Source organism: Methanosarcina sp. KYL-1, from assembly GCF_024372725.1.
Lineage (GTDB): Archaea > Halobacteriota > Methanosarcinia > Methanosarcinales > Methanosarcinaceae > Methanosarcina.
Genome location: NZ_VOUA01000008.1, coordinates 57,672 through 115,342 on the forward strand (window position 1 = coordinate 57,672; position 57,671 = coordinate 115,342).

At 47.6% G+C, this 57,671-nt stretch carries 47 protein-coding genes and 1 pseudogene (2 of these 48 cut by a window edge); 21 read left to right on the forward strand and 27 right to left on the reverse strand.

Going from position 1 to position 57,671, the window contains the following annotated elements:
• The 3 genes and pseudogenes from FTO70_RS08045 to FTO70_RS08055 all read left to right on the forward strand — a co-directional run.
• Positions 1-297 carry the 3' portion of a toll/interleukin-1 receptor domain-containing protein gene (locus FTO70_RS08045; protein WP_255335276.1) on the forward strand. The gene continues 264 nt to the left of window position 1, outside the view, so only the last 297 of its 561 coding nucleotides appear in the window; its start codon lies off the left edge, out of view; its stop codon occupies positions 295-297.
• Positions 298-532: 235 nt separating this feature from the next.
• Positions 533-862: a hypothetical protein gene (locus tag FTO70_RS08050; RefSeq protein ID WP_255335228.1), complete on the forward strand. Its 330-nt coding sequence runs from the start codon at positions 533-535 to the stop codon at positions 860-862.
• 5 nt (positions 863-867) lie between these two features.
• Positions 868-1,475, forward strand: a pseudogene (locus FTO70_RS08055) (IS1 family transposase); the annotation flags it as partial.
• A 42-nt stretch (positions 1,476-1,517) separates the two neighbouring features.
• Here FTO70_RS08055 and FTO70_RS08060 read toward each other — a convergent pair.
• The 4 genes from FTO70_RS08060 to FTO70_RS08075 all read right to left on the reverse strand — a co-directional run bounded on the left by FTO70_RS08060 (position 1,518) and on the right by FTO70_RS08075 (position 5,494).
• Positions 1,518-2,171: an HAD family hydrolase gene (locus tag FTO70_RS08060; protein ID WP_255335229.1), complete on the reverse strand. Its 654-nt coding sequence runs from the start codon at positions 2,169-2,171 to the stop codon at positions 1,518-1,520.
• A 542-nt stretch (positions 2,172-2,713) separates the two neighbouring features.
• Entirely contained in the window at positions 2,714-3,487 is a 774-nt protein-coding gene (locus FTO70_RS08065; protein ID WP_255335230.1) for an HAD family hydrolase, read from the reverse strand.
• Positions 3,488-3,496: 9 nt separating this feature from the next.
• Positions 3,497-4,438 carry a phosphotransferase gene (locus FTO70_RS08070; protein WP_255335231.1) on the reverse strand — a complete coding sequence of 314 codons (942 nt, stop codon included), beginning with the start codon at positions 4,436-4,438 and terminating at the stop codon, positions 3,497-3,499.
• A gap of 384 nt (positions 4,439-4,822) precedes the next feature.
• Positions 4,823-5,494 (reverse strand): molybdopterin-dependent oxidoreductase, encoded by a 672-nt coding sequence (locus FTO70_RS08075; protein ID WP_255335232.1) that lies wholly within the window; start codon positions 5,492-5,494, stop codon positions 4,823-4,825.
• Between the two features lie 167 nt (positions 5,495-5,661).
• Between FTO70_RS08075 and FTO70_RS08080 the strand changes: the two genes are divergently transcribed.
• Positions 5,662-6,576 (forward strand): phosphotransferase family protein, encoded by a 915-nt coding sequence (locus FTO70_RS08080; protein ID WP_255335233.1) that lies wholly within the window; start codon positions 5,662-5,664, stop codon positions 6,574-6,576.
• A gap of 894 nt (positions 6,577-7,470) precedes the next feature.
• On the forward strand, positions 7,471-8,469 hold the full coding sequence (locus tag FTO70_RS08085) for a PEF-CTERM sorting domain-containing protein (protein WP_255335234.1): 999 nt from the start codon (positions 7,471-7,473) through the stop codon (positions 8,467-8,469).
• 36 nt (positions 8,470-8,505) lie between these two features.
• Here FTO70_RS08085 and ahbC read toward each other — a convergent pair whose 3' ends face one another.
• The 3 genes from ahbC to cobA form a co-directional block, all read right to left on the reverse strand.
• On the reverse strand, positions 8,506-9,705 hold the full coding sequence (gene ahbC, locus FTO70_RS08090) for a 12,18-didecarboxysiroheme deacetylase (RefSeq protein ID WP_255335235.1): 1,200 nt from the start codon (positions 9,703-9,705) through the stop codon (positions 8,506-8,508).
• Between the two features lie 182 nt (positions 9,706-9,887).
• Entirely contained in the window at positions 9,888-10,688 is an 801-nt protein-coding gene (locus tag FTO70_RS08095; protein WP_255335236.1) for a uroporphyrinogen-III synthase, read from the reverse strand.
• 25 nt (positions 10,689-10,713) lie between these two features.
• Positions 10,714-11,481 (reverse strand): uroporphyrinogen-III C-methyltransferase, encoded by a 768-nt coding sequence (cobA, locus tag FTO70_RS08100; RefSeq protein WP_255335237.1) that lies wholly within the window; start codon positions 11,479-11,481, stop codon positions 10,714-10,716.
• A gap of 261 nt (positions 11,482-11,742) precedes the next feature.
• Here cobA and rnz point away from each other — a divergent pair, with 261 nt between their 5' ends.
• On the forward strand, positions 11,743-12,660 hold the full coding sequence (gene rnz, locus FTO70_RS08105) for a ribonuclease Z (protein WP_255335238.1): 918 nt from the start codon (positions 11,743-11,745) through the stop codon (positions 12,658-12,660).
• Positions 12,661-12,985: 325 nt separating this feature from the next.
• Here the strand turns inward: rnz and FTO70_RS08110 are convergent, their stop codons facing one another.
• Complete coding sequence (locus FTO70_RS08110) at positions 12,986-13,246, reverse strand: hypothetical protein (protein ID WP_255335239.1); 261 nt, start codon at positions 13,244-13,246, stop codon at positions 12,986-12,988.
• A gap of 395 nt (positions 13,247-13,641) precedes the next feature.
• On the reverse strand, positions 13,642-14,760 hold the full coding sequence (locus tag FTO70_RS08115) for an AAA family ATPase (RefSeq protein ID WP_255335240.1): 1,119 nt from the start codon (positions 14,758-14,760) through the stop codon (positions 13,642-13,644).
• Positions 14,761-15,240: 480 nt separating this feature from the next.
• Here FTO70_RS08115 and FTO70_RS08120 point away from each other — a divergent pair, with 480 nt between their 5' ends.
• The 3 genes from FTO70_RS08120 (at position 15,241) to FTO70_RS08130 (ending at position 16,849) form a co-directional block, all read left to right on the forward strand.
• A complete protein-coding gene (locus FTO70_RS08120; protein WP_255335241.1) occupies positions 15,241-15,429 on the forward strand; it encodes a hypothetical protein in 189 nt (62 codons plus the stop codon).
• A gap of 235 nt (positions 15,430-15,664) precedes the next feature.
• Positions 15,665-16,117, forward strand: a complete 453-nt coding sequence (locus FTO70_RS08125) for a hypothetical protein (protein ID WP_255335242.1) — start codon at positions 15,665-15,667, stop codon at positions 16,115-16,117.
• A 198-nt stretch (positions 16,118-16,315) separates the two neighbouring features.
• The gene (locus tag FTO70_RS08130; RefSeq protein ID WP_255335243.1) at positions 16,316-16,849 is read left to right on the forward strand and encodes a hypothetical protein; all 534 of its coding nucleotides are present in this window, start codon (positions 16,316-16,318) and stop codon (positions 16,847-16,849) included.
• 294 nt (positions 16,850-17,143) lie between these two features.
• Here the strand turns inward: FTO70_RS08130 and glmU (FTO70_RS08135) are convergent, their stop codons facing one another.
• The 6 genes from glmU (FTO70_RS08135) to FTO70_RS08160 all read right to left on the reverse strand — a co-directional run bounded on the left by glmU (FTO70_RS08135) (position 17,144) and on the right by FTO70_RS08160 (position 24,467).
• A complete protein-coding gene (gene glmU, locus FTO70_RS08135; protein WP_255335244.1) occupies positions 17,144-18,337 on the reverse strand; it encodes a bifunctional sugar-1-phosphate nucleotidylyltransferase/acetyltransferase in 1,194 nt (397 codons plus the stop codon).
• Positions 18,334-19,638: a phosphoglucosamine mutase gene (gene glmM / locus FTO70_RS08140; protein WP_255335277.1), complete on the reverse strand. Its 1,305-nt coding sequence runs from the start codon at positions 19,636-19,638 to the stop codon at positions 18,334-18,336. The genes glmU (FTO70_RS08135) and glmM overlap by 4 nt, the downstream gene beginning before the upstream one ends.
• 227 nt (positions 19,639-19,865) lie before the next feature.
• A complete protein-coding gene (gene glmS / locus FTO70_RS08145) occupies positions 19,866-21,719 on the reverse strand; it encodes a glutamine--fructose-6-phosphate transaminase (isomerizing) (protein ID WP_255335245.1) in 1,854 nt (617 codons plus the stop codon).
• 19 nt (positions 21,720-21,738) lie between these two features.
• Positions 21,739-22,956 carry a bifunctional sugar-1-phosphate nucleotidylyltransferase/acetyltransferase gene (gene glmU / locus FTO70_RS08150; RefSeq protein ID WP_255335246.1) on the reverse strand — a complete coding sequence of 406 codons (1,218 nt, stop codon included), beginning with the start codon at positions 22,954-22,956 and terminating at the stop codon, positions 21,739-21,741.
• Between the two features lie 149 nt (positions 22,957-23,105).
• Complete coding sequence (locus tag FTO70_RS08155) at positions 23,106-24,053, reverse strand: calcium/sodium antiporter (RefSeq protein WP_255335247.1); 948 nt, start codon at positions 24,051-24,053, stop codon at positions 23,106-23,108.
• 129 nt (positions 24,054-24,182) lie between these two features.
• Positions 24,183-24,467, reverse strand: a complete 285-nt coding sequence (locus FTO70_RS08160) for a DUF427 domain-containing protein (protein WP_255335248.1) — start codon at positions 24,465-24,467, stop codon at positions 24,183-24,185.
• A gap of 403 nt (positions 24,468-24,870) precedes the next feature.
• Here FTO70_RS08160 and FTO70_RS08165 point away from each other — a divergent pair, with 403 nt between their 5' ends.
• The 4 genes from FTO70_RS08165 (at position 24,871) to FTO70_RS08180 (ending at position 29,812) form a co-directional block, all read left to right on the forward strand.
• Positions 24,871-26,709 carry a cation:proton antiporter gene (locus FTO70_RS08165; protein ID WP_255335249.1) on the forward strand — a complete coding sequence of 613 codons (1,839 nt, stop codon included), beginning with the start codon at positions 24,871-24,873 and terminating at the stop codon, positions 26,707-26,709.
• 384 nt (positions 26,710-27,093) lie between these two features.
• Positions 27,094-28,350: a replication protein A gene (locus FTO70_RS08170; RefSeq protein WP_255335250.1), complete on the forward strand. Its 1,257-nt coding sequence runs from the start codon at positions 27,094-27,096 to the stop codon at positions 28,348-28,350.
• Position 28,351: 1 nt separating this feature from the next.
• Positions 28,352-28,921, forward strand: a complete 570-nt coding sequence (locus FTO70_RS08175; RefSeq protein ID WP_255335251.1) for an RPA family protein — start codon at positions 28,352-28,354, stop codon at positions 28,919-28,921.
• 669 nt (positions 28,922-29,590) lie between these two features.
• Positions 29,591-29,812 carry a hypothetical protein gene (locus FTO70_RS08180; RefSeq protein WP_255335278.1) on the forward strand — a complete coding sequence of 74 codons (222 nt, stop codon included), beginning with the start codon at positions 29,591-29,593 and terminating at the stop codon, positions 29,810-29,812.
• A gap of 183 nt (positions 29,813-29,995) precedes the next feature.
• Here FTO70_RS08180 and FTO70_RS08185 read toward each other — a convergent pair whose 3' ends face one another.
• The 5 genes from FTO70_RS08185 to FTO70_RS08205 all read right to left on the reverse strand — a co-directional run bounded on the left by FTO70_RS08185 (position 29,996) and on the right by FTO70_RS08205 (position 34,421).
• Positions 29,996-30,565, reverse strand: a complete 570-nt coding sequence (locus FTO70_RS08185) for a metallophosphoesterase (RefSeq protein WP_255335252.1) — start codon at positions 30,563-30,565, stop codon at positions 29,996-29,998.
• Positions 30,566-30,765: 200 nt separating this feature from the next.
• On the reverse strand, positions 30,766-31,554 hold the full coding sequence (locus FTO70_RS08190; RefSeq protein WP_255335279.1) for a MarR family transcriptional regulator: 789 nt from the start codon (positions 31,552-31,554) through the stop codon (positions 30,766-30,768).
• The gene (locus FTO70_RS08195) at positions 31,554-32,075 is read right to left on the reverse strand and encodes an ArsR family transcriptional regulator (RefSeq protein WP_255335253.1); all 522 of its coding nucleotides are present in this window, start codon (positions 32,073-32,075) and stop codon (positions 31,554-31,556) included. Before FTO70_RS08195 ends, FTO70_RS08190 begins: the two co-directional genes overlap by 1 nt.
• 65 nt (positions 32,076-32,140) lie before the next feature.
• The gene (locus tag FTO70_RS08200; protein ID WP_255335254.1) at positions 32,141-33,178 is read right to left on the reverse strand and encodes a deoxyhypusine synthase; all 1,038 of its coding nucleotides are present in this window, start codon (positions 33,176-33,178) and stop codon (positions 32,141-32,143) included.
• A gap of 745 nt (positions 33,179-33,923) precedes the next feature.
• The gene (locus FTO70_RS08205) at positions 33,924-34,421 is read right to left on the reverse strand and encodes a pyruvoyl-dependent arginine decarboxylase (protein ID WP_255335255.1); all 498 of its coding nucleotides are present in this window, start codon (positions 34,419-34,421) and stop codon (positions 33,924-33,926) included.
• A 614-nt stretch (positions 34,422-35,035) separates the two neighbouring features.
• Here FTO70_RS08205 and FTO70_RS08210 point away from each other — a divergent pair.
• The 8 genes from FTO70_RS08210 to FTO70_RS08245 all read left to right on the forward strand — a co-directional run bounded on the left by FTO70_RS08210 (position 35,036) and on the right by FTO70_RS08245 (position 46,346).
• Complete coding sequence (locus FTO70_RS08210) at positions 35,036-35,662, forward strand: hypothetical protein (RefSeq protein WP_255335256.1); 627 nt, start codon at positions 35,036-35,038, stop codon at positions 35,660-35,662.
• Positions 35,663-35,808: 146 nt separating this feature from the next.
• Positions 35,809-36,768: a nitrilase-related carbon-nitrogen hydrolase gene (locus FTO70_RS08215; RefSeq protein ID WP_255335257.1), complete on the forward strand. Its 960-nt coding sequence runs from the start codon at positions 35,809-35,811 to the stop codon at positions 36,766-36,768.
• Positions 36,769-36,983: 215 nt separating this feature from the next.
• Positions 36,984-40,277, forward strand: a complete 3,294-nt coding sequence (locus FTO70_RS08220) for a PAS domain S-box protein (protein ID WP_369694348.1) — start codon at positions 36,984-36,986, stop codon at positions 40,275-40,277.
• 176 nt (positions 40,278-40,453) lie between these two features.
• Positions 40,454-40,657 (forward strand): nitrilase-related carbon-nitrogen hydrolase, encoded by a 204-nt coding sequence (locus FTO70_RS08225; protein WP_255335280.1) that lies wholly within the window; start codon positions 40,454-40,456, stop codon positions 40,655-40,657.
• A gap of 64 nt (positions 40,658-40,721) precedes the next feature.
• Complete coding sequence (locus FTO70_RS08230) at positions 40,722-40,868, forward strand: hypothetical protein (RefSeq protein WP_255335259.1); 147 nt, start codon at positions 40,722-40,724, stop codon at positions 40,866-40,868.
• A gap of 209 nt (positions 40,869-41,077) precedes the next feature.
• Positions 41,078-43,384 carry an S-layer protein domain-containing protein gene (locus tag FTO70_RS08235; protein WP_255335260.1) on the forward strand — a complete coding sequence of 769 codons (2,307 nt, stop codon included), beginning with the start codon at positions 41,078-41,080 and terminating at the stop codon, positions 43,382-43,384.
• Between the two features lie 4 nt (positions 43,385-43,388).
• Positions 43,389-44,645 carry a PGF-pre-PGF domain-containing protein gene (locus tag FTO70_RS08240; protein ID WP_255335261.1) on the forward strand — a complete coding sequence of 419 codons (1,257 nt, stop codon included), beginning with the start codon at positions 43,389-43,391 and terminating at the stop codon, positions 44,643-44,645.
• A gap of 270 nt (positions 44,646-44,915) precedes the next feature.
• On the forward strand, positions 44,916-46,346 hold the full coding sequence (locus tag FTO70_RS08245; RefSeq protein ID WP_255335262.1) for a flippase: 1,431 nt from the start codon (positions 44,916-44,918) through the stop codon (positions 46,344-46,346).
• 366 nt (positions 46,347-46,712) lie between these two features.
• On the opposite strand, the gene FTO70_RS08250 is transcribed toward FTO70_RS08245, so the two are convergent.
• The 7 genes from FTO70_RS08250 to FTO70_RS08280 all read right to left on the reverse strand — a co-directional run.
• Complete coding sequence (locus FTO70_RS08250; protein ID WP_255335263.1) at positions 46,713-46,937, reverse strand: hypothetical protein; 225 nt, start codon at positions 46,935-46,937, stop codon at positions 46,713-46,715.
• A 183-nt stretch (positions 46,938-47,120) separates the two neighbouring features.
• The gene (gene leuS / locus FTO70_RS08255) at positions 47,121-50,021 is read right to left on the reverse strand and encodes a leucine--tRNA ligase (protein WP_255335264.1); all 2,901 of its coding nucleotides are present in this window, start codon (positions 50,019-50,021) and stop codon (positions 47,121-47,123) included.
• Positions 50,022-50,438: 417 nt separating this feature from the next.
• Positions 50,439-51,656, reverse strand: coding sequence for a threonine synthase (gene thrC, locus FTO70_RS08260; protein WP_255335265.1), 1,218 nt, complete (start codon positions 51,654-51,656; stop codon positions 50,439-50,441).
• Positions 51,657-52,222: 566 nt separating this feature from the next.
• Entirely contained in the window at positions 52,223-52,915 is a 693-nt protein-coding gene (locus FTO70_RS08265) for a TIGR00153 family protein (RefSeq protein WP_255335266.1), read from the reverse strand.
• Positions 52,915-53,949: an inorganic phosphate transporter gene (locus tag FTO70_RS08270; protein WP_255335267.1), complete on the reverse strand. Its 1,035-nt coding sequence runs from the start codon at positions 53,947-53,949 to the stop codon at positions 52,915-52,917. Before FTO70_RS08270 ends, FTO70_RS08265 begins: the two co-directional genes overlap by 1 nt.
• Positions 53,950-54,779: 830 nt before the next feature.
• Positions 54,780-55,175, reverse strand: coding sequence for a DUF1622 domain-containing protein (locus FTO70_RS08275; RefSeq protein WP_369694349.1), 396 nt, complete (start codon positions 55,173-55,175; stop codon positions 54,780-54,782).
• A 600-nt stretch (positions 55,176-55,775) separates the two neighbouring features.
• On the reverse strand, positions 55,776-57,671 hold the 3' portion of the coding sequence (locus FTO70_RS08280; RefSeq protein WP_255335268.1) for a M1 family metallopeptidase. Its footprint extends 1,152 nt past the window's final position; 1,896 of the gene's 3,048 nt are visible here — the last part of the coding sequence; its start codon lies off the right edge, out of view; its stop codon occupies positions 55,776-55,778.

Genomic DNA, 57,671 nt, shown 5'->3' on the forward strand with positions numbered 1-57,671 from the left:
CTGGTAGAGAGCGGGGTTGAGCTGCCAGTCCTGATCCGGCACCTGCAGCCAATCAGTTTTTCCCCGCATACTTATGAAGACGCCCTGGGAAAGCTGATCCAGAACATAAGGGAAATCACCCGGCTGGACTGGCTGAAGATAAAATGCCCCTACTGCGGGGAAGAAATGACCCAGTACATCTCGCCCCAGGAAGAAGTGGAAAAAGCCCTTCTCAAGGGGATGCATCTGGAGACCATGTGCAGCTACTGCCAGAGAGCCATTTTCCTGGACCCCAGGACTTTCAGGCCCTTGCTCTGAACCCGCTCTGAACCCGCTCTGAACCCGCTCTGAACCCGCTTTGAACTCACTATGAGCTGCTCTGAACTCACTATGAGCTGCTCTGAACTTGTTACAACCTTACTCTGACCTTACTTTGACAATCTGTTAACAGAAGGAGGCCAAAAAGATGGAAGCTAAATTGAATCAACCTAAGGCGAATCAACATAAAGTGAGTCAACATAAGGTAAACCAGCCTGAAGCGGATCAACATAAAGTGAGTCAACACAAAGTAAACCAGCCTGAAACGAGTCAACCAGAAATTCGCGAGTACGAAGTCAAAGGGATGAAGGAACTCTCCCAAATGGAAAAGAAGCATCTGGTTAAGCAGCTCGTTCGCGACAGGATTGAGAACCCTGAGTCCGGACCATGGGAAATCACCGATGTCCGGAGGGGAGACTGGGAAGCTATAGGGGATGCTCTAATTCAGCCCGTGGAAATTGACCTGAACGATAAGGGCAAGGACGCTCCCGTAAGGGTGTGGTTTGACATCACGCAAGTAGAAAGGCAGATCGAAGCAGGGACGATAGAATCTTCGCAAAGATGAGATCCAGGTTAATAATTGATTTTATCATAGGTCCAAGAAAACAGTACGTTGCGGATGAATTAGTGAAGTTAACAGCTGATCGTCTTTCCGAAAATATACCTGTTTACGTCACAGATGGACTGGATTTTTACAGAGCAGCTCTTTTGAATCAATATGGGGAACGGATCGAGTATCCAAAAACAGGGAAAAGAGGTAGACCAAAGAACCCAAAGATTGTTCCCCCTGATGATTTGAAATACGCACAGGTAGTCAAAAAGAGAAAGGGGGGAAGCTCCAGAAGGTTACGAAAAAGGTCATATTTGGAGAAAACATCGAACAAAGTGAGATCTCAACAAACTTAATTGAAAGACAAAACCTGACCTTCAGGCAGGACAACAATAGAGTTTCAAGAAAAACAATAGGATTTTCTAAAGTGACAAAATGGTTAGTAAATCAAATGAAGCTCTACTGTGCCCACTTTAACTTCTGTAGAGAGCATGGTGGATTGAAGTACAAAGATGAAAGAGGCGTTAAATGTAGAAATACACCTGCAAGAGAATCAGGGATAACCGATTCAAAGTGGACACTACGAGACCTTCTAACATTTAAGGGTTTCAAAACACCAATCATATAACAATGGACGAACTACGCTGTGCCTTAAGTTTATTTTCTTCTTTCAGGCATATCTCCAGGCTTCGTGGATGTGCATCGCGTCCATCCCCAGGCTCCGGGGCGGGAATATGTCGTTTTCCGGGGTGTCTCCGATGGAAAGCACTTCCCAGGGCTCAAGCCCCATGCGGTCAAGTGCCATCCTGAAGAGCCGTGTATCCGGTTTCTTGATCCCGTGGTCCGAAGACATTATCACGAAGTTGAAGCGGTCATATAAGCCTAAGAAACGCAGTTCCTGTTCGGTAAAGACCCTCTGGGCGTTTGAGACGATGCACTTGGGTATGTCCCTGTATTTTTCAAGCAGGCGCAGGCTCTGTGGGTAGGCTTCCAGCCTCCTTAAGGAGGCAATCCGGAACATTTTTGCGGCTTCGATGCCCAGTCCTGAGGGGTCGATTTCTCGAAAGGCATTTTCGGCACAGATCTCGGCAAAGATCTCTTCTATACGGATGTCGGGGTGCTGCTGGCCGGAGCTTTCCAGCCTGCCTACGACCTTCCACTTGTATTCTTCCCTGAGCCTGGCAGGGTCGATCCTAACACCCTGGTAGAGCAGCCACTGGCTGACCCGCTCATTCGTTTCCCGGCTTTTTTCGTCGGTCTTAATATCAATAAGGGTTTTGTAACAGTCAAAGACTAAGCCTTTTATCTTTCCGTTTTGGAGCATATGCAACCCTCCATGATTTTCCCATAAGGGTATTTAGGATTGAATTCCTCTATACTATTCTCTTCTAATATAGGATTAGATCGTTATTATATATATTTTATGTACATATCTATATAGTATATCCATAGTAATATATAGTTCATTTCTATATGGCATTATTTTCACTCATAACTTCAGGGGACTATTTTTCCCCTGAGAGGGCTGCAGGGTTCTGAAATGGGAGGTCTCGGGAGACGCCGGGGCTGAGCCGTAAGGGCGGCAGATGGAGTTAAACATAAAACGTTATCTTCATGCCGGGTTCGGGGGGAGACATACCGTTATAGTATATGGGGTTCAGAACCTGAAAATATCAAACCATTTTAAAAAGATTTCGGAATTATAATAAAAAAATTTAAAATGAATTTCTATGAAATATCAGAAACAAAAAGCAGAGTAAGCATCAAAGCAGTACAGGCGTTTTATCCAAAGCTACACATAATGAAAAATAAGTTGAGAAACAAGAAAAAGAAGATAAGAGGACTTAAATTCAAACAGGACTTAACTCAGTCCCTCAGTCCGTAAAAGTCCCAGGCTTCCTCTATGTGCATGGAACGCATCCCCAGTTTTTTTGCCGGGAGGATCTCATTTTCGTAGGAGTCCCCTATAGACATCACGCATTTAGGTTCCAGCTCAAGCCCCATTCTTTTCAGGGCGGTCATGAAAAGCCTGAGGTCCGGTTTTTTGTACCCGACGTCCGAGGAGAAAATTACGAAATCGAAATAGTTGTAGAGCCCGAGGAAGCGCAGCTCCAGTTCGGAAAAGACCCGCTGCCCGTTGGAGATAACGCATTTGGGGATATTTATGCAGTGTTCTATTAGCTTTATGCTCTGGGGAAAGGGCCTGAGTTTCCGGATTGAAGCTGCCCGAAAAACCCTTGCCGTGTCCATTCCCAGGAGCTTTTCATTAATCTTCCAGACTGAGTTTTCCCTGCAGATATCGGCAAAGATCTCTTCTACCCTGACTTCCGGGTATATCTCCTGGGACTCGTCCATTCTTTCCCTTACTTTGAGCATATAGCTGTCTTTGAGTTTTTCGGGTTCGATTCTTACCCCCTGGTACGCAAGCCACCTGCCCACGGCCTCATAAGTTTCGATGCTGTGTTCGTCGGTCTCAATGTCTATAAGGGTCTGGTAGCAGTCAAAGATGACCCCTTTGACCTGGCAGCTTTCAAACACTTCTTCTCCTTCTCCCGCCTCTTCGGCAGGATGGCTCAGGAATGTTACCTCTCCTTTCCATGTGTTCGGTTCATAGTTTTCTGGAATGTTTTCTTCCCCCATTTCCGCTTTTTACCTGATGGCCCTCAAACATGCCATCGCTTCTTTGATCAGGTAATTCCGGTACTCCCCGTGGTGAAGTCTTGCCGAACGAAGCAATCCGATGCTCATGTAGAAGGGCAAAACTTTAGTAATCCGGGCAAAATCTTCCCCTCCCAGGCTGTATTCCCAGAGAAAATGCCCTATATAGGGTTCGGCTTTCCAGCCTCCTCCTTTATGCAGCTCAAAATAGTTTTTAAGTTCCGCAGTGAGGACCCCCAGGTCCCTCACCGGATGTGCCTGGTACCAGGAGCTTTCAAAATCCAGGGCATAGGGTTTGCCCTTGCAAAAGATGTAATTGGATGGAGTTACGTCTCTGTGGACCATGCAGCCGTGTTCCCGGTCGAGCCAGGAACTGTACCACCATTCCCCAAGCAGTTTATTGAAGTTTTCTCGTGTGTCACGGTCAAGGTCCAGATGCCCGAGGACGTCATGGTAATTTCTAAATTCATTTTCTTTGTTATAGGAGGAAAGGGTATTGTCATGCAGTTTTCGGAGCATGTGGGCCACGGCCGAAAGCCTTTCATAAAGGTCTTTTTCGTGCTTGAAATACCAGCGAAGTGATTTTCCGGGGATGTGCTCGGTTATCAGTGCGCAGTTGAATTCCTCATTATATGCGAGAGGTCTTGCAACGTCTATTACATCCGCAGCTTTTTTCAGGTTATGGTACTCGTTTAGCATGCCTCTGCAAGGGTTGTAATCTTTCAGCCTGCCTGTGGGTTCGGCAAAAAATTTTGCCATCACACTGAAATGTTCTCCCTTGAACTGATACCTACAGACTGTGTGGGATGAATCGTATTTGAATACTTCGACGCAACAGTGCCTGTTTCCTATCCGGTGCCCTACCACCTCTTCAATAAGCCAGTCTCTAAAAGGGTCTCCCGGGTTTAGTGTACTGACGTAATACTGAGCCAACTTTTATTTCCCCCGTTCCTTCCGGAACATTCCCCGCAAAGATATTTGTTGCTAAATTAAGCAGGTCCAGCGGCGCTGCAATATACTTCATCTCACATTATACATTTGCAGCAAACTCATAAAAAATATTAACCATTTTATAAGTAACTTTTTGACAATACATTATAGTTTGGATACTTTATATTGTTGTTGGTTTTTCGTCCGTCGGAATTTCCACTCCTGGCAGCAATGCTTATCAGTGGAGCCTAACCGGGTATTCCAGTAGTGTATTCCAGTTGTGTATTCCAGTTGTGTATTCCAGTAGTGTATTCTATCAATGGAACCTGGCAGTGAGGTTACAAAGGACTTTCTCAGGCTACTGAATCCGGGGATACCTCCCTGACCTCATCCCCTTCTCTCGAAGGCTGGCCCCCCTACGTCAGCGTTGTTGTTATATCCTCTCTCTTCCCAGTATCCCCTGTAAGGAGAATCGGTTAGTTCGATCCTTACTATCCACTTTGCCCATTTGTACCCGTATTTGCCCTCGGCTACCAGTTGCAGGGGAAAACCCCTCTCAGGGGGAAGGGTCACGTCATTTATCCCGTAGGCCAGGATGATGTCGTTTTCAAGCAGGTAGTCCAGGTCCAGGCCGGTAGAATAGCCGTCGGCGCTGTAAAATATGGCCGTTGTGGCATTTTCCTTTATCCCCACTTCTTCAAAGAGATCGGCTGTACGTACCCCGGTCCATTTTGCGGTAAAACCCCAGCCTTCCACGCAGTCCAGGTCCACGACTTTCGAAGTCCTGGGGAGGGCCTTTATTTCTTCATAGCTGAACTCCCCGGGTTTTTCCACAAGACCGTCGACCTGCAGACGGTAACTCTCCCGGTCGATATACTGGGTCCCCTTAATGGCGTTGTTGCGCTGTTCCGATATCGGGGTGAGCGGTTCCCCCCGGTAAAGCAGGCTCTCAGTTTCATTGTTGTAGACTCCGGGGCCTTCATCTTCGGAAATACAGCCTGAGAATGCGATGAAACTGAAAATGAGTATTAAGGTTGTAATTAGTAGGATTCTTTTCATGATCTCCCTGCTCTCCCCTGCTTTTATCTTGCTAAAAAGATATTCCGACTCCGATAAAGCCTTATTCAGATAAGAAATTTTTCAGAGATTTAACTCAGGAAGTGAAGGACATCCGAAAAAGGAGAAAATATAAACAAGAGATGTTCGATTTTCATAGAGGAGTTAGCGTGCTTGAAATCTGTAATGAAATACCTGATTCCTGTAAATGGAAAAGAATTGAGGCGATTAATAAGGGTTGGTCGGATGATAAGAAATATTATATCCGGACAACAGACGATAGAGAATTGTTACTCAGAATATCGGACATAAAGCAATATGAGAATAAGAAACGGGATTTTGAAGCAATAAAACAACTTGATAAAATTGACATTTTAATCCCGCACCCGATTGATTTTGGAATTTGTAATAACGGTCAATCCGTGTATTTTTTACTGACCTGGATTAAAGGAGAGGATGCAAGAACCGTTTTTCCAAAGCTAAGCAACAAAGAGCAATACCAGCTCGGTGTTAAAGCGGGAGAAGCATTGAGAATCATGCATCAAATTCCCGCGGTAAAAAATCAGATGCCATGGTCGGAGCGTTTCAATCGCAAAATAAACAGAAATATTACTTATTATAAAGCCTGTGGAATTCATCTCAGGGGAGCAGATAAAATAATCGAATACATCGAACAAAATCGATACCTGCTGGAAAATCGCCCCCAGTGTTTTCAACATGGTGACTACCATGTCGGAAATATGATTGTTACAAAGCCCGGGGAACTGGGGATAATTGATTTTGACAGGCTTGATTATGGCGATCCGTGGGAGGAATTCAACCGCATTACCTGGTGTGCGGATATAAGTGCCCCATTTGCCTCAGGACGCATAAACGGATATTTTGGTCATGATGTACCTGCTTTATTTTTCAGATTAATGGCTTTATATATTGCAAGTACCCAGCTTTCATCAGTTCCCTGGTCAATTCAATTCGGGCAGGAAGAAGTGTGCACCGCGCTCAGACAAGCCGAAAATGTTCTGAAATGGTATGATGGCTTTGAAACATACATGCCAGAATGGTATGTTTCCAGCCCACCTGAGTGAGCATAATTGATACCGGAGTTCCCCTTCACAAACCCTTTTATGGCGAAATATCGCAGACTTGCCGGGCTTCTCAGGAAGGAATTATTTATCGAGTCCTGAATCATCTTTCAAATGTGGGCTCCCCAACATCAGAATTGTAGTTATATCCCCTCTCCTCCCGGTACCCCCTGTAAGGCGAATCACTGAAAACCGTTTTTCAATCAAATTGATGTCGGAGTCCTCCACCAGCTTGCCTGGCGGCGCCTGCCTGAAAAGAAGTAATAAGAGAATCTGGGAAAGAAGATTCTCAGGTTATGTTGTTGATCTTTAGATTTCCTTTTTTTTGGTGTGTCTGTTTACAGTTTCAATAAAATTTGAACCTTCTTTTATGGAGAACATGGCTGCAGTTTTTCCACGCTGAAGGGATTTTAGTTGGATTGGGCGATTTTGCGGCCTGTTTTTTTAATTCCATGATTTTTTTTCATCGGTTTCGGGGTGTATCTGCCTGATACGCTCGAAATCTTTCCATCAACCGGCTTTCTCCTTGAGATATACAAACAAGTTTTACTATCTACTTCCTTCAGCTTTGATATAAGTTATTCCGACTGAAGAGACTAACTATATACATACTTTTCGATATTTTTCGATCTCAAACTACGTAAAAATTGAGTTTAAATTTAGGGTGTCAAGGATTCAAAAAATTGAAGGAGGCATTTGATGGCGAAAAATTATGACAAAATTGTGGCTTTTAGATATCTTTGGAAGTCAAGTGTGAGTATGAGATACATTATAATTATAATTTTCCACCATATAAGTGTAGGAATTTATATAGTAATTACATTAAAAATTCCATTGAAGTATACAGTTATCACCTGAAGTCTGATAAGGACTTAAGGTTCTCGAAGGTGGTGCGCAGTGAAATATTTGAAAGTTATAACTATAGTATTTATTGTCTTTTTAGTGCTTACGCTGTTATCGTTGCCGGCAATGGCATATGAAATTGATGGTAAGCTTGATGACTGGGGGGTGGACCTCCGGTCTGGCCTGGACGGAAACCCCGGCGCATGGATACCAGCAAAAAACACCGTTGACTGGATAATCGAAGACAACATAGATCCTACTTACACCTCAGATAAAGCATATCCAGACTGGACAGGATACTCTGACACCGGCATTCACATCAAAAAAAGTGGAAACACATATGTTGCTTATAAAGAGCCAACTCTTTCCAGCAGTGACTGGTGGGCACAACTTCGCGACTACCACTACCTGCAACCTGTGGGTGGGGAATACTACGATATCGAAGCCCTGTACTTTGATGACGATGCCCAATATGTGTACATCGCCATTGTAACCTCTATGCCTCCAACTGGCTACACCGACAGATACGACCGGTTCGTTGATACAGGAGACATCGCCATAGACCTTGACGCCGACGAAAACACCGGTGAATACGGATATGAATACGGCATCAAAACTCACGATAGTGACAGGGGCATGGTACGATACGAACCAGACTGGTCATTACCACAAGCAACAGACGGTTTCATTGTTAATGCACCTTCTGAGTTTGACACAAATACCGGTACATTTGCAGGTACGGCCGAACTTGTATACGTAAATTCAAATACTGATGAAACAGTGGACTACGGTTCAGACGCGTACAATCCAAATGGTGTACTTACTGTGCCCAACTACGTTATCGAAGCAAAAATTCCAAAAAGTGCACTTGGTAATCCATCAGCTGGACAGGCCAGCAACATCCACGTAAGCATCGGTTGCGGAAACGATGTGATTGAACTCATACCCGTATCCTTTGAAACGGAAATCCCTGAATTCCCGACCGTTGCAATGCCAGTATGCGCGATTCTGGGACTATTCTACATCTTTGGTGGGAGACATAGGAAAGAATAATTTCTTTCTTCTGTCCCTTTTTTAATGAAGCCCTTTTCAGGCCTCGTCGTATCCTATTTCTTCTTTTGTAAGGTAGCAGGCAGGGTCGTCTGCCCAGACATTCCCATAAACGGCTTCGGCTCTTACCCGGAAGTTCCCGTTGCAGACGTCGAACCATTTGCACTTTGCACAGCGGTCAGCGTTAGCCTGGATAAAGGGCTTCCGGTTTTTGAGCCCGGCCATAATCTCGTCGGAAAGGTCGGTCCAGATCTCACTGAAGGGCCTCTCACGCACGTTCCCGAAAGAATAATGTCTCCAGAACTGGTCGGCGTGCACGGAGCCGTCCCAGGATACGCAGCCGATCCCGATCCCCGAGGAGTTACCCTGGTTCATGGAAAGGAGTTCGAAAACTTCGGCTGCCCTTTCCGGGTTTTCTTTAAGGAGCTTCAGATAGATGTACGGGCCGTCACAGTGGTTGTCCACGGTCAGGACTTCCGCGGGGAAGCCTTTCTCGTGCAGGGCCTTTGTCCGGTCCATTATGAGGTCAACGGCTTTCCTGGACTCTTCAGGGGAGAGGTCCTCGTCTACCATCGTCGAACCCCTGCCTGCATAGACCAGGTGGTAGAAGCAGACCCTGGGGATATTTTCTGCTTCCATAAGGTCGAAGATCGCGGGGATGTCCATTACGTTCTGCTTATTAATGGTGAAGCGGAGCCCGACTTTTATGCCTTCCTCCTGGCAGTTGCGCAGGCCCCGGAGGGCGGCATCGAAGGCTCCCTGCATGCCCCTGAATTTGTCGTTAGTTTCCCTTATCCCGTCCAGGGAAACGCCCACATAGGAGAGGCCCACGTCCTTTAACTTTTTTGCCAGCTCCTTATCGATGAGGGTCCCGTTTGTTGAGATTACGGCCCTCATGCCTTTTTCCCTGGCGTAGGCTGCAAGTTCGGGAAGGTCTTTTCGCATCGTGGGTTCGCCCCCGGAAAAGAGCATCACGGGAGAGCCAAAGGCTGCAAGGTCGTCGATCAGGGCTTTTCCTTCCTCGGTCGAAAGTTCATCCTTGAACTCCATGTCCTTTGCCTGGGCATAACAGTGGACGCATTTCAGGTTGCAACGGCGGGTCATGTTCCAGACCACGACCGGTTTCTTGTCTTTTGAAAACTGCAGCAGGTGAGAGGGAAGCCTCTTCGAATCCCTGCCGTAGCGGAGGGCGTCGGAAGGTTCCACGGTTCCGCAGTAGAGTTTTGAAATGCCTATCATGTTGATCAGTCAGAATAACGTTGTTTTCTGAAATTTAAAATGTTCTTTTTTTAACCGGTTTTTATGATGTGGACTTTTTAACCCCAACCCGGATTTTTATCAGGGCCAGCTTTTCATAGCTTGCTTTTCATAGCTTGCTTTTCTAGCTCGCTTTTCATAGCTTGCTTTTCATAGCTTGCTTTTCATAGCTTGCTTTTCAGGACTGCAAGCAGGGCTTCGAAAGTGAACTCTTCGGGGACCGCGTCTGCACTGACTCCATAGTTTTCCAGGGTTTTTGCCGTAGGGGTCCCTATGGCGCCTACAAGGGCCTTTCTCAGGACCTCTTTTATCTCTTCTTCTGCCCCGGCCAGTTCCGCATGCTTCATGAAGCCCCTTATCATCATCGAGCTCGTAAAGGCAAAAGCTGCGATTTCCCCTGCGAGGGAGCGTTCTATAAGCTCTTTCTGGGTTTTTCCTTCGGGGATGGTGAGGGTGTAGACATGAGTTTCGTAAACCGTAGCTCCGCACTCTTTCAGGCCCTCGATGAGCAGTTTTGCCCCGAATTCGCTCCTTGCAAGGTCCACGGTTTTCCCCTTAACTTCCGGGCAGAGGTCTCTTACAATTCCTTCGGAACTGTAGTCCCCGGGCAGGAAGGGTTTTTCAATCCCTATTTTTACAAGCTCTTTTTCCGTGTTAGGGCCGATAGCAATTACCCTTGTCTTTTTCAGGGCCTCGACAAAGCTTTCCTTTTCGCTTTCTGAAAGCTTGTTCAGGGTGAAAGTGATCCCGTTTGCGCTGGTGAATATCACATAGTCCGAAACGCCTTCTATGACCCTCTGCACAAATGGCTCGAAGCCTTCGTCCTTCAGGCCCTCAAGCCTTATCATGGGGGCATAGAAGGGCTCAAAGCCGTAAGCCCTGGCAAGGGCTTCGGACTTTTCCCTGTAACTTTCCGGCCTCATGATTGCAAGGACCGGCATTTTTGCCTCGTTTGTTTTTGTCATACCCTTATTCCCCTTTAATTCCGGTTTAAAAATCCGCTCCGGTAAGCTGTTCTCCGAGGACCTCGTGCAGGTGGACCACTTCCCCTATAACCGTGATAGCAGGAGCTTTTACTTTTCTCTCTTCTGCAAGGTCAGCGATGCTTTCAAGGGTGCCCACTGTAACCCGCTGGTCAGGCCGGGTCCCTCTCTCTATGACCGCAACAGGGGTTTTCGGGTCCTTGCCGTATTTCATGAGCTCCCGGGTATTCCGCCTGAGCATCTTCACACCCATAAAAATAACAAGGGTCCCCTCAAACTTTGCCAGGGTCGCCCAGTCAAGCCCGCTTTCCTGCTTTGTGGGGTCTTCGTGCCCGGTTATGAAGGTGACCATGGAAGTGCTTTCCCTGTGGGTTACGGGAATTCCCGCGTAAGCAGGCACTGCGATTGCAGAAGTAATTCCAGGTACGATTTCAAATTCGATGCCTTCTGCTACAAGCACCTCGGCTTCTTCGCCTCCCCGCCCGAATACGTAGGGGTCTCCTCCTTTCAGCCGGACAACCATTTTGCCTTCCTTTGCTTTTTGCACAAGAACCTCATTGATTTCGGGCTGGGTCATTGTGTGGTTGCCTGCATATTTTCCGACATCGATTTTTTCCGCACTTTCAGGCATGGAGTTAAGGATCGCTTTTCCAGGGAGCTGGTCATAGACGATGACTTCCGCGCTGTCAATCAGCCTGCGGGCTTTCAGGGTGAGGAGTTCGGGGTCTCCGGGTCCGGAACCCACAAGGTATACTTTTCCGTAATTTCCTGACATGTGATGCTGATTCCTTTATCTTTCTTTTTGGTTCTTTAAAGTCTGTAGGGTTTAAAGAGCTTTTATAATAAATAGTATGCCGTCTTTGTGTCGTATTATCAAACAATTTATATATATCGACACTTATATAAATTTCCCGGCAGATTGAACCTTGAAAACACGTTCTTGAAAACTGTGGAAATCCGGATAAACTCTGAAAAAAATGTTCATAAAGCCAGTGGTAATTAATAAATACACCTGAAAGTAATTAGTGAGTTCACCATGCTTCGCATAACTTTTCTCGGTACGGGAGGCTCTCTCCCGACTCGCAACAGGAACCCTTCCGCAGTGATGGTCAACCGAAAAGGGGAACTCCTCCTGTTCGACTGTGGGGAAGGCACCCAGCAGCAGATGATGCGGGCAAAGACAGGGATGATGAGCTTGTCCTCGATTTTTATCAGCCATTTCCACGCGGACCACTTCCTTGGAATTCCGGGGCTTATCCAGACAATGTCTTTTATGGGCAGAAAAGAGCCGCTTATGATCTACGGCCCGGTGGGGACCCGGGAATTCACGGAGCTTTTCAAGGCACTTGGCTACTTTAACCTGAAGTATGAAATCCGGGGCGTGGACCTGAAACCCGGAGATATTCTAAAAGAAGAGGAATATGTGGTCCGTGCCTTCAAAACCGAACACAGCGTTCCGAGCCTGGGCTATGCCCTTGTGGAAAATCCCCGGCCCGGGCGTTTCAACCGGGAGCGAGCAGTCGAACTTGGGGTGCCCCCCGGCCCTCTCTTTGCAAAGCTGCAAAAAGGAAACTCTGTCGAAGTAGAAGGCCGAGCAGTTAAGCCTGAAGACGTTATGGGCGCCCCGAGGCCAGGCCGGACCATTGTCTACACGGGAGATACCAGGCCCTGCAAAGCCGTGCTCGAAGCCAGCAAGGATGCCGACCTGCTTGTCCATGATGGCAGCTTTGCCGACGAGATGGCGGACTGGGCGGATGAGTCCAGGCACTCCACAGCCGGGGAAGCTGCAGCCCTCGCAAAAGAGGCCGGGGTGCGGCAGCTGGTCCTGACCCACATAAGTTCTCGCTACTCCGAAGATGCGGCCCCTATAATGAACGATTCAAAAAAGATATTTGAAAATGTTATTGTTGCAGAAGACCTTATGGAGCTTGAAATCCCCCACAGGCCGGAGTGAATTTCTAGGAAAGAATGTTTGGGAATGAATTTCCGGAAATGAACGTCCGAAAAGCAGGCTTTTTAAGGCAAATATTTTAATGTAAGTCTTTTAAAATATCCTCTTAGTGAACGGGTTGAAAGCGGGGCTTAAAAAAGACTGAATAAAATAACTCAAAAAAGACTGGAAAAAATAACTCAAAAAGACCGAGAACAAAACGGACTGAAAAAAAGGATCCGATAAGGGGCCTCGACCCAAAATCGATCTGCAAGAAAAGGTTAGTATAAATAATAAATTAAGCCGGATAATAAATTAAGTTTTTTTATGAGATTCAGGCTTTTAAGGTTCAGACCAGGGTCCAGTCCAGTTTGTTGTCTGCGGCATCGTAGAGGGTTACTTTCATCGTCTTGTCTTCAATATCATAGGTCGGCCTGACTCCAAGGTAGAGGGCATCTCCTTCCTTGATTTCGAGTTCGCCGTTAACCCTTCCGAAATACACCCGGCCTCCTGTATCTTTCTCTTCGACTGTGATACCTTTCCAGATCAGGTTCTTGATAACATTTACAACCACACATTCAAACCGGTCGATTTCACGTATTTCATTCATGCAGATCCCTTCAAAAGCTCTTTTTACATTTCGGTTGAGACCTTATTCAAATCTCACTCCTGATAGAGAATAATGATTTTTATAGATAAAACTATTCCCAGAACCTCAGGAAAATTCTGTTCCCGGGTTGCGGCACTTTAAGTTACTAAAATATTTAAATGTAAACTGTGCGGAAAGAACCGGGTTGAGGGATGGAAGAAGATAAGTGAGAAGAGTAGGTTAAAAGACCGGCTGGAAGAAAAGCAAAAAGGCAGAGAAAAGAAAAAAAGGTAGAAAAGTACAAAAGGGCAGAAAAAAGAGCAAATAATCAGGAAAAGACAGGAAAATATCAAAAAATCAGGAAAAATGCAAAGAAAAGGCTCGCGCATAAAAGTTGCGCGTCTCCTCTTTGCAGTTCACACATACATCCTTGAAGGATCAAGGACCGGATCTTTCTTGCCGAGTCTTGCGAGGGCTTTTTCGAAATCCTCTCCCGTGACAACTTCCCGGTCTTCGATAATCACCTGGTGCAGGGCGGTTTTCAGGATTTTTTCCACGAGGTCCCTGCCAGAAAGCCCTTTTACTTTCTTTGCCAGGGCTTTGAAATCACAGTCCTTTACAGGCAGCGGGAAGGTTTTTATGTTGGATTCGAAGATCCTGAGGGCTTCTTCTTCTCCCGGAAGGACAAATTCGATCTCTTCTTCAAACCTGCTCCGAACAGCAGAGTCCAGGGTGTGGATCCTGTTTGTGGAGCCTATTGTGCAGACCCCTTCGCGTTCCACGATCCCGTCCATCTCGGTCAGGAGGGCGTTTACGATTTCGCTTACGTCTCCCCTCAGTTCCTGGAACCTTCTGTCCAGGGCTATGGCGTCCAGTTCATCAATGAAAATTATGCAGGGAGCCACTTCTTCTGCCCGGTCGTAGAGCTGGTGGATCTGGCGGGCCCCGTCTCCTACGTATTCCCCTATCAGCTGGGTAGCCTTAACAGGGATAATCGGTACGTCGGTCTTGTTTGCAAGGGCTTTTGCAAGCATGGTCTTGCCGGTTCCCGAGGGCCCGAAGAAGAGGACATTTCTCGGTGCCCATTTCCCGAAACGTTCGGGCTCTTCTAAGAAGCGTTCTATAAGCCTGCACTTTTGCTTGGCAAGTTCCTGTCCGACCACGTCTTCGAAGTTTATGTTTCTCTTGATCTCACCCGAAGAGAGGAGGTTGCTTTCTTCCTCGGTTACAATTATCGAGGTCGATGTCCCTATTACTGATTCGGCAGGTTCCACATCGATGATGCGGTAGGCAAAGTCCGGAAACATCCTCCTGTCAAAGAGGTAATCTCCCTTGCGGGCAATGTACCCGTTCCACTGTTCCCGGGCGTAGAATTCAAAAACGTCCCTGTTTTCAATTACAGGGTACTCCTCCATCATGCCGCTCAGTGGATACCCTTCCGGCTTCAGGATAAGAAGTTCGGCGGTGGATTTCCCACCCTCAACGTTATTTTCATGAGTCTTTTTTGTATTCACTCTCTGGGAGACTGGTCGCACTTTGTTATCAACTCGAATGCTTTTCTATAACTATTAGTGACTTGAAGAGCTAATAAAATTAACCCTATAAAGCAATTTGGATGTTTTTCCGAAGAAGCCTCATTTTTCCGGGGACCTTAAGGGCATTCTGATCTTAAAATACCCTATTGTCCCGGTTCCTTCAAGGCACCACTATCAGACATAACTTTCAGGCATAACTGTCCGCGTATTTCAGGTAACAGTTATATATCCAGATATTCTAATAGAAAGGTATATGTCCTGCTGGATATAAGACTAATGTAAAATATTATATATGATTAAGAAAATAAGAGGGTCATATATTTGAATTGCTGTTTCACAGGCAGGATAATAATCCTCCTGTAAGGGTTTTATCAATAAAACTTAATCATATGACTGATCCAAAGCAAAGAATAATATATTTGGTACAATAATATAAAATTCTAACGTATTAATATAATGTAATTCTAGAGTATGATTTTTATGTTTACTATGGAGAACACGGAAGGTTTTGACCAGAAAACTCTTGATAAGATGAACGCTGAAGTCAAAAAAATTATAAGTAAGCACGATCCGAAGAACAAAAACTACAAAAAAATCTGTGAACAGATCGAAGACCAGGTCTTTGACAAATACTGCTCAGAAGTGTTCAGACCTTCTCTCAAACTCTGACACTCCTGACGGGCCTAAATTGTTCCATTGAATGCCTTTTTATTTTTAGGTTTCGATTTTTTTAATTTTTTTCACTTTTTTTCTTGCATCAGTTAAGTACTGAAATTCATAGATCCTTCGTTTTACTACCTCATAATTTTTATAGCATCCTGTGCATTTTATATTTATGTCTTCTCAGATCAGGAATTGTTTTGTTGTCTTGCTTGTTGTTTTCTCATTGCTTATGGTACCGCTTATGGCAGCAGCTGAAGAATTGCCGGCTGGAGACGGATCTCCTGCCGAAGGGGGAGACCCGGCTTCGGACCTGTTCGACCTGATAGATTCCAATATCGAGGTCTACAACCAGAACCTCAACCTTGCCCCCGGTTTTCTTAAGAGCCTTGTAGGGGATGAGGAGATCCTTTTCGTCATAACTCTTGAAGACGGCGGGGAACTGTACGCCTGGGGAGTAACTGAATCTGCAGAGTTTATCGAATTTGAAAAGCTTGAGAGCCCCGACGGAAATGAGCCGACCATAACAGTCAGGAGTGACGAAGCAACGGTTCGCTCCATAATTGATTCCTCTTCCCCTGTCCAGAAGTTCAGCGATGCCCTGAAATCCGGGAAAGTGGTAGTTGAAGATGCAGGCTTTCTCCAGAGCCTGATGCTCTGGGCAATGAAAGTAGGGCTTGGGAACCTTTTTATGTGAATCTGGCAGGTGCTTTTTCCTGCCGATTTCACTCTCTCATTTACTTTTATTTTCCTCTTCTCTTTTCTTCCGTTTTTTACTTCCCTTCTCCTACTTGCTTCTACATTGCTTCATTTCTTCCACTTTTTCCCCTTTCCTTCCCTTCCGAGATCGGTGTGTCTGAGAATGTTTTTATACCCCCATACCTTATTTTCAAGCATGGTTCTTCATAGTAAAAGTATGGTTCTTGGTTTCTTGCTAATTGTCCTTTTGCTTCTCCCGATTGCAGGAGCCTCATCTGAGGCAGGAGACATAAAGGAAGCTGAACTCTTTAAGGCAGACGATAATCCTGCAGGCGGGGAAAATGACCTTTTCACGGAATTGAGTGAAAAAGCCGAACTTTACAACGAGAACTTCGATGAAGTCCCCATGCTTTTTAAGAGGCTGGTGGCCAGTGAGGAAATTGCTCTCAGGATTAAACTGGAAAACGGCACGATGCTCTATGCGACTGCAATCATGAGAGGGGGAAAAGTAGGGGAGTTTTACAGCTACGAAACTGAAAATGATCCCAATTCGAAGTTCGGGCCTACAATAATCGTAGAAACCGATGAGCAGACGGTAAGGAAGGTCCTTGACTCGGATGACCCTCTCAGGGAAGCCGTAAAGAGCATGAACGAAGGCGACCTGGATGTCGAATGTAAAGGCTTCTTTAGACGTACCGTTCTCTGGGCAATAAAACAGCTTTACTCCTGAAAACCCGGAACTTTCCAGGTTTTTTATGCTCTTTAATTGGAAATTCTTTATTTCAGCCGAATACCCCGCAGCTTGCTGCGGGGATGGACACTTCCCCGAAAACCGTTGATGATATGCGCTTTCTCAAATCCATTTTTTGTTTGTTAACTTCTGCTCGAACTAAACCGTGTTAGGTCTATTGTCTTCTTTTACGGAATTTTCAGCGGTGGCGCGAACATACCCCGTTGCTTGCAGCGGGGTGCGCCAGCGCAACTTTGATTGAAAAATAAGAACCGGGATTTGCGTCCGGGCATTTTAATGCCTGACGAATTCCCCCGGATAGGTATACCTTCCTTTTTCCATTACCACACCGGTGTTTATGCTGGTGTTGATTCCGGTGTGTACGTCGTCTCCCATGATCACTCCGACCTTTCTCCGGCCCGTGTCCACCACCCTGCCTTTGACCATGATTTTGATGTTTTTCCCATCATGGCGGAGGTTTGCTACTTTCGTGCCGGCCCCGAAGTTGCAGTGATGCCCTATGACACTGTCTCCGACGTAACTCAGGTGCCCCACGTGGGTGTCGTCCATGACAATCGTGTTCTTGATTTCCACGGCATTTCCGACCCTTACATGGGTCCCGATTGACGTTGAAGGGCGGATAAAGCAGTTCGGCCCGATATCGCAGTTTTCCCCGATAACCACCGGCCCTTCGATATAGGACCCGCTCCGGATAAGGGAACCTTTTCCTATCACAACTTCCCCTTTTATTATAGAATGCGGCTCCACAGTGCCTTCGCACCGGCCCTTCAGGTCTTTGAGGAGATATTCATTTGCCTTCAGAAGGTCCCAGGGGTAACCTATGTCAATCCATTCTGATTCCAGGGGCCTGTACCCCACAGCTGCCCCGCTGTCTATCATCATCTGGATGGAATCCGTGATCTCAAGTTCTCCCCGCTCAGAAACCCGGGTCTTTTCTATGAAGCCGAAGATTGATTCCCGGAAGAGGTAGATCCCGGCATTTGCAAGGTTTGTGGGGGGAACTCTCGGTTTTTCTATAATCTTTACGACTTTTTCTCCTTCGGTTTCAAGTACCCCGAAGTCCGAGGGGTTATCCACTTCTTTTACGCAGATTACAGCTTCTTCTTCCCTTGCAAGCAGGTTTTTAAGGTCATCTGCCCCGATCAGCATGTCTCCGTTGAGTACGAGGAATGCTCCCTTGACATGCCCCCGGGCATGGCCTATGGCATCGGCTGTCCCCCGCTGTTTTTCCTGGCGCACATAGTCGATACTGACGCCCCATTTGCTCCCGTTCCCGAAGTATTCCCGGATCTTCCTTTCCAGATAGCCCGTAATGAAGACAAAGCCGTCAACTCCTGCCTCCACAGCTGCGTTAAGGATATGCTCCAGGATGGGTTTGTTTGCAACCGGGAGCATGACTTTCGGGTAGTCGGAAGTCAGGGGTTCCATCCGTGTTCCTTTGCCTGCTACAAGGACAACCGCTTTCATGTAAGTGCCTCCTTTACCACTTTTTCAGCCATTTTAAAGATCTCGTCCACGTTTTCCCGGGCCTCTGCGGTGACCCTCACCTTTGCTTCGGTGCCCGAGGGACGGACAAGCACCCAGCCGCCTTCCAGGTCAACGCGGATGCCGTCAATATCAAGGACTTTTCCCATGGGTTCAAGCTTTGCCTTCACCTTCTCCATGAGTTCGGCTTTCTTTTCGTTTGCACAGGGCAGGGCTCCTCTTTTCGTGGCGTAGCAGGGCAGCTCTTCCCTGAGTTTGCTCAGCGGCTTTTCCTGCACGATCTCAACCAGCTTTGCTGCAGCGTAGATCCCGTCCGGGCAGTAAGAGATGCGGGGGAAAATCCAGCTCCCTGAAGGTTCGCCCCCATACACGGCCCCGCTTTTCTTGATGCCTTCTGCCACGTAGACGTCCCCCACCCTGGTCCTCAGGATTTCTGAGCCCTGCAGGGAATCATCTACCATCATGGAGGTGTCCACGGGCACTACAACGGTTCCTCCCCGCCCTCCGCATTCGAAGCGCCCGAAGATTGCAAGCATTTCGTCCCCGGAAACAAAGCTGCCTTTCTCGTCAACGGCCATCATCCGGTCGGCATCTCCGTCATGGGCAATCCCGAGAGCTGCTCCGAAACTCACAACGGCTTTCCTGAGCATGGAAAGGTTTTCTTCATTGGGCTCGGGGTTCCTGGCCGGGAAGTGCCCGTCAGGCTGGGCATTAAGCGTTATTACCTCGCACCCGAGTTCCTGTAAAAGGTAAGGGGTAATGGTCCCTCCGGCTCCGCAGCCGCAGTCAACCACAACTCGCAGCCTGGAGTTTCCCACGAGTTTTTTTATCATTTCCATATGGGCCCTGACGGCATTTCCGTTTTCCAAAACCCTCCCTATCCGGTCCCAGGAAGCGAGGGGAAAGCTGCCATTCTCTATTGCTGCCTCGATTTCTTCCTGCTGGGCCGAGTCAAACGCCATTCCATCCGGGTTCCAGAGCTTGATCCCTACATGCTCAGAGGGGTTATGGGATGCAGTGACCATCACCCCGCAGTCGTAATCCCTTGCGGCATATGCAAGGGTGGGAGTGGTCACAAGCCCTATCCGTGTTACCTCGCAGCCGGCCGAAGTCAGCCCTGCAATTAGGGAATGTTCGATCATTGGGGCTGCAACTCTCGGGTCCCTCCCGATTACTGCGGTTTTTTTTCCGCTTCCTACCACAAGCCCTACCTTTAGGGCAAGTTCGGCAGTGATTTCTTTATTTGCTACACCTCTAATTCCTGAAGATCCGAAGAGTTTCATATTTCCCACTCCAACATTTCCGCAAATTCGGTGGTTTCTTCTCCTTTATGGCGTTTCCATGGCAGATCCAAATACCTATGGCTTGCTTACTTAACTTCCTTATTTTACTTAATCAATTAATTTCTTTATTTGACTTCCTTATTTGACTTCCTTATTTGACTTCCTTATTTGACTTCCTTATTTGACTTCCTTATTTGACTTTTTATTGAAATTTTAATTCTTTCTAATCACTCCACTGTGACGCTCTTTGCAAGGTTTCGTGGCTTATCGATCGAGCAGTCCAGGGCAAGAGCGGTGTAGTAGGCAAGCAGCTGGAGCACCACAACGCTCAGCAGAGGGGCTAGCAGCTCATCGCTCGGGGGGACCCTTAGAACCACGTCCGCATATTTCCCGATCTCTGTGTCCTTGCTGTCGGCCACTGCAATAACCGTGGCGTCCCTTGCTTTCACTTCTTTTATGTTGCTTAGCATCTTCTCATACGTTTGCCCCCTTGTGGCAATGGCAACTACCGGGGTCCCTTCAGCGAGGAGTGCTATTGGCCCGTGCTTGAGTTCACCTGCGGCAAAGCCTTCAGCATGGACATAAGAAATTTCTTTGAGTTTCAGAGCCCCTTCCAGGGCAATCGGGTAGTTCAGGTGCCTGCCCAGGAAGAAGTAGTTCTTTGCCCCGGCAAAATTTTCTGCACATTCTTTTATTATTTCTTTCTGGTTGAGGACCTGCTGGATCTGGCCCGGGATTTTCCTGAGTTCCGTTATGAAATTTTTGACGTAGTCCGGGCTGGACCTGCCCCTTACAAGGGAGAATTTTACGGCAAGGAGGTAAAGAAGGGTAAGCTGGGTGCTGAAGGTCTTGGTAGCTGCGACTCCGATTTCCGGCCCTGCGCGGGTGTAAAGGACACTGTCGGTTTCCCTTGTAATGGTGCTTCCTACGACATTTGTGATCGCAAGGGTCGGGCAGTTATATGACCTGATCTCCCGGACGGCTGCCAGGGTATCTGCGGTTTCTCCTGACTGGGTGATCGCAATGGCAAGAGTCCCCCCCTCCATAACCGGGTTTCTGTACCTGTATTCCGAACATATGTCAATATCACAGTGAATTCCTGCAATCTGTTCGATAAGGTACTTTCCCAGGAGTCCGGCATGCCAGGAGGTTCCGCAGGCAAGGATCTGCACCCTGGAAAGCTTCCGGATCTCGTCATCACCCAGGGTCAGCTCTTCGAGGTATATGGCCCCTTCAAGCTCTGATACCTTGCCTGAAAGGGTGCTGTGGATGGCGCTTACCTGTTCATGGATTTCTTTAAGCATGAAATGCTCGTATCCGGCTTTTTCCGCAGCTTCGAAGTCCCATTCTATCTTTTCGACCGTTTTATTCAGGAGATCTCCTTCCCGGTTAAAGACCTCCACCCCTTCCGGGCTGAGGACGGCTGTTTCAAAGTCGTCTACGAAGATAACGTCTCTGGTGTGGGCAAGAAAAGCTGTTACGTCCGATGCAGCAAAGTTTTCTCCATTTCCAATCCCTATAACAAGGGGGCTGTCTTTTTTGGCGACTACAAGCTTTCCCGGCTCGTCGGAGGAAACGGTTGCAACCGCGTAGGACCCTTCGATCTCTTTTAAGGCTTCCCTGAGCCCATCCAGAAGCCCGCATTTTACTTCGTTTCCTTCAGGTTTTCCGTAAATGTGTTTGTGGAGGAGGTGAACGATCACTTCGGTATCGGTCTCGGATTTGAATTCGTACCCCTCCTCTATCAGCTGTTCCTTCAAAGCCAGGTAATTCTCGATGATCCCGTTATGGACAATGGATAGTTTTCCCGGCTTGCCCGAGTTGTGCGGGTGGGCATTTTCCGTACTTGGCCTTCCGTGGGTTGCCCAGCGGGTGTGCCCTATCCCGACGTTTCCTCCTAGCTTTTTAGGGATTTCGGCTTCAAGGTTTACAATTTTTCCTACGGATTTATAAGTCTCAATCCCGCTTCCAAGCACGGTGATGCCTGCGGAGTCATACCCGCGGTACTCGAGTTTTTTAAGAGAATCGATAAGAACCGGTGCTGCAAGGCTTTTCCCTGCATACCCTACAATTCCGCACATTTTTTATCCTCCTCTCCCCTCAAAGGACTACCGAATTGCGGGGAAGGTCCCTGTATATTGTGTTTCCTGATTCAACCTGGCAGTCCACAGCTATCATTATCCCCGCTTTAACAAGTACCCTGCACCCTATCTGGTTGTCGTCCCCGAGAATTGTCCCCAGTTTCGGGGCGTAGTGAATGGCGCCGTTTATGTTGATTTCCAGGTCTTCTTTTTCTTCAACAAAGAAGCCCGTTCCAAGGGTATTGTTGCTCCCCATTATGGAATTCGGAATTTTCCCATGGGACGAAATCCTGCAGTCATTCATTATGATGCTGTTTTCGATTTCTGTAAAAGACCTTATAGATACGTTGTCTCCTATGGTCGTGGAGGGCAGGATAACAACGTTGGGCCCGATGTCACAGTTTTCCCCTATTATGACAGGTCCCACAATGTAGGTCCCGGTCCGGATTTTTGTGTTTTTCCCGACTGCCACCTTGCCCCTGATTATCACTCCTTCTTCCAGTTTTCCTTCCAGCTGCAGGTCTCTGGCAGCGTTTAAAACTATGGAATTTGCTTTAAGGAGGTCCCAGGCATGGATTGCATCCAGCCATTTTGACTCGGTAGGGACGGCAGTAACCGTTTTTCCTTCGTTGATCATAAGCTGGATGGTATCAGTTATTGCATACTCCCCGTTTTCGGATATGGGCGTCTTTTCTATGGTTTCGAAGACCTGGGGTGTAAAGATGTAAATCCCGGTGTTTACAATATGGCTCACGTCTCCCGGCCTCTTTTCCAGGATCCTGGTTACTTTCTTTCCTTCTTTAAGGACTACCCCGTAGCCTGAAGTTTCTCCCATTTTTACGGTGAGGATGCTTGCGTCTCCCTCATGATTCATAAGGAGGTCGGCGATGGTCTGTGCCTCTATAAGGTTGTCCCCGTTAAGGACCAGGAATTCGGAATCTTCCAGGCCAATAAATTTCTTTGCCTGTTTGACCGCGTGGGCAGTTCCCAGCTGGGCTTTTTGTTCCACATATTTTATGTTTACCCCGAAATTCAGCCCGTCTTCAAAATAGTCCATTATGCGTTCTTTTTCGTACCCCACGACAAGTATGATCTCTGTGACCCCGTTTTTTTCAAGCGAAGTTATGACATGCTCCAGAATAGGCCTGTTCGCAACAGGGAGCATCACTTTAGAACGAGTAAGGGTAAGAGGCCTGCAGCGCAGCCCCTCTCCCGCTGCAAGGATGATGGCTTTCATAAGTAAAAGAACCTTTTTTAGAATTTATACGTTGCCTTCAAAAGTTTCCGGGGCCTGAAAACAGTATATGTGACATTTGGGACGTATACGGCAAAAGGTATCCTCCCCTATCGTTTAAAAAAGTTATGGGGGGGCTTTATGAGTAACTTTTATCCGTACAGGACAAAGAGCCCGGCCACATATGCAAGGTAAGCTCCCAGAATGAGGCCCCCCTCCCATCTCGCCAGTTTTTTTCCCGTAAGCCCGAAACCTATAAGTGCAAGCATAATCAGGAGCATGAAGGGGAAATCGTATCCTGCAAGCTGCTCCGAAACAGGCAGTACCCGGATCTGGGATGAGGCTCCGAGGATCATGGCAATGTCCATGGTATTTGCCCCGAGGATGTTTCCGATGGAGAGGTCCTGGTGCCCTTTCTTGAGGGAGGCGATTGCCGTTGCAAGTTCGGGGAGGGAGGTCCCGACCGCAACCATTGTCAGGGCTATGATCACTTCAGGGACGCCCAGCCATTCGGCAATCTTAATTCCTGAGTCTACCAGGATCCTGCTTCCAATGACTACCGAAAGGGCGCCCAGGATGAAAACGGCTATGTCTTTTTTCATCTCCGTTATTTTGAGGCGTTCTCTTCCGTTTTTTTCATTCCCGAAAAGTTTGTACTGGGTCTTTGAGGCATGGAAGAGGAATGCAAAGAAGACAAGCAGTAGCAAAAGCCCGTCAAGCCCGTTTACATTCCCATCCCGGCTGACGAGGACCAGGATTATCCCTGAGAAAAGCATCAGCCCGCTTTTTAGGAGGAAGGTGTCGTCCTGCACGGGGATTGCCTTTACGGCTATAATAGAGCCCAGAATGAGCCCGGTGTTACAGATGGCAGAGCCTACCGCATTTCCTATTGTCATGTCGGTGTGCCCGATATAAGCCGCTGTTGCGGAAACGGCAAATTCCGGGGCAGTAGTTGCAAAACTGACAATAGTTGCCCCTATGATCATTTTGGGGATTCCGCTTTTGTTCGAGATGGCTACTGCGGCTTCTATAAACCAGTCCGAGCCTTTGCTTATCATTGCCAGGCTCAGCAGGAAAAGAAAGATAAGAAGCAAGTCCATGGCCCCTCTTAACAGCGGCAAAGAATATAACTCAATCGCCTGGTATTTTTTCTCTCATCTATGCGAAAAATCTTCCCTATTTTACTTATAATAAAATTTAAAATGTGGTTCTTAAAATGAAAAAGTAGTTTACGCTTCTATCCCAACCCCTCTCCAGAAAGCCACGTAATTCTTGATTTCCTTTGCCGCAGGACTGGGATCGGGGTAATACCAGGCAGCATCGTTATTGACTTCTCCTTCCACCACAACATCATAGTAGCAGGCTTTTCCCTTCCAGGGGCATGTCGTGTGGGTTTCACTCTCTTTAAGGTATTCCCTTTTTACGGACTCGGGCGGGAAATAGACATTCCCTTCCATGATTTTCGTTTCGCTGCTCTCTGCAAGTACCTTTCCTTTCCATGTTGCTTTTGCCATCCTTTCCACTCCCAAAAACAGTTCTCTGGTTATTATTTGATAAATAAATTACCCGGCATTATAAAATATCTATCTGTTCCCATAAAAAATTGCAACTTCTTCCAGGAAATGTAATATTTTTCCAAAGTTGCGGATTTTTTCCTGAAATGAACACGCTTTCTGGAAACCGCAGGCTGAGGGGGTGGGCAGTGAGTCAGATTTATATAAAAACTATGTAATACAGTACACAAAACAATAAATGCAGGTCATTGTATGCATGCAAGGATTTATTTTGTATGCACAGCAATATCCTTCTTTGTATGTTTTTTAGATAGTGCCTCTTCCAGCTCATTTTATGCTTCAATTGAGGGGAAGGTTCACTAAAGATTTTTAATAAGGAAACGCGTCATTTACAGGGAAACTCATGGTTGATCCGATCTTTCTGCTGGGGCTGGTGGTTGCCGTGCTCGTCATGTCCCTCGTGGCACAGGCCCTCAGCCGTTATTTCCAGATCCCTTTCATTATCTTCCTGTTGATTGAAGGAATCATAGCAGGGCCTGAAGTCCTGAACCTGCTAAACCCTGCAATCTACATCCAGGGGCTCAGTGCCATAGTGGCAATCTCCGTAGCTGTGATTGTCTTTGACGGGGGGCTGCACATTGACCTGAAGCACCTGAGGGGTGTCCAGGAAAGTGTGATGAAGTTGACCACAATCGGGGTACTCATAACTTTCCTCGGGATAACAGTGCTGACCAGCATCCTGATAGATGTCCCCCTCCAGATTGCCGCCCTTTTCGGGGCACTTATCACGGCTACAGGGCCTACGGTGATAGGGCCCATAGTCAGGAACATCCAGGTCTGCCATAAGGTAGGCAAGATCCTGGAACTTGAAGGAGTCCTGAACGATGCGGCAAGTGTGATCCTGGCAGCTATGGTCTTTGAATGGGTCGCAGCAGAACTTTCCGGGACGGATGCGGTAGTTTTTATCCTGTACAGGCTGGGAATCGGGCTCTTTACAGGAGGCTTAAGCGGGCTATCTCTGCGCTGGTTCTTTACCCGGGGCACAGTAATCAGCAAGCAGACCGCAAGGCTTGTGACCCTGACCTCGGTCTTTGCCTGTTTCGTACTTTCCGAATTCCTGGGCAACGAGTCCGGGATCCTGGCGGTTGCGGTTTTCGGGATTATAATCGGGACTTCGGAGTTCCCCTACAAAGAAACGATCAAGGAGTTCAAAGGCGACATCGTAACTGTGATGCTCTCCCTTATTTTCATCCTCCTTGCGGCAATGCTGAGGTTTGAGGATATCCAGAGGATCGGGGTAGGCGGGATTGTCCTTGTCCTGCTCATGATCGTGCTTGTCCGCCCGATTGCGGTCTTTGTCTCGATGTGGAATTCGAAGCTCCGCACGAATGAGAAGCTCTTCATTTCTTTCGTGGGGCCCAGGGGAGTTGTCCCAACTTCCGTTGCGACATATTTCGCAATCAAACTGGACGCAATGGGCATTTACGGAGGGCAGACCCTGGTGGGCCTGGTCTTCCTTACGGTTATTATCACAGTTCTCCTTACCGGGGGCCTTTCAAAAAGAGTCGCGCAGATACTGGAGGTAATTCCTATGGAAATCCTTATTATTGGCGGTGGGAAAGTAGGCAGAATTCTTGCCGAACGCTTTGACCGGAGAGGTGAAAATGTTGTGGTTGTGGACATCTCTGAAGAAAACTGCAAAAAATGCATGGAACTCGGAATCCGGACCGTGCAGGGCGATGCGGGCGATGTCAATGTCCTGAAAAAAGCCGGGATTGAAAATGCCAAGTATGTTGTTGCTACCACCAACAAGGACAACACGAACCTGCTCTTCTGCCAGATTGCAAAAGCCAGCTTCGGGTTCAGAGGAGACCAGCTCGTTGCCAGGGTTAACGACATCGAGAATTTGCAGGCTTTCTGGGACCTGGGAATTCGCGCCATGAGCCCGGCAATGACCACGGCAGTGGTAATAGACAACATGATCGGAAGGCCTCACCTCTTCTCCATGTGTGAAGTTGGGGGCGGAGGCGACATTATGGAAGTCAAGGTCACGAATCCGAAGGTTGTGGGAAAAGCCGTAAAAGAGATCCATTTTCCGGAAAAAAGCCTCCTGGTCATGGTACAGCGGGGCAATGAATCCATCATAGCCCACGGCAGCCTCGTACTGGAATATGGCGATATCGTGACGGTTATAGGGGAAGGAGATTCCGGAAAACAGGCTGCTGACATCCTTCACAAATAATCGCCTGCACAAATAAATCTTTCAATATCTCAATATCATTAGGAGTTTCTTAAAATACCCAAGCTTCGACAATACTTAGTCTAATATGATATTCTAAAACTAATTTCGAATATATATTTGTATAACTTGTGTAATTAAGTTTAAGTATTTCCTTTACTATATGGAAATTACACTAATGTAATATTGGTTTCGGAGCAGGGATTAAGCCGGAGAATAGGGGCAGGCTCCTTTCTGAAATATGGAAATGAGCCGGAAGTGAATATTGGCCGACCAAAAATAAGGCTGAATACTTTCACCCCACTCCTCAGCTTTATATCTTCTGCCGTAGTACCTTAGAATGCCTCTCTATAAGACTAAAACAACCAAGAGGTTTGAGGTAGGAATATGAAACAAACTGCAGAATCCATTAAAGACCGGTTTTTAAAGCTTGGCATCGATGTGCCTGAAGAGGACATCGAAAGCAGACTCGACGAACTGATTACAAAATTCAAAGTGCCTTCCAACGAAGCCCAGAGAAGCGTAACTAACTACTTTTTGAAGAAATATTCAATTCCCAAAAATGAATTTTACGCACGGCAGGCCGAGCCTCAGCTCACCAAGATTACGGACATTCTGGAAAACGGGCAGTGGGCAAATATGAAGGTAAAGGTCATCCAGCTCTGGGAGAACACTCATGAGTCTATTTCCCAGGTAGGGCTGCTTGGGGATGAGACCGGAATTATCAAGTTCACTAAATGGCAGAACACCGAACTCCCGGACCTTGAACAGGGGGAGAGCTACCTTCTCAGGAACATAGTTATAGACGAATACAACGGCAAGTTCCAGGTCAAGCTCAACAGGACGAGTTCCGTGGAAAAACTTGCCGAAGCAGTGGATGTCGCAGGGGGAGATTTCACACCGGCTGCAAGGGAGTCCGAACTCATGAACATTGCCGACCTTAAGGAAGATAACCAGTGGGCCACAATCCGGGGTAAGATTGTACAGCTATGGGAAAATTCCCACGAGGCAATCGAGCAGGCCGGGCTTATCGGGGACGAGACAGGGGTCATTAAATTCACGAACTGGGCAAGTTCCGAACTTCCTGATATGGAAGAAGGCAAGAGTTACCTCCTGAAAAACATCGTGGTAAACGAATGGAACGGCAGGTTCCAGGTCAAGCTCAACAGGGCAAGTTCCATAGAAGAGCTCGACGAAGACATCGAAGTCGGGACATCCACGTTCACATATTTCGGAGCGTTGGTGGACATCCAGACCGGTTCAGGCCTTATCAAACGCTGCCCGGAGTGCAAGCGGGCCCTTGTGAAAGGTGCCTGTGCCGAACACGGGAAGGTAAAGGGCGAATACGACCTCAGGATAAAAGCAGTCATGGACTCCGGGACCAGCACCCAGGACGCTCTGATTAACAGGGAACTTACCGAAGAGCTTGCGGGCATTTCCCTGGACAGTGCCATAGCAATGGCCGCAGATGCCCTGGATCCCGGGGTTGTGCTGGACAGGTTGAAGCACGAACTTGTCGGCAGGTACTACACCGTCACCGGGCACAAACTCGACCGCTACATCCTTGTGGAGTCGATTGCTCCGAGGGTTTCCCTGGACGGGGAACTGCTTGAGGAAATGCTTGTTGACCTGGGGGTGGAGTAAAATGGCAGGCTTTTTCAGGGAAGTGGCCCGCAGGGTCTTTGCCCAGGAACTGAAGGACTCGAACCTTACATCAAGGGACGAAAGCGACCAGTACGCTCCGCAGTACCTCCTGACCCCAACCGGGGCAAAAGTGAACCGCATTTTCCTTGTCGGTACCCTTATCGAAAAGGAGGACATAGGCACGGATTCCGAATACTGGAGAGGGAGGGTCTCCGACCCGACGGGTTCTTTCCTGGTCTACGCAGGCCAGTACCAGCCCGAAGCTGCTCAGTTCCTTGCTGAGTGCGAACTCCCTGCTTTTGTGGCTGTTGTGGGCAAGACCAGCACCTACACCACGGATGACGGAAACGTCCTGACTTCAATCCGCCCCGAGTCCATTCAGCCGGTGGACGAACTGACCAGGGACCTCTGGGTGCTTGACACTGCAAAACAGACCCTTGAAAGGATAAATGCGTTTGAGAAGCAGGAAGAACCAAACGCAAAACTTGCAAAGGAGCACTACACCACGGATTCGGCTTTCTACCGCTCAATGGTTCAGAAAGCTCTTGAGTCCCTCAGGGAAAATGTATAAGTTCGAGGTTTTTAGGGCTAAAAAAGCCCTTTTTCCTCTTTTTGACTCTCGAAGGTTGAAGCTAATTTACTCACTTATTTTTTTATGAATGGGGCAAGCAATATTTAAAAAGTAAACCTTGCCGAAAATCCGTGAAACGGTGCAAATACAAAAGAAACAAATGCTACCTGCAAAATGCTCGTTTTCAGGTCTCTTTTTAATTTATTTTTGGAAAGGCGTCACCAGGCAAGCTGGCGGGGGACACTTTATACTATTTAGACTGAAAAAAAGGTTTTCGGGGTCAGAGGGGGTATTTCTCTATAGTATTCAGTTTCTCTTAGAGGCTGTCTTAATTTTTTTACAAGAAATATAGGGTAGGACGTTGTTATTTTATTTCCTGGTTGGCAGGCCACTACAACCGATTCCGTGCAGGAAAAAGTGATGAGGTGTCATTTTCGGAGATCCTGTAATAATATCAACTGTTTAATAAGGAACTACCGTCCCGTTCATGGGCCGTTAAAATCCAAAATCTTGATAAGTAAACGAAACATGTTAGAAAAAGAATAATGGATGAATTCCTGTTAAGGATGGATGCCTGTTAATGAGTTTTATATCGTATAAAACAAATAATTGTATGTATTAAACGAGTTAAGCTCTGTATAAATTAAATATACACGTGAGATGATTCCTGTGAAAACCTATCTTCTGGTCTGGTTCAACAGTGAAGGAGTGCGCCCTTCGGAGATCAACCGGAGGCTGATGTCCCTGGGTTTCGAACCCATGCAGGGAAGCTATGACTTCGTATATAACTGGAACGGCAGCGTTGGCGTCGAGAAGATTCTCGAATTCGGGGATAAGGTTTACCTCAGCCTTCAGGGCACCGGTGTACTGTTCAAGCTTGAGACCATGTGATCCTTTACTTGAGATAACGTTTCCCGGAAAGGTTCATAAAACAAATATATATTCCAAAAACCGGGAAGCGGCCTCTGGAAAAAGTGGTGTTCGCTAAAAATAAGTTTATTGGGGCATAGTTCAGGCTATCAGCAATTCATTAACGAGACACACTGCAAGTTTCTTTAATGATGCGTTGCAGGTTCAGGAATTTTGTTCTTCTTCCTTTATTTTTCCCTTTTCTTTCTCACGTTCTTTAAGGGCATCCCGGAACTGCATGTACCCGCAAAGATCTCCTTCCAGCGTGAGTATCCTGCCGGTTACTACCCCTTTTTCTATAATAAGCTCTACAACACTCGGATTCGACATCCTGGGTTTCGTCGGGGAGCCCGGGCAGATCAGCATAACATCCTTTTTTTCTATAAGGGGGCGGTGGAGATGCCCGAAAATCAGGACATCGACTTCCATTTCCTTTGCAAGGTAACCCTGGGCCGTTGTGTCCATAATTGAAAGTCCGCCTTCGTGGATAACTCCTATTTTTACTCCCTCTACTTCGAATTTCAGCCTTTCCGGAAGGCGCTGCCTGATTTCGAAAGCATCTGCGTTCCCGTATACGGCTTTCAATTTGCCTGTAGCCTTGAAGGCCTCATAAGCCTCTACCGTGCTGAAGTCACCTGCGTGGATGATCAGGTCACAGGCTTCAAGGATCGTTTGAAGCTGGGGAGGGATTTTGCCTGTCTTCAGGTGAGTGTCGGAAAGTGCTATAAGCTTCATGGTAAATCCTCATAATTCTGCGATACCATATGCGTTTTCAGGATAAAAATATGGACGTAAATTTAAAAACCTGGCTGTAAGTTGAAGATCTGGCTGTAAGTTGAAGATCTGAACGCAAAATAGGTGAAAATAAAGAAAAGTTAAGGTCCCGAACCGGTGGGTTCAGAACCAGTGTGCGAGGAATTTAAACTCAGGTGGACTCATTCAAGGGTAAGGTCCACGAGTTCGTATTCCAGGTTCTCGGTTTCTAACCGGTTGAGAAGTGCAGACACCTGCTCGTCCACGGAAACGACGAGGGACGAAAGCCCGTGGTATGCCGCCTCAATTACGGATTCGTTTGTCCCGAACATGACGTTTGGGGTTATACCTATCTTGCGGAGGGCAATAAGCGCCTCAACACCGATTGCTGCGATATAGGGTTTTGAGCTTGCGAGTGACTTCAGGCGCTCAAGGTCCACTTTTCTTGACCCTCCCCGTTCAATCCGGGGGACTTTGCAGACTGCTATGGTTGCATTTTCAAGGTCAATAAGGCCCCTGAGGCTGGTTACTCCTACGTCGTCTCCTAAGCCCGCATCGGATATTACGGTGCCTGAGGCCCCGGTCTTTTCAGTGCTGCTTACATAAAGGAGTCCGCTTTCCATTTTCAGGTAGACCTGCTGCCCTTCCTTGAGTTCCTCTCGTGCAATGGCAGTCCAGGTTGAGACATGGCTGATTATGTCCTCCATGACAAAGCGGGCATACCGCTTCAGTTCTCCGGCGTTTTCAAGGACCCATTCAACACCTTCTTTTGTTATCCTGTACCGGACCCGGCCCTCGGTGACAATCAGTCCGTCAGCCACAAGTTCTTTTATGTATTCGGAAACCGCCTGGGGGGTTATGCCTATCTTGGCGGCAATTTCCTTTTGCCTCACGTTTGGCTGGTGGGCTGCGACCTCGATCAGGACCTGAAACTTCGTAACTCCACTCTTTGTCTGGAGGATTTTAATCATCACTCGTAATTCTCCTCAACATCTTCGATTAATTTTAATCTCTGGCCCATTACAGAAAGCCTTTCGGACCTGCGTGCAACAGCGCAGATGTAGAATGGGTTCTTGTTAAGGGTCCTGGTCAGGTTGCTCATGGAGGTGTTGCCTTCTTCTACCAGCCTTTCCAGTTCCTCAATGGCGTCTTTGACCTCTTCGTATGGCTTGAAGGTCAGCATTATGACGTCGCTAAGGTCTTCAAAGGAACACTGGAAGTTAACCTGCACCTTGGAATAAGATGTATGGTACTCCTTTGAGGGTTTCTGCCCTGCCTCGGGAACTCTCCACTGGCTTTCAAGAAGCCCCGCTTTTTTCAGGATGTGGAGGCTTTTTGATGAATCCGTACCCATGAACTCATCAATTTCTACTCTTGTCATCCATTTGTTTGCAAGCGCATCAAAAATCTTTTTATGAGTCCTGGACCCAAAAGTTCTGAGTAATGGTACTAAATAGGAAGGATCGTTAATTATTCGAGTTCGTTTACCCATTTATTTCCTCTCCTTCTCGCCTAACACTATAAGCTTTCAGATATAATAAATATTTGTGAGCGTAATTATTCTTCATAAGCGATATCAAGCCCTTCCGGCCCTTCCCAGTCAAAAACCGGGGCACTGCGCTTCGTTTCGCGGCATTTCTCATGCAGGGCATGGGCGACGATCGGAAGGGCAATGGTAGCGTCCACAAAGACCTGGACTTTTTTTGCCTGGGCTGCGATCTTTCCCCAGGAGACTGCCTCATCAAAAGTACAGCCTGAAAGTCCTCCCCAGTGCGGGGCGTCGGAAGTATACTGGATAGCATAGTCATGACCTCCTATATCCATTCCGAGGATGGAGGCTATCACTTCGGTCTGCTGGATGAAGTTCTTCGGGACTCCTCCCCCTACGTAGACGACGCCGGTCCTTCCGGATTTTTCCACAATCTGTGTGATCTCGTCAACGTCTTTTATCTGGTCAATTTCAAGCTTTAACCCTCTTCTTCTTGCAATGGTAAGCCCGATTCCTATGGAACTGTCCGAAAGGGCGGGGATAAAGATCGGGACATTGTGCCTGTAAGCGCTTACAACTATCGAATCTTCCGGAGCCCCTCTCTTTACGAGTTCTTTTCCCAGGAGGTGCATAAACTCCCTTGAAGAGCAGGAAATCTCTCCGATTTCCTCTGCAAAGTCTGCGATCAGGTTATCTGCAACCCTGAACTCATCTTCCACTGCAAAGACGTCGTAAATCCTGTCTACCCCGTGCTCGAAGAGTTTTTCATCATTAGCCAGGTGGGATCCGACGTAGTGTTTCCTGCCCAGGGCTTCGTGGCAGTCATGGAACATGTTTGCTCCGGTGCTTACCAGGCAGTCGATCATTCTTTCCCGGATCATGTAGGAAATAACCCGGCGCATGCCGGCTGGGACCATGGCTCCGGATAAGCCCATGAGCACTGTCATGTTCTTTTCTTTCACCATGTTATGCCAGGCCTGGACAGATTCGGCCAGCTTCCTGCCCTGAAAACCGGTCTTGAGCATTCCGTCAAGTATTTCACTTAAAGACCTGTCCTTCACATCGATGGGAACGGTTGGGTTATCTGTGAATACATTGTGCTGCATGCAATTCTCCACTGGTATACTGATAGATAAGTAGGTACGGATGGATTAGTGAATGATTGATAAAGTGGATAATGATAGGTAGCTGGTGAGGCAGGTAAGTGAGTGATCGATTAAGTGAATGATTGATAAAGTGGATAATGATAGTAGCTGGTGAGGCAGGTAAGTGAGTGATCGATTAAGTGAATGATTGATAAAGTGGATAATGATAGTAGCTGGTGAGGCAAGTAAGTGAATGAATGATTAAGTGAATGAATGATTAAGTGAATGAATGATTAAGTGAGTGATCGATTAAGTGAATGATTGATAAAGTGGATAATGATAGGTAGCTGGTAATGAAGGTAAGTGAGTGATTTATTAAGCGAATGGTGATTTATGAAGTGGATAATGATAGGTAGCTGGTGATGCAAGTCAGTGAATGAATGATTAAGCGAATGAGTGATGATTGGTAAGTGAGTGATGACAGATAACTTGTGATGATGGGTAAGTGAGTGGCGATAGATAACTTGTGATGATGGGTAAATGAGTGGCGATAGATAACCGGTGATGAATATACGGTAAAAGACACCCTAACGCCGGAATAATATATATTTTTTATTGGATATTAATTTATGCAGATTCTCTTCCCCGCAGAAGCTTCAAAGGCATGAAATTCTCCTGTTAAGGGGGGCTACATCCCGAAAACTGGGCCCTGCCGGATAGCCGCCTTCAGGAAAAGGCCGATAGTATCCATCCGGATAATGGCTTATCATATAATAAAAACTGCCGCAGAGATTACAGTCATCCAGTCCCCGTTCTCTCCGGTAACAGATGACCTGGGGATACTGAAGGTTCTGCTTGGGGGCTCATTTGTCCAGGTGCTGTACATGCTTCTGGCAAGTTTCTCGGCGTGTTTTCCTACGTCTTCGGCAGTTTCTCCGTAAGCGTGGTACTCGGAAATGTAACCGTGCTTATTTATTTCCCGGGGAAAAGCGCATCCTACTGAAGTGCTCAGCATTCTTCTCGGTTCATTGGAAGAGGTTCTGGACATCACGCAAAAGACTATTTCTCCCGGACTCAGTTCTTTCAGGCCTTCTTCCGGATCCACAATCTCGCACCCTGGGGGCAGGATGGAGCTCACGGTAACAAGGTTGAACTTCTCAATACCTGCATCACGGAGTGCAACTTCAAATGATTCTAAATGTTCGGGGTGTGTACCGACCCCACTGGTAAAAAATACTTTTTTAGGGATTAACTTTGTGATCATCTTTACATCCTTGAAAAATAGTCAATTTAAGCTTTAAGCAGATAGCAATTATCATTTTTAAGCGTTGCCCTTCGTCCGGGGCGAAAAAGGAAAATTCATTTATTATTTACCGATTTAAAATGGATATGGATGGTTTATATTTTCTCATCCCGGCTTTAAATTGAGTTTTTTCTTGAAAAAAGTTTTTCGGAGGATTTTCCGGGTCCGATCCATTCCAACATTTTATTTAATTTTATTTTGCAATTAAATTCCTGATGTTTTAATTATCCCTGCTTTTTGAACCGGCAATTTAATTGCACCAGCCTGTTTTAGCCAGTTTGTTTCAGGTGGTTTGTTTCAGCCAGTTTGTTTCACGGTCGGATTTCCCGTTTTTTTTCATCGGCTTCAGGCTCTCTCATAAGCTTTATATCATGTAGGATAATTAAATCGTGTGCATACTCCCTGCAATTTTCTTACTCGCTTTAAGCCCGGAATAAATCCTGTTTTTCCGGGAAGCTTCCAAAAAGAAGTGAGATGGACTCGGAAGCATTTTGCCTTTTGCGGAGGAGTGCAATTTCCCGGACTGAAAGGCCGGAAAGCTTAATTATCAATAATTGACCCTGGTATCGGTGCAAATGGCAGAGAAGCTCCACCTTAAAATCCTGGAATTACTGGCAGAAAAGCAGCTTTCAATCAGCGGTGTCTCCCGGGAACTCAAAACCGGAGGCATAGACGAGCACCGCCTTATCCTTACCGGCTACCTCCGGGCCCTCAGGGACCTGGATATGCTGGAGGAGCTTGAGGTCCCCCCCTCCAAAATCTACGCCTTGCCTGAAAAAAGCGGAGAATCCCGGGTTGAGAGCCCCCCAGGCCCCGAAAGCATTTACTCCCTTATCCGGGGCCAGCTCATGAAAATCGACCTTGACCTCCGGATTCCCGTAGGCGTGTACGTGATTTCCAGGCTGTTTGAAAGGCCGTGTTTCCGCATTGAACTGAAACTTGTCGGGATTACCCAGAAGCACCTCGAACAGTACCTGGAAAAACCCGGGGCAATAACCGAAGCTTCCGACACCCACCTGAAAAAATACCGCTCCGACATAACGAGAATCGAGGTCCCCTCCGACGACCCTGCCTACGAAATCCGGGACAGCAGGAAAGAAGTCGCGCTCTTTGCAAATGAAGTACTTGCCGGGATCTTAAAACAGAGGATAGACTTAGAAGGCCTTGTCCCCAGGAGCAAGCAAACTACCCTCCTTCCCTGAAAAATACGTGTTGCCTGGAAAATTCCTGTTGCCTGAAAACCTTTTATTCTCAAAGCCTGAAATACTTTTTAATTAATTTAATCGCAAATTTCTCAAAATAGTAAATACTTTTTAATTAAAGTTTAATCATTCCCCGGGGTTCTTACATGAAAGTAGCCTGCATCCAGATGGATGTGCTGCAGTGCAGAAAGGATAAAAATGTTGGAAAAGCCCTCTCCATGGCCCTGGAAGCCGTGGGAAAAGGAGCCGAACTCATCGTGTTACCTGAGGTCTTTTCCACTGGCTTTTGCTATGAAAATTTCGACCACGCTGCGGAAAGCTTTCCCTCTCCTACTCTTGAGAACCTGTCTTGCTTTTCCGAAGCTAACGACTGCATTCTCATGGGTTCCTTTATCGAAAAGGTTGCACTGGAAAAGGAAGGTGCAGAAAACCTTGCTTCTGGAAAGGAAGGGATTAAGAACTATTCTCGGGAAATGGAGCAAAATAAGGAAACTGCTCTGGAAAAAAAAGGAATTAATAACGCTGTCTCTGGAAATGCAGTGGCTGAAGATGTTGCTTCAGGAAAGAAGACAGAGGAGAACAAAAATTCATTCCTCTACTATAACCTGGGCTTCTGCTTCGAGTCCGGAGCCCTTGCAGGTACCTACAGGAAGACCCATCCCTTCAAAACCGAAAACTGTTACTTTTCCAGGGGAAACTCGATCGAGCCAATCACCCTCAAAACCCGGGGCCTGAAAGTAGGCTTTGAGATCTGCTACGAACTCCGCTTCCCCGAGATTGCAAGAAAACTCGCCCTTGCCGGCTCAGACATCCTTGTAACCACCGCGGCTTTTCCCAACCCCCGTTCCGAGCACTGGAAAACCCTCGTAAAAGCCAGGGCAATCGAAAACCAGGTCCCGCACATCGCCTGCAACAGGATTGGAAAAGCCCCCGAGGCTATCTATTTCGGGAGTTCGATGGTAGTTGATGCCTGGGGGGAGGTAAAAGCCTACGCCGGGCATAAAGAGTGCGTGATAGTGCATGACCTCGACCTTGACGGAAAAGACGAAATAAGAAAGTCAATCCCGGTTTTTGAAGACCGAAGGGCGGAGCTTTATTTCAGCTGATTGGTGAGTGCTGTATGTTTCAGTTTGAAACTTTATTTCCTCACACGGAAGTGCAGCTATTTCTTTTATTTCAAAATGGAAAGTTGAATAAATAGGTGTACTCCCCCATTTTACAGTCTAATAAACCAATATCTTTTTAATATAATTCTTTGTTACAACGTAGCACAACGCCGAAAATATCTGTATTATATACCTTTACTTTCATTTTTCCGAATTTGAATGCTTTAGCTGTAACCTCCTGGAGGGTTAACATTTCGACAGAAAACGTTGACAAAAATATCGACTTTTTTTCAAGTATAAAAGCAGGCTGCCACTTTACTGCTGTTTATGACAACATCGAGGAACAGACTGAAATACTCACTTATTTTTCTAAAGTGGGGTTTGAACAGAATGAATGCTGCCTGTGGGTTTCAGCTGGTGCACTCAGCGCTGAAAAGGTAAAATGGGAGCCTGAAGGCGCCGGAATCGATTCGGATCCTTGCAGCTGTTCCTCCCGACCGGAAGCTGTCCAGGTGGTCTGCATCCCTGATGGTTCCTCTACATCAGATGAGAGCGTATTCCGCCGGGCAGTTTTGCAATTGCTGGAATTAAAGTATGAGGAGGCACTTTCAAATGGTTTTTCCGGGCTTCGGGTCTGCATGGTCCTGGAAAATCCGGGAAAGTCCGTGCTCTTTTACGTTGAAAGTTACAGGAAAGTTCTTGAAGAGCTTGGTTCTGAGAAAAATATTGTTTTTCTATATGCCTGTCCTTTTTGGGCTCTTTCCCTTTCGGAAACCCTTGACCTGTTGACCGGCCAGTGTGTTGTAATTAAAAAAGATGGGAACTGGACATTCCTTAACCATCCGGCAGGCAGGGAGTGGAGGTTGCCCGCCGGCCTCCTTCCCAGGTTTATACAAAGAGAAAAAGGGCTGGAATCAATTTATCTTAACAGTCCCGTAATCGCTTTTATATGGAAAGCAGGGAAGGGTTTTCCTATAGAATTCGTATCGGAAAACATTATCCGGTTTGGGTATACCGTAGAAGATTTTACCTCTGGAAGGCTTGTATATGAGGACATCGTACATCCGGAGGATCTTGATGATTTCCGTACAATGTGTCTCAAATGTGCTGAAAAAGGGGATTCCTATTTTCGAAAAGAGTACCGAATCATAGCCAGATCCGGAGAAGTGCGCTGGGTCGATGAAAGGTCTTTGATTGAACGCATTAAAAATGATGAGATTACTCATTATCAGGGTATAATTATTGATATAACAGAGCAGAAAAAGGCAGTTGAAGCCCTGCAACGTTCAGAAAAAAAATTTAGGGAGATTTTTGAGCACTCCAATGACGCAGTAGCCATATATGACCTTGAAGGCAGGATTCTTGAAGTTAACAGAGTTACCTGCAAACGCATGGGCTATACAAAGGAAGAATTCCTGGAAATGTCGGTCAAAAACCTGGCTATTCCCAAATATTCCCCTGAGATAAGATACCAGATAAAATTAACGAAACAGTCAGGCCATTCCATATTTGAGGTTAAATCCCGCTGCAAAGACGGGACCGTCATTCCTCATGAGATCAATAATTCTATTATCGATTTTGAAGGAAAACCGGCTGTGCTTTCTATTGGCCGTGACATTACTGAGCACAAAAGAGGAGAACGGGCTTTAAAAGATTCCGAACAAAAATATCGGATGCTTTTTGAGTGCTCTCCTATTGGAATTTTCCACTTTGACCCAAATGGGGTCATTACCCACTGCAACGAAAGTTTCGCAGTTATTGTGGGAGGAAGAAAAACAGATATAGTTGGCTTGAATTTCATGAAGGCGTTAAACGATAACAAAATGAAAAAAGCTCTTGAGTCAGCTCTTTCCGGGGAATCAGGCCATTATGAGGGTGACTATCGTTCCGTTACGGGCAATAAAACCATAACAGTTAAAGTAAATTACAGTCCTCTGGTCTCGGATGAAGGTTCTCTGCTGGGGGGCATCGGGATTTTCGAAGATATAACAGAACGCAAGAAAGCAGAGGATGCCCTGAAAGCATCAGAACAAAAATATTCAAGCCTTGTTGAAAAAGGAAATGACGGTATTCTTATTCTTCAGGATCAACTTGTAAAATTTGCAAACACGAAAATGTTCGAATTAATGGGGTACACCGAGAAAGAAACAATCGGAAAAAAGTTCACGGAATTCATCCATGAAGATTACCGGAAGTCATTGCTTGAGATATATGAACGGCAGCTGAAAAATGGTCCAAATCTCCCGAAAAGATATGAACTGGAACTGCTCACCAAAAAAAGGCGCATGATCCCATTCGAGTTAAACCCTTCCTTAATAGAATATGAAGGCAGGCCTGCAGTTATGGCGATTTTGCGTGACATTACTGACCGCAGACGTGTAGAGGCTATGCAGCAGGAAAAAACACGTTTTCTGCAAAACCTGGTTGATGCTATTCCCGCACCTGTTTACTATAAAAGCAAAAATGGGGTGTATATAGGCTGCAACAGGGCCTTTGAAGAATTTATAGGGAAAGAGAAGAAAAGTATTCTCGGACAACCTGCTTATGATTTTACTCCTAAAAATATCACTGACCTGCATTACCCCACCGACCTGGAATTGATTGACAAGCAAGGCACGCTGGTCTACGAAACTTCCCTTGGGCATGCCGACGGTAAAATCCATCATATGGCTTTCCATAAAGTTGTGTTCCGCGGGATATCGGAAGATGATTCGGTCCTGCTGGGAATAATGTGGGACATCACCGAAAGGAAGGAGCTGGAAGAAACACTCCGCAAGGCAAAAAAGGATGCTGAATCCGCCAGCCGTGCCAAGAGCGAGTTCATAATGAACATGAGCCATGAACTGCGGACTCCTCTGAACGCTGTAATAGGCTTTTCGGACGTCCTGCGGGACCAGGCCTTCGGCGGGCTCAATGCCAAACAGGCAAGGTACATTGACAATATTTTAAAAAGCGGGAAACATCTTCTGGAAATTGTCAATAACCTGCTGGACATCTCAAGAATCGAGTGTGGGACTTTCGAGCTTCAATATGAGCCTGTATCAATTGATGCCACTATCGAGGAGAACTTGAAGGTTTTGTCACCTCTGGCATCGAATAAGAGCATAACCCTCGAATCCCACTTTGACCCCGGGCTGGAGTACATACATGCCGACCGGAAAAGATTTACGAGCATACTGTACAACCTTCTGTCCAATGCCGTTAAATTTACCCCACAGGGCGGGAAAGTCACAGTCGAGACTTTTAAAAGGGACGGAATTGCGGAGATAAAGGTCACAGATACGGGCATCGGAATCTCAAAAGAAGACCTGGAGAGGATTTTTCAGCCCTTCGTACAGGTTGATTCATTTTTTTCCAAAGAATTTGAGGGTACGGGCCTGGGGCTTTCTATCGTTAAGCGTTTTGTGGAACTCCACGGGGGACATGTCCGGGTGGAGTCGACTCCGGGGAAGGGAAGTACGTTTACTGTCACGCTTCCCTGTAAAATAGAACAGGCATGTAATGCATGAATTTTTAAATCCTGAACCTTCCAGTGATCTACAGTAAGACTCCTACAGTAAGACTCCTACAGTAAGACTCCTACAGTAAGACTCACCTTTTTAAAAGTGAAAACTACTGCCTTTCCAGAGGTGACTCTATTGACTCCCTCTTCCTCAAAAGATAAAAGCTGAAAATAGGCTTTGAGATCTGCTACGAACTCCGCTTCCCCACGTTTGCAAGATACCTCTCCCTTGCCGGCTCCGACCTCCTTGTAACCACCACCGCCTTTCCCAACCCCCGTTCCGATCACTGGAAAAACCTTGTAAAAGCCAGGGCAATCGAAACCCAGGCCCCTAACGTCGCCTGCAACAGGACCGGAAAAGCCCCCGAAGCCAGCTATTTTCTGTAGCTCGGTGATATTTTCTATAGCTCTATGCTATTTTCTGTAGCTCGGTGATATTTTCCGGAGCTCGATGGTAGTTGACGCCTGGGGTGAGGTAAAATCCTACGCCGGACAGTGCGTGATAGTTCATGACCTCGACCTTGACGGAAAAGACGAAATAAGAGAGTCAATCCCGGTTTTTGAAGACCGAATGGCAGAGCTTTATTTATTACCGTAGGACCTTTATATCCGAACTGACTTCTCTCTAAAATTTAATCTTTGTTTATAAATACTTCTTAAATCATTGGTTTCTTTAGTAAAGTTTTAATGTATATCATGCAAACATCCCATTCAGAAGTTTTTGCGGGGTGTTTGATGGAATCCTGGTATCCAATAAATAAACTACCTAAAATAGTGTTAATCGGAGTAGCATTATTCTCTTTATTATTGTCGGTCAGCACTGCAAATGCAGCCGTTAACTATTCAACAGGCAACTGGGTCTGGGATGAGGCCCTGGGCCTCAATACCACCTATATCTGGAACGCTCAGAGTTTTTCTGGTTTCTACTACGACCTTGACTCCGGAATCGGTTCAGAAGAGTTGGAAATTAGGAGTATAGACAGAAATCTGGGTGTAGGTGAGATAATTTACACAGCAGAGCCATTTTATACTGATTTTAAGCATGATGAATGGGGGTCATATCAGGTAATCGGGTTCCTGGGAGACGAGTACTTTGCAGGGTATCCGGATGGAGCCGTTGAAGAGGCTATTGACAACGTGAGCTTTATCGAGGAAGGTGTGCTTGCCCAAGTTCTCAGAGACACCGATGACAAAGAGTCTGCTTACTCAGGTTCTTCCTTTGTCCTTGAGGGGGGATACGCCCTCAACATTGTAGAAGTTGACATCAACGGGAGCACCGTCTGGATCCAGCTCGAAAAGGACGGAGACGTTGTGGACGATGATTTCCTCTCCTCAAATGACGATTACATCTATGAAGCTGACCTCGGGGATGTGAAAGACGTACCCTTAATTATTGTCCACATAGGGACTGTCTTTGCCGGGACTGAAACATCTGCTGTATTCATAGAAGGAATCTTCCAGATATCGGACAACTACACCAAAATCATCCCTGGATATTTTTTCGGTGAAATGGAAGTAAAATCAATTAGTTCAAAAGAAATTCTTTTGGAAAACGGGAACAATATCTCCCTTGATCAAGGTAGCAATATTGCAACCATGGGGGAGTTAAAGCTTAGAGTGGCCGAAGATGATATTCTCAGGTTTGCCCCTGTTCGGGAGATGTCAATTCCGGGAACATATGAGTTGCGTGGGACGGTGTATGATGGTAATAAAGATAACGTACCCGTTATATGGATGCCCTTCAACTTTGAAGGCTTCTATTATAATATCGACGAAGGAGTCGGAACAGAGCAGATCACAATAGAAAGCCTTGAAGGGAGAGTAATTCCTGCAAACAAATTAGTCTATAATTCCACAGTTTGCTCCATGGAGTTTGAACATATAGAATGGGGTAACTTCGTGGTTATCGGATTCTTTGGAGAAGAATATGTCCCGCTTCTGAGGATGGGGGATGATATACATCTTGCCAAAGCAGACAAACTCTCCAGGCTCGTCATTGATGACGATAAAAAGTACACCCTGAGAAAAGGGGAAAGTCTCTCCCTTGGTAAAGGATATGCCCTTGAAGCCAAGCAGGTCGATGTCGACGGTAAGAAAGTCTGGCTCGAGTTCACCAAGGACGGCGAATTCGTCGACGACGAAATCATCTCCGTGGTCTCCGGCGAAACCGGTGACTGGATCGTGGACCTTGACAGTATCGAAGATGAAGACGACGTCATCGTCATGAGAGTGCATGTCAGCCAGATATTTCAGGGTGCTGTTGATAGCCTCGCTCAGATTGAAGGACTCTGGCTCATCGACTACGAGAACGCTTTTACAATCGAAAATGATGATGAATACGGAGAACTTGAGGTAGTAGCTATCGGGAATGGTGTGGCAGGCACAAACCCTAAGTTCGGATATCTGGAACTAAAAAACATAAGCCCTCTGAGTCTGGATCAAAATTCCGTGCAGCAGATTTCCCAAGGTATGAGTTTCAGGATCGCAGATTCCGATACTCTCAGGTTCTACCTCTTTGAAAAGGCAAGTTTCGAGGGAAGTCCTGGATTTGAAGTCTCACTTTATAGAGGTGATATCCGGGAAGGAGACGGGTACCGGCTAAACAACTACGTGATCGAAATCACGGACGTTTTCGTAGAAGCGAATTCCGCGTCTTACTACATTTACGAAAGAGAAAATATGGTAGAAGATGGGCTACTGGAGATAAACGAAACTGTTGAATTTGACTTTGAGGGAGGGGGTAAAGTCAGGATGCGCTTGCTGTCTGTAGACATGGGAGATTTGCTTCCGAGGGCCATTGTAGAGATTACAATCTCAAACTACAGAGTAAGCAATCTCTATGTAAACGAAGTTACCTCTCGTGACATATACACAATACCCCTCCAAAAAGGATGGAACCTTGTCTCTACGCCTCTAATCCCCATGAATCCCGATGTAAACTCAATTTTCGGAGATAATGAAGACGTTATCCTGCCTGTATATACATGGAGCCCTACGAACAAGCAGTACTATACAGTAAATACGGTCAGGATTGGGAAGGGCTATTGGGTTCTGGCATTGAACGATACCCAGGTCACTTTCACAGGAACCCCCTACAGCTGGTTAATGGTGTGATACAATGTCTCAATTGAAAATTGCGGTTTTACTTTTGATGGTCCTCTGCGCCGATCCGGCTGGTGCCGTGAGTGACGGATGGGGGCCTGGGTGGGAGACGGATAACGACAAATCCCTGTGGGCAGTTTCAGTTAATGTTATTTCACGCTCAACTCCAGACGGTACCGGAGCTCCCCTTTTTCCTCCAGCCGCCTATATCCGTACCTTCGGTGTCAGCGAGAATGCCACGGACGGTTTTGACAGGTATCTCGATATACCTGCCCCTCCCCTCCCTATGGAAGAAGCACTGGATGTATACTTCCCCTGCAGCCATGAAGTTGTAACGCGCCTTGCAAATGACATCAGGCCGGATTCCGGCAGTATCACCTGGGACCTGAAGCTTACAGTCCCTACGGGCTCGACGGCCAGTGTAAGCTGGGATGTAAAGGACGTACCTTCCGGCTACACCCTGACCATGACCTGCGGGAATAAGGATGTCGACATGAAGGAACAGAGTTCCGTCTCATTAGGAAGCGGGGTTTATTCCCTCTCAATTACCGCTAACAAACCGGTCCGGGGAAAAACTTCCGGCTCATCCGGCGGGAGCAGCGGCGGAGGTGGTGGGGGCTCTCCTGAACCCCAGAGCAATGTCGAGACCAAAGAACTGGCCCAGCAGTTCGTTGCAAACGGGAACAATGTGGAGTTCGAGTTCAAGCAAGGGGTCACATGCATAGTTTATGTGGAGTTCGAAGCCAGGAAAAGTTTCGGAAAGGTGACAACCGTCGTCGAGATGTTAAAAGGAAAGTCAATACTTACCCCGATTGAACCTGAGGGAAAAGTCTACAAATACCTGAACATATGGGTCGGAAACGGGGGCGTTGCGACTCCTGAAAATATTGAAAACCCCGTCATCGGCTTTAAAGTGGAGAAAGCCTGGCTGGAGAAGAATGCTATTCCGGAATCCTCTATCAGGCTGTGGCGATACGGCGACGAAATGTGGGCCCCGCTCTCCACAAAGAAAGTAAGCGAAGATGAAGGGTACATCTATTTTGAGGCTGAAACCCCCGGCTTTTCACCCTTTGCAATAACAGGGCTTACGGAAGAGTATTTTGAAATGCAGGCCAGCACCTCTGGCAGTGTAAATTCAAAAGCTCCATCTGCCGATGAAAATGTCGGATCTAAATACGCCGAAGAGCCCGAAAAAGAGGCGACTCCGGGCCTGGGCATGATTTCCGCGTTAGGGTTTTTTGCGTGTGCCTGTTTAATGTGCAGGAGATTTTAAGGCATAAAGCCAGCCTTTGTCTGTAAAAAGCCCTTTTCAGTCTCAGGCCCCGATCCAGGCCCCCGGTCCGGTCTTTCAAGAGATATTATCTAAGTAAAAATGGTGGGGGCCAGGTTTCAATTTTTTTTCATTTCCTTCGATACCCTGTCTTACAAGCCTCTACAACTATATTATGCCGGCAAAAGCGAGTTTGCAGGCTTTTTTTGAAAAATACCCTTTAAAAGCAACAGAGTTATATTTCTGGATTGTATAACTTTTTCAGATATTTTTATGGACACGATCAAAAGGCTTGCCAGGAACAGCGGGTATTTATTCCTCAGCGGCACGGCAGCGAAAATTCTCAGTTTCATTGCTCTGTTATATATTGCCCGTTATTTAGGGCCTGAGGACTTCGGGAAGTTCTCTTTTGCTTTTGCTTTTATCTATTTTTTTAGCTTTATCCCGGACCTGGGGATCCACAGGATACTTGTGAGGGAGGCTTCAAAAGAGCCTCAGGCTGCAGGCAAACTGATCGGCAACGGGACAATAATGAAAGTCTTCTTCTCGTTGATTGCTCTGGCATTATCGTTTTTTATGATAAGTGTCCTGGATTTTCTACCTGAGACGAAAAGCGCGCTGTATATCGCCTCTTTCGGGCTGCTTGCCAGCGGGGCAGGAGCCTATGGGATTATTTACGAGGCAAAATTGAGGATGGAATATTCCCTCTTTTTTAACCTTGTGAGCAAAATCTTCTTTCTTTCATTCGTCCTCCTGGCTGTCAGGGGGCACCTTGGTCTTCCTGTTTTTGTTTTTTCTTCGGTCCTGGCCACTTTTGTGCATAATTTCCTGATGGTCGCGTTTTCAAAAAGACTGGTAAACGTATCTTTCGAGATCGATCCCCTTTTAATGAAAAACCTTTTCAGGGAGGCAGTTCCGGTAGCAATTGCCTCGGTCTTTTCGGTTATATATTTCAGAATCGACACCCTTATGCTCTCTTTTTTACAGGGGGACCTTGATGTCGGTTTTTATTCGGCTGCCTACAGGTTGACAGAGGCCCTTGTCTTTTTGCCCGCAGCATTTACAACTTCTGCTTTTCCTTTAATGTCAAAATATTTTAAAGACTCTTTTGACTCTTTCGGGTTTGCATACGCCAGGACTTTTAAGTACCTCTTTGCTGCAGGTTTACTGGCTGCAGTCCTGGTAACTTTCAATTCGGATAAAATCATCCTTGCGGTTTACGGGCCTGAATACCAAAACTCAATAATCGTGCTCCAGATACTGGTCTGGGCAACCGCTCTCATGTTTGTAAATTCCCTGGTAAGTTCGACCTGCATTTCAAGCGGAAACCAGCAGATCATCTCAAAAACAGCAGTCCTGGCAACATTCCTGAACATAGCTTTAAACCTGGCCTTAATTCCCACTATGAGTTACACCGGGGCTGCGCTTGCAACCGTATTTTCAGAACTTGCAGCAATGGCGTTCGGCATGTCCTGGATTTACGGAAACCTTTTGCATAAAAGCCTGTTTCGCGAAACTGTCTCCCCTCTGGCTGCCGCGGGCGCAATGTCCCTGCTTATTATCTTTTTCCGGCCGTATGCGGGGATTCTGTTCCTGAGTGCTCTTTCCTTACCGGTGTTTGCGGCAGTGCTTTACATAACAGGGTGGATGGATGCGGATGATAAAAATTTGTTTTCAAAGCTGATCTCAAGAAGCAGGTCCTGAACTGAGTCCCCTGTTCAGAGTCTCCTGTTCTTTTCCTTTTTAAGCGTTGATAGGAATATCCCCCTCAACTTGCCTGAGAAATACTTCCTTAAACCCTGAAACCGCTTTCAGTCTAAGTGCTGATAGGATAACCCCGCCAGATTGCTGGCGGCGCCTCTTCCAAAAATAAATTAAAATAAAGTGCTACAAAATATTTTCTGGGTCGTGAAGGATATACAAATCTCAAATTGAATCCTTGTATTTTTTGTGAATATTGTGAATTCTTTCTTTACGTCATCCGTATATCCTTTTATGTAATTCCAGGTACATTCTTAAGTCATTATGATAACCTTTCTGGTTATTGCAATATATTTCTCAGTCATCTGTTCACTCTTTTCTCTTTAAAGTCCCCACGGGGATTGTCGGGTCGAAGCCGGATTCCTGAAGGTTTTTTTCACTTTTTCCACTTTTTTCAGGAAAGGCCGGTTGCTTGCGCAACCGGTGAGGGTGCGGGGTCTTATATGAAGGACTTGATTTTGTGAGGCACCGGGAAACCGGGATAAGGGAATAGGCGGCAAAAAGGAGGGTCGGGTAAGTTACGGAAGCACTCACAAAACTAAAACATGAAACTGAAAAATAAAACTGAACTGCATAAAAATATAATCAAACTAAATTATAAATAAATAGAAAAGTACGAAAAATAAAAAAAGTAGAAGTTCCGGGTTTCAACGTTTTACCCGGAAAGTCCTTGATGGCCTGCCTGTAAGGACACGGCAGGATGCTTTTATTCTTTTTTCATTCTTCTTTCTTTGCTTCGATGTAAATCGCAGGCCTGAGGGGTTCTGCAAACCTGGACTTCTTTTCCGGGTCGTAGGCCGGGGAATCGGCGCTGTAGATTTCGATGGGGCAGTCGATTTCTTTTTCCAGGAAGGCTGAAGACTCTTTCAGGAGGGCTTCTTCGTCGAGCCCGAGGCCGGCAAAGGTCTCATAGCGTTCGGCTCCTCCGCTCTTGAACTCGGGAACGAGTTTCTGGACGAATTTCGGGATTTCCTTGCCGAAACGTTTCATTTCGGGGTTTGCCATAAGAGCTTTGATCAGGGTCCCTACGTCCAGGGAACCTTCGGCCTGGATTGTGCAGGCGCAGTTTATGGCTTCGGTTTTCCAGGCAGGGGCTGTGTAGAGATGGACTTTTTGCGGGGTCATCTTCGTAACCCGAATGATCTCTTCCACGTCGTCCAGGGTACCTTTGACCAGTTCTTCGGCAAGTTCGGCGCCTTCGTCAATGAGGTCGTCGTTGTAGAGGGGGTACTGGGCAAGGGAAATGGGGTCTTCGTGGCCCATGGCTTCCCAGATCTCCTCGCAGAGGTGCGGGGTGAAGGGGGCCATAAGCCTGACCCAGGTGTCCAGCACGTAGTAGAGCAGAGCTTCCCCGCCTCTCCTCTGATACCATCTCACGTCGTTTATGAGCAGGAAGAAGGAGTTCTGGATGGCTTCCCTGGTCTGGATCGAGTCCAGGGCAACGTTTGTCTCCCTGATGTAGTTCTGCATCCGTGAAAGCATCCAGCGGTCGATCTGCTTAAGTTCGGTGCCGATAGTGGCACGCTTTCCACTCTCGATCACGTCCCTGGCAAAGGCGTAGAACCTGTCCACCTGCCTCCGGGCGGAATCGATCCCCGTCTTCTGCCAGTCGGCATCCTGGGTCTGTTCTGCGGTGGAGAGGATGTACATCCTTGTGATGTCTGCCCCGTATTCACTGACCGCACTTTCCAGGGTAAGGATGGGGCCCTTGGACTTGCTCATCTTCTGCCCTTCCAGGGAAACAAAGCCGTTTACTGCAAGGGAACCTGGCCATTTGTCCTCGTCAAAGAGGGCCACGTGGTGGAAGAGGAAGAAGAGCAGGTGGTTCGGGACCAGGTCTTTTCCTGAGGAACGGAGGTCTACGGGGTACCAGTAAGTGAAGTCACTGCGGATTTCTTCCAGAAGGGCCGGGGTTACGCCCGTTTCTTCCGCAACCGCTGCAGCATCGCCTTTCCCGAAAAGCACGTAGTCAAAGAAGGAAAGGGTAAGCTGGTCTATGGTGAGGTCGCCTTTCTGGATGAACTTGGCAACGATGTAGTAGCACATGTAGATTGTGGAGTCGCCCAGGGACTCGATCAGCCATTCCTTATCAAAGGGCAGGCGGGTGCCCAGGCCTTTCCTGCGGGCGCAGGCCTTGTCCTTGAGCCAGTCGACCTTGTTCTCAAACTCGACCCTGTACTCTGCAGGGATGATCCGCATCTGGTTCAGGCATTTGTAGACCTTCTCCTTCCATTCGGGGTTCGAGTAGTTCAGGAACCACTGGCCCTTTACCATGTTCACCACACAGGGTGTCCCGCAGCGGCAGACTACGGGCTCGCTGAATTCGTAGAAGGTTTCCCCTACGTTTTCGGCGATGAAGTCACGGGTAAGGATGTCCTTGATCTTAGAGACCGGGTATCCCGTGTATTTCCCGGTGATTTCCTTTAAGACTCCGCCGTGGAACTCCCTCCTGTACACGATCTTTGTGGCTTCCTCGGCTTTCGGGTCGGCCTGGCTTGCAATTCCCATGGTTTCTACGATCTCTTTTGCCGGGAATTCCCCGAATTCGGGGACTTTGATCAGGGATATCAGCTTGATTTCACTGAGGTCTTCGGTTATCCCGTATTCGCTCAGGTCCGCATCGTAGAGGTCGCGGAGGGCCAGGTAGTCAAAAGGTGCGTGAGCAGGCACACTCATGACGATTCCGCTCCCGTTTCCGGGCTTTACGAATGAAGCCGGCAGGGAGATTACTTCGTCCCCGGTGACCGGGTTTGTGAGCATGATCCCTATGATGTCTTTTGCAGGCACGTCCTCGACATATTCTACTTCCCGGTCCGTGAAGGTGAGTTTCCTGAAGGCTTCTTTGCTTACTACCCAGAACTCAACTTTCCCGTCCTTTTCGACCCTGGCTTTTACATAGTCCACTTTCGGGTTGACCCAGAGGTTGGTAACCCCGTAGGTGGTTTCCGGGCGGAGGGTGGCGCAGGGGAGGACCAGGTCCTTGTAGCGGAACTTGATAAGGGTGAACTCAACGATTGTGGCTTCTTCCCCGTGCAGGATGTCGTGGTCTTCTACAGGGTTGTTGTCGTTCGGACACCACTTGACCGGGTGGGAGCCTTTTACGATCAGGCCTTTTTCTTCCAGCCGGATGTACTGCCACTCGATGAACTTCTTGTATGTCGGGTCCGTGGTTGTGAACTTGCGCCTCCAGTCGATGGAGTAGCCGATCATGCGCATGGCTTTTTCGGATTCCACTTTGAAGTAGTCCACGATTTTTTCCGGAGTATCGAGGGTCGGCAGGATGTCTCCCGGGATTCCGTGGAGGCGCTCGTAGACGTCCATGGTCTGGGGGTCCCGGCTTGCGATCAGTTCGGCCAGGCCCACAATGGGCGTGCCGGTTACGTGGAAACCCATGGGGTAAAGCACGTTTTTCCCGAGCATCCGTTTGTGCCGGGCCACAACGTCCCCTATGGTAAAGGTCCTTGTGTGCCCTGCATGCAGGTTCCCGTTAAGGTAGGGGTAGGGGATGGTGATGAAGAACTTTTCCCGGGAATCGGGCTCGGGCTCGAAAATCCTGCTTTCGTTCCACTTTTTCTGCCATTTCGTTTCGATATCGTGAGGTCTGTAGTCCTGCTCCATTCGCGTTCACGCCCGTCGATGATTATGGGTAAAATTTGTAACGTAAAAAGGTCTTAGTGAGGTCGAAAGAATATGATGTGACCTTAATGATGTAACCTTAAAGGCCCGAGTATATCCGGGTATAATTGCAAGGGGTTTTGCAAGTTCAAGAGATTTTGCAAACTTCAGCGGTCTGCAAGTTCAAGAGGTTTTGCAAACTTCAGTGTTTTCAGGATGCCTGAAAGGATTGGGGATGCCGGAATCCGGTTAGCCCACAATTGGGACTGTTTACGGTTCCGGCACGTAAATAATTATCTTACTGATTTGTTTTCCAAACTTGTTTTCCAAACTTGTTTTTCAAACTTGTTTTTCGAACTTGTTTTTCGAACTGTTTTTCAAAGCTGTCTTCCGATTTTATCTTCAGGATTCGGGTTCCTATTATTTTTCCTTCCCGAAGATGGCTTCCCTGATGGCTTCAATGCTGGCGTCAACTACAATCGGATCTTCGCAGACGTCGATTACTCCCTGCGGATCCTTGAGGAGGTGACCGGTGGTGATGCAGACGACGGTCTCATCCCTGCCTATTACTCCCAGGTCTACGAGTTTTTTGAGCCCTGCAACCGAGGCTGCACTTGCGGGTTCGACTCCTATGCCTTCGAGCCGGGCCAGGTCTTTCTGGGCGGCAATGATCTCTTCGTCGCTTACGGATTCGGCAGTGCCGCCGGACTCCCTTATGGCGTTGAGGGCTTTCGTTGCGTTTACCGGGTTTCCGATCCTTATGGCCGTTGCAACGGTTTCCGGGTTTTCTTCCGGAGTGATTTGAGGAGCCCCGCTCTTTATGGCTTTCACAATCGGACAGGAGCCTTCTGCCTGGATCCCGGTCATCTTCGGGACCGAGTCCGTGATGCCGAGCAATTTGAATTCCCTGAAGCCCTTGTAAATCGCAGTGATGTTCCCGGCGTTGCCCACGGGCAGGACAACCCTGTCAGGCACCTTGAAACCGAGCTGGTCTGCGATTTCAAAGCCGATGGTCTTCTGGCCTTCCAGCCTGTAGGGGTTGATGGAGTTTAAGAGGTAGATCTTTTCCTGGGAACAGAGGGTGCGCACAAGCTCAAGGGCGTCATCGAAGTTTCCGCGGATGCTCAGGACCTTTGCCCCGTGCATGAGGGCCTGGGCTACCTTGCCGAGGGCTACCTTCCCTGCCGGGAGCAGCACGATCACGGGGATCCCTGCCTTTGCCCCGTAGATAGCAAGGGCTGCGGAGGTGTTCCCTGTCGAGGCACAGGCGACGGTGCTCATTCCGAGTTCGAGCGCCTTTGAGACCCCCACGGTCATGCCCCTGTCCTTGAAAGAGCCGGTGGGGTTCATACCCTCGTGCTTCACATAAAGTTCCTTGATGCCGATCTTTTTCGCCAGGCGGTCGCACCTGTAGAGCGGGGTCCCGCCTTCGTGAATGGTCACAGGCTCCCGGTCAACCGGGAGGAGTTTTGCGTATTTCCAGACCGAAGGGCATTCGGTCTTTAATTTTTCCATGTCGATTTCAATGGATGAGTAGTCATAAATGACATCGAGCAGCCCGTCACATTTGCGGCAGGTGTAGATCACTTCGTCTTTGGAATACTCTGCACCGCATTCGATACATTTTAAATGATACATTAGATTGCTCCTGTGTCTGATAATTTCAAATTAGCGGAAATTTTTCAGTTAGTAGGGTTCTGTGCCGGGTTTCAAATTCACACCCGGGTTTTCAGGTTATCGTAATCCAGAGTTTCAGGTTATCGTAATCCGGGGTTTTAACTAGCATAATCCCGGTTACATAATCCGGGTTTCGGATTAGTATAATATCAGAGTTTAATAATATTTTGTATCCTTAATACGCTACTTGCTTTTAAATCATACTGTTTTCGGGCCGCAGGCCGGCTCAGGTAAATGCCGGAAAGATACATTTCATGAGCTGAAAATTGCCCTAAAACAAAAATTACCTGGCAACAAAGTGAATATAAGCTGAAACTTACCGGACCAGCCCAGAATCGGACCAGAATAGAATGGAATGGAATAGGGCCGGAATCGAGCCGAAACTAAACTAAAAGTCTACTTGAATGACCAAAAAATCTACTGTAATGACCTAATGATCTACTTGCATGAACTGAAAATTTACCTGAATATACCGGACATTTGCCTGAAAAAGCCGAAAATGAGCCCTCTCTCGGTTGAGTGCCTGTTCACCTGCGGATGACCATGGTCTTCAGGGCGTCGGCGGAACTTACCGACCTGTCTGCAAGGTCTCCTATCTTTTCCACAAGTTCGGTCAGGTGGCAGACCCCTGCGCCCCTGAGGGTTTCCTGGTTCCTGAAGATCTGCTTGTGGAGGCGGGATTCGATTTTGTCCGTGTCGTGTTCGAGCTTTTCTATGTCCGGGACGATTTCAAAGGCTTCCACTATCTGTTTTTTGCTGAATGAAAGGGTTACCAGTTTGTACAGTTTCTCTATCAATGTATAGTACTTTTTGACGGTCTCTTCGGTTTTTTCACTGAGTTCCAGGAAGCCTCCCCTTATTTCCGGGGGGAGTTCCCGGTATTCCCGGAGTTTCATCCAGTAGGCGGCGTTCCTGGCGTCGTTGATGATTATATCCTGTTCGGAAAGGAAGTTTAAGAGAAGTTTGGGGTCTACGGGCAGCTTTACAGAAGAAGTGAGCCCGGACCGGATGGTCTGCTTGATATAGTCGGCTTCCTCTTCGATTTTTCCAAGTTCCGCAGCCATAAGTTCCACTTTTTCCATGTCCCCGTCCAGGTATGCCCGGACTGTCTTTTTCAGCATGCCAGCTGATATTACCGCTTTTTTTGCATGCTCTTCGAGAGGGAGGAAAGGAGGCCTCCCGAAAACCTGAATAACCGAGCGTTCGTATTTTGCTGCCATTATACCCCGACCCCTTCAAGCCCCAGAAAGATCAGCGCGGATGTAGCGGCTGCCACGGGAACAGTTACTATCCATGAAAAGAATATCTTCCAGATAACACTTAAATCCACTGAAGAAAGCCCACCTGCAAGCCCTACCCCAATCACGGAGCCCACCAGGATGTGGGTGGTGGAGATGGGAAGGGAGATGTAGCTGTGCAGGAGCACGACCGAGGCTGTTGCAAACTGGGCGGAAAAGCCCCTGGAGGGAGTGAGTTCCGTGATCTTCGAGCCGATGGTCTCGATTACCCTGTAGCCCCAGGTCGCAAGCCCGAGCACCATCCCCAGGCCCCCGAAAACAAAAATCCAGTCCGGGACTTCTTTTCCTATAATCCCGAACGCTGTAAAGGCGGCTGTTATCGGACCCACTGCGCTTGCCACGTCATTGGAGCCGTGGGCAAAGGCGATATAACAGGCTGTCAGGACCTGCAGGGGGACGAAGTACTTTTCCACGTCTCCTTCTACCCTGTGCAGGACCAGGGCCCGGATCAGGACAAAGAGGGAGAAACCGAGGATGGCGCCCATCACAGGGGAAATGAACCAGCTAGTGACGATTCGCAGCATGACAGGCCAGTTTATTGCGGAAAAGGGAATGGCTCCGAGGTAGGCAGTGGAAAGCCCGAAACCCAGGACCCCGCCGACAGTCGCATGGCTGGTGGAGACCGGCAGGTTGTAAAAGGTGGCAAGGGTCACCCAGAGTCCGGCGGCCAGGGTTGCGGCCAGCATCCCCAGGACTACCATCTGTGTCCCGATTTCTCCCTGGTTCCCGATAAGGTCTATGGGGACGATGCCCTTCGCAATGGTGGAGGTGACCCTCTGCCCGAAAAAAACCGCACCCAGGAACTCGAAGCCCGCCGCAAGGACGATGACCTGCCTGATAGAAAGGGCTCCGGTCCCGACAACGGTGCCCATGGCATTGGCAAGGTCATTTGCTCCTATGTTCCAGGCCATGTAGAAGCCTGCAAGGAGCAGGGCTGCGGTCAGGTATGTTTCCATTCAGGCTGCCTCCGGAAAAGAGGGACGGGTTAGGTATGCAGGTTAGAGGAAATGAGCTTTCCCTGCATCTATAAACTCCGTTTCACGCGCGCTTTGAGAAGTAAAGCGAATTTGTACAAGCTCAAATTTGCACAGACGCAAATTTGCACAGGCCCTACAGTTTCCCGTAGTTCCATATCGGCTGTATAATATATTATTGTACTTCGTTAAGCCCTTGAAATATTGACCGGAGAATGCATAAAACGTTAGGCCTTTTTCGAAGGTAAATGCAGAGGGGCAAGAAAAAATTGGGGGATGTGTCGAAAATTGCAGTGGGATCAAGCAAAAGGATCAAGCAAAAAAGTGGGAAATGCCTTACCGGGAGACCAGGAAAGGAATAGATAAAATCAACCAGCAAATCAGAAATTCAACTTTTTCCCGAAGGTTTTTGCCCGTAAAGTCGTGCCCGGTCAACTTTGTCTGTTCTCGTGTACACTGTATGAAATTAAGATTCTATGAAAAACTTCGGGGATTGAGAGGCGAATTCTCTCCTCTCAATCTAGATGTGTGGATTATTTTAGATATTCCTATTTTTCTGTTTTTCCGTTTTTCCAAGTTTGCATAAACTTGCATTTTCTTATAGGCCTTAATTGGATAAAAAATTTTTGTAATGTTTGGTTTTGCGACGTTTTAAGTGTATACGTCTATTTACAGGGAGCCTTCTTTGATTTATAAACCTTCTTCGGAATTTCTTTGTATAGTAAACATACGAATAGTGAAGCCAGCTCCTCTTCAATTTTTACTGGCTTATTAAGCGGCTCCCGGTGTAATATCTTATAAGGGCAGTCCGGTTAATCGAGCTGGTATTCAGTAACTTCCTTGCCGAGGAAGTATCCCAGGATCGTCCGGATAAGCACGACTATTCCCAGGAGAAGCAGTTCTTCCTGGGTCGGGTTCAGTACGGTTTCCAGGACATCCGCAGCGATAAAAAACTCCAGCCCGAAGACTATTCTGTTTGTAAGTTCTTTTCTGATATTCTGGTAGTGGTACGGCTTCTTAAAGACTTCAAGGAGGATTATTTCGGCAGTGGACCGTAGCCCCCCGTAGATTATCAGAAGTGAACCCACAAAACTGAAAAACACATTGAAAGCATTCAAAAGCAGCCCTTGAAGTTCCACAAACATTTCCCCACCTCGAACCTCGAAATACTCTGAAATTCTCCCCTGCAGGAAGTGAACGGTTTGCACCTTCTCCCCTCAGGTCCGGCCACTTCTTGTTAATATTTAATTCTTTTGGATATATATTTCTTCTTACCTGAATTTTTTAATCAGGATTTTTTCCTGCTGGTCTGATTCTGAATAGAAGCCGAAGGGCCGCATTAACCTGCTGCCTTTTATTTTTCATTTTTCATTTTCAGGAAAAGGCCGTTCACTTTGTGAACGGGGGCCCTTACCGGGGCCTGAAGCATGTGGAACCCGGGCCTCCGGGAAAGTGGGTGAAGTATTCCAGAAATAGCATGCAGGCTTAGAGTTAGTGATGTGGTCCCGAAATCAGCTGCCGTAATATCTTCATCCTTTCGTCCTGTGAACCGTTTTTAATCTGAGTTTCAGGTGCCGCGGCTCTCACAGGCCGACGAAGGAGGCCGGCCTTTTCCGGAGGCAAATCCCCGGAAGTAAATATTAAGCCCGGAAATTGTATTCCAGGAACAAATACCCTGGCCAGTAGCTATTCCCAAAATACGCATTCTTCTTCCGGAAGCGATTAACCGGATCTGGCGCTAAAAATAGAAGGAGAGGCCGTGAAGCATGGTTTCTTCAGGGCCAGATAGGATTTTTTTGCCGGTTTTCTTATTTCTTTTTCTGGGCTTCCGGCCCAAGGGAAGGGACCTTCCCGTATTCTGCTTCGTATTCTCCGAGGGCTTTCGGGGCTCCGAGCAGGAGTTTGCGGGTCCGGTTGTAGACACTAGGCGTCTTTTCGGGGTCAAGATCCTCCAGGAGGTCTGCCAGGATTTTTGCCAGGGGGAGGCGGTATTCCTCGTCCATCCGGTCGATGTTGGCAAAGGCGTTGAGCATGTTTACGGTGCTGTACTCGTTGACTGCAGCCAGTTTCCGGAGGGTTTCGGCAAGGAATGTGCGGCCTTCTTCGGTCTGGAGGGACTTTTTCCGGTTGCGGGCAAAGCTCCCGAAAAGGGCCCGCTGGTCGTTTGTCTGCTCGATCCGGAAGGAGTCGGACTTTTCCATTTCCCTTACCAGGTCAACGGCATCCGGGCTGCTGGAGTTCCCGATTACGGCAAGGAAGGCTTCCCAGGAGACCAGGTTCTTTTTCGATTCGGCTTCGAAGGCTTTTAAGACTTCCAGCCTGTCCGGGGCTGAGCTGTTCAGGTAGGCGGAAAAGGCGCTCAGCCTGTCGGTTGCGCAGAAGGCGTCTTCGAACTGCTGCCTGGCAAGGCCGTGGACATCGGGGATGTCGAGGGAAGCGAGCACGCCCAGGCAGAGGTTTTTGGCCTGCCTGTTCTTGATTGCGCGGGCTTCGGCTTCCGGGGTCTCGTCTTTCGGGACCGAGGCTTCTTCGTAGAAGCGGTAGGCTGAGAGCAGGGAGTTCCTGTATTTTGCGGCAACGGCCCTGAGCAGCTTCTGCTTTGCATCATAGAGCGCCTGGTAGGAGTGGGCGTATTCCTCGGCTTCCACGGACTCGAAGATGGTCAGGAACTGGCCCCCCGCCCTTTCCAGGAGGTCCCTGTCGTTTATGAGCTTGTAGTATAGGGAGACGAAGTCTTCCGAGGGCTTTGCATCCGGGTCTTTGAGGAGCCTGAGCTTTTCCCGGTCAACAAGGGTGTAGAAGGCGGTAAAGCGGCCGGCGATGTCGCTGTCTTTCCTGACCTGCAGCAGGAGTTCTTCCTGGCTTGCGGCATATACCAGCTTCCCGTAGAAGGAGTAGCCCCTGTTCAGGGAGAGGAAGGCGGGCTTTGCAACATTTTCCACAATGATTTCCGCAGTCTCCCCGCTGACCCTTTCCAGGACTTCGGCCAGGTCCTTTCCTGTCTCGTCCACGAGGGCCGCCCTGAAGGGGAACTCCCAGGGCTTTCCGCCTTCCGGGACTCTCTGCCTGAGGGAGAAGGTAAACTTACGGGCAGCTTCGTCGTATCCTGTCGAGACGTCCACCACCGGGAACTTTGTCTGCTTGAGCCAGGTCTCCGACATCTCCTTTAAGGGCTGCCCGCTTTCGGCTTCAATAGCCTCGATCCAGTCCTGCGTGGCGGCGTTGGAGTGCCCGAACTTCTTGAAATAGCGGTCCAGCCCCCGGACGAAGGCCTCTTTCCCTATCAGGGTCTCGACCATGCGCACGTATTCCGGGGCTTTTACGTAGGTGACGGCCGTGATCAGGTCGTTGGGGTCATTGAAGCCGTCCGGGATGATGGGCATGGAAGCCGCCCCCGAGTCCAGCGCAAAGGTCCCCGCAGCCGGCGCGAGCAGGTCGAGCACCCGGGCAAGCCTCTGGTACTCTTCCCCGAAGAGGAAGGCGTGGTACTGCTCTTCCACGTGCACGGTCACAGCCTCATTCAGCCAGATCTCAAAGGGGCTCTTCCCGGTCACCTCGGAGCCGTTAAGGTTGTGGTAGTACTCGTGCACCTTGACCCGGATCATGTACTCGAAAGCCGGGTCCGTGATCTGCGGGAAGGGCATGATCCGGTTCGTGGTAATCGTGGTGTTCCCCACGTTTTCCATCCCCCCAAAGTCCGAGTT

Excerpts from the sequence above, each read along its gene's own strand:
- leuS (WP_255335264.1), bottom strand. The coding sequence starts at position 50,021 with ATGGAGCAGGACTACAGACCTCACGATATCGAAACGAAATGGCAGAAA.
- FTO70_RS08200 (WP_255335254.1), bottom strand. The coding sequence starts at position 33,178 with ATGCAGCACAATGTATTCACAGATAACCCAACCGTTCCCATCGATGTG.
- FTO70_RS08265 (WP_255335266.1), bottom strand. The coding sequence starts at position 52,915 with ATGGCAGCAAAATACGAACGCTCGGTTATTCAGGTTTTCGGGAGGCCT.
- glmS (WP_255335245.1), bottom strand. The coding sequence starts at position 21,719 with ATGTGCGGAATTGTAGGGTATGCAGGGAAAAGCCTTGCAGCACCGGTT.
- FTO70_RS08065 (WP_255335230.1), bottom strand. The coding sequence starts at position 3,487 with ATGGGGGAAGAAAACATTCCAGAAAACTATGAACCGAACACATGGAAA.
- FTO70_RS08205 (WP_255335255.1), bottom strand. The coding sequence starts at position 34,421 with ATGATCACAAAGTTAATCCCTAAAAAAGTATTTTTTACCAGTGGGGTC.
- FTO70_RS08170 (WP_255335250.1), top strand. The coding sequence starts at position 27,094 with ATGAAACAAACTGCAGAATCCATTAAAGACCGGTTTTTAAAGCTTGGC.
- FTO70_RS08270 (WP_255335267.1), bottom strand. The coding sequence starts at position 53,949 with ATGGAAACATACCTGACCGCAGCCCTGCTCCTTGCAGGCTTCTACATG.
- FTO70_RS08095 (WP_255335236.1), bottom strand. The coding sequence starts at position 10,688 with ATGACAAAAACAAACGAGGCAAAAATGCCGGTCCTTGCAATCATGAGG.
- FTO70_RS08240 (WP_255335261.1), top strand. The coding sequence starts at position 43,389 with ATGTCTCAATTGAAAATTGCGGTTTTACTTTTGATGGTCCTCTGCGCC.
- FTO70_RS08075 (WP_255335232.1), bottom strand. The coding sequence starts at position 5,494 with ATGAAAAGAATCCTACTAATTACAACCTTAATACTCATTTTCAGTTTC.
- FTO70_RS08215 (WP_255335257.1), top strand. The coding sequence starts at position 35,809 with ATGAAAGTAGCCTGCATCCAGATGGATGTGCTGCAGTGCAGAAAGGAT.
- FTO70_RS08130 (WP_255335243.1), top strand. The coding sequence starts at position 16,316 with ATGGTTCTTCATAGTAAAAGTATGGTTCTTGGTTTCTTGCTAATTGTC.
- FTO70_RS08195 (WP_255335253.1), bottom strand. The coding sequence starts at position 32,075 with ATGGGTAAACGAACTCGAATAATTAACGATCCTTCCTATTTAGTACCA.
- ahbC (WP_255335235.1), bottom strand. The coding sequence starts at position 9,705 with ATGATAGGCATTTCAAAACTCTACTGCGGAACCGTGGAACCTTCCGAC.
- FTO70_RS08110 (WP_255335239.1), bottom strand. The coding sequence starts at position 13,246 with ATGAATGAAATACGTGAAATCGACCGGTTTGAATGTGTGGTTGTAAAT.
- thrC (WP_255335265.1), bottom strand. The coding sequence starts at position 51,656 with ATGTATCATTTAAAATGTATCGAATGCGGTGCAGAGTATTCCAAAGAC.
- glmM (WP_255335277.1), bottom strand. The coding sequence starts at position 19,638 with ATGAAACTCTTCGGATCTTCAGGAATTAGAGGTGTAGCAAATAAAGAA.
- FTO70_RS08190 (WP_255335279.1), bottom strand. The coding sequence starts at position 31,554 with ATGATTAAAATCCTCCAGACAAAGAGTGGAGTTACGAAGTTTCAGGTC.
- glmU (WP_255335244.1), bottom strand. The coding sequence starts at position 18,337 with ATGAAAGCGGTTGTCCTTGTAGCAGGCAAAGGAACACGGATGGAACCC.
- FTO70_RS08230 (WP_255335259.1), top strand. The coding sequence starts at position 40,722 with ATGGTAGTTGACGCCTGGGGTGAGGTAAAATCCTACGCCGGACAGTGC.
- FTO70_RS08120 (WP_255335241.1), top strand. The coding sequence starts at position 15,241 with ATGTTTACTATGGAGAACACGGAAGGTTTTGACCAGAAAACTCTTGAT.
- FTO70_RS08165 (WP_255335249.1), top strand. The coding sequence starts at position 24,871 with ATGGTTGATCCGATCTTTCTGCTGGGGCTGGTGGTTGCCGTGCTCGTC.
- glmU (WP_255335246.1), bottom strand. The coding sequence starts at position 22,956 with ATGAAAGCCATCATCCTTGCAGCGGGAGAGGGGCTGCGCTGCAGGCCT.
- FTO70_RS08125 (WP_255335242.1), top strand. The coding sequence starts at position 15,665 with ATGGCAGCAGCTGAAGAATTGCCGGCTGGAGACGGATCTCCTGCCGAA.
- FTO70_RS08155 (WP_255335247.1), bottom strand. The coding sequence starts at position 24,053 with ATGGACTTGCTTCTTATCTTTCTTTTCCTGCTGAGCCTGGCAATGATA.
- FTO70_RS08175 (WP_255335251.1), top strand. The coding sequence starts at position 28,352 with ATGGCAGGCTTTTTCAGGGAAGTGGCCCGCAGGGTCTTTGCCCAGGAA.
- FTO70_RS08185 (WP_255335252.1), bottom strand. The coding sequence starts at position 30,565 with ATGAAGCTTATAGCACTTTCCGACACTCACCTGAAGACAGGCAAAATC.
- FTO70_RS08060 (WP_255335229.1), bottom strand. The coding sequence starts at position 2,171 with ATGCTCCAAAACGGAAAGATAAAAGGCTTAGTCTTTGACTGTTACAAA.
- rnz (WP_255335238.1), top strand. The coding sequence starts at position 11,743 with ATGCTTCGCATAACTTTTCTCGGTACGGGAGGCTCTCTCCCGACTCGC.
- cobA (WP_255335237.1), bottom strand. The coding sequence starts at position 11,481 with ATGTCAGGAAATTACGGAAAAGTATACCTTGTGGGTTCCGGACCCGGA.
- FTO70_RS08210 (WP_255335256.1), top strand. The coding sequence starts at position 35,036 with ATGGCAGAGAAGCTCCACCTTAAAATCCTGGAATTACTGGCAGAAAAG.
- FTO70_RS08245 (WP_255335262.1), top strand. The coding sequence starts at position 44,916 with ATGGACACGATCAAAAGGCTTGCCAGGAACAGCGGGTATTTATTCCTC.
- FTO70_RS08160 (WP_255335248.1), bottom strand. The coding sequence starts at position 24,467 with ATGGCAAAAGCAACATGGAAAGGAAAGGTACTTGCAGAGAGCAGCGAA.